The organism is Gracilibacillus ureilyticus, from assembly GCF_900111195.1.
In the GTDB taxonomy this organism is placed as follows: Bacteria; Bacillota; Bacilli; order Bacillales; family Amphibacillaceae; genus Gracilibacillus; species Gracilibacillus ureilyticus.
Map to the genome: position 1 here is coordinate 1 of NZ_FOGL01000012.1, position 57671 is coordinate 57671.

Consider the following 57671-nt stretch of genomic DNA (forward strand, 5'->3'; position numbering starts at 1 on the left):
TTTGCCCCGACAAGCATAAGCGGAACCATGACGTGTCGGTCTTTGACACACCATGGGATCGCTTATGACCTCGAGGGGCAGGTCCACTGAGCTGGACAACAAAGAAAAGCGAAGTGGTCCGTTTTGCCCCGACAAGCATAAGCGGAACCATGACGTGTCGGTCTTTGACACACCATGGGATCGCTTATGACCTCGAGGGGCAGGTCCACTGAGCTAGACAATAAGAAAAGCGAAGTGGACTGATGTGATGATTTATCTGTTAATAAATGACACAAGGCTTGCTACTTTTTCTTCTGTCAGCTCACCTGAATTATCGAAAACAAGTATATCATCCTGGGCAATATCCCAATTAATTGTCGGCACAAAGTCAACTCGTGTTTCATACTGGTCCCAGTTCTCCAGTTTCCAAGTATCTCTCACCGTACCTCGTTCCTCAATTCTCTCACGCTGCTGTTCAATATCCTGTAATGTAACAACAACCACTTTCACATCAACTTCAGCTTTTGATTTTCCGCTTGCCTCAATTACTTCCTCGATCCATTCTTTGTTCTTCAATTCTGCTGTAAATGGAGAGATCATAAAAACATTCTGTCCAACCCGCAAGTTTTCAATACAAATATCTTTCGTTGTATCATACTCTAAGTCACGTAAATTTTCTTTATAAAATGCCGAATCACGGTCATTAGGGTCCAGATTATTCATCTCAAGAAAACGCTCTACAAAACGGCCTCCCACTGTATCACGGTCAAGAAAAGCGCATGGAATCTGTGCTGCCACTTTCTCCGCAACGGTTGTCTTTCCCGTTCCTGCTACACCAACATAAAATACTAACTTTTGCATTCTACCACCTCAAATTTACTATTATGTATTCTTTCCTATGTTAACCGATTCCAGAAAAAAACGCACGGAAAAATAATCAATCTGCCAATTATAGATTCCCCTCATTTCGGGCAAGTTAATAGTACAGAAATGAGGAATGACTATGTTATATATTTTCGGACTGCTTATTGTCATTATCGTCATCATACTCGATTATCAGCTTGGTAAGCAAATAGCTAAAAAGAAGAATCAAAGCAAAAAATGGACCACATCATCCGATAACGTGGATGTTTTTGCTGATGGCCAGCAGCTATTTGACCAAATGTTCGAAGATATCCAGCAGGCGAGACAATCCATTGACATACAATTCTATATCATCCGCAATGACAAGATCAGCAACCAGCTGTATTCACTGCTCATCAAGAAGCAGGCAGAAGGTGTGAAAGTAAGATTACTGACAGATTGGGCTGGAAGTATACTTTTTAAGAAAAAGTGGATGAAACAACAGTTTGAACTAAAAAAAACGAATGTGCCTAAATTCCCTTTCTTTTATCACCTTCAGCAGAGAAATCACCGGAAGGTGATGATCATTGATGAGAAAATCGCCTATGCAGGTGGATTTAATCTTGGTGATGAATATGTAGGAAAAGACATAAAGCTCGGAAAATGGCGGGATTATCATGTGAGAATAACGGGAGCAGTTGTCGGCATATTACATCATACATTTTTAAATGACTGGAATGGCAGCAGAACTGTATTGAAAACGGAGATGATCGACGGTGATCGTGTAGATGTGTATACAACAGAGGCTGGGGTTCTGGAAGGCAATATTATCGAAATGTTCAATAGTGCCTCTCATTCCATTGAGATTGGTTCCCCTTATTTTATTCCGACAAGGAAGGTGCTCTCTGCATTACTTGAGGCACGAAAGCGCGGGGTCAGTATAACTTTTCTGCTGCCGGAGAAAGGGGATCACTTACTGACAAAGGCTGGTGCTATGCCCTTTCTGGAGATCATTCACCATCATGGTGTGGATATATACTTGTATATGGATGGCTTTTTCCATGGTAAAGTCTTTTTTATTGATCAGAAAATTTGTGATGTTGGTACAAGTAATTTTGATCAGCGCAGTTTTTTGCTGAATCAGGAAATAAATCTGGTTATCGATAACAGTCATCCTCTCTACAGTAAAATGAGAAGTCTGTATGAGAAGGATCTCGCTGAAAGCAAAGAGTTCACCTTACAATGGAAGAGGCAGCAGCCGCTCTGGATGAAAATGATTACCTTTTTCACAACATTCATAAGGCCGTTTCTTTAATACCATTTTTCCATTAAAAAAAGCCAGTGACATTGCACTAGCTTGTTTCATATGTGTACATCATCCAGTAGCCGATTTGTTCAAATCCAAGCCGGGCATAGATACTGCCTGCTTCCGGGTTTTCATAAAAAAGGCATAATTCTTTGCCCTCTTGTAATAGGTCAGCACAAAGTTTACTGAGGCAAGCAGTGGCATAGCCTTTTCTCTTGTAATTACTGTCTGTTCCGACTGCGACTATCATTGCGGAAGAAGTGTTCTCAGCACTTGTCGAAGCTGTTGAGACCATTAAGCCGTCCTCCTCGATGTAATAACATCTTGCTGCACCTAATTCCATATTGCGTCTTTTTATCTCCAGATTAAATGGTTTGTCCTGGAATTCCGGAATTTGCTGCAGCAAGTGTTTCAGACGGTTAATTTCTTCGGTCTTTAATTCTTTCACACCCACATTATCTGATAACTTCAAACGTTCGGAGGAGGTAAGTTTCACATAGAAAAGCTTCCGTTTCGTTGACAGTTTACGTATCAGATATGGCTCGATCGCTTTCGTAAAAGGTTCCAATCCTGAAAGCATGGAAAATTCGGGATCTTCATTGATAATGGCAGCAAATCCTTCTGCATTAAACGAGTCTGCTGCATAAGGGATATAATTTTTTTCATATTTTAACAAGACTGCCTTCAACTTTCCTGATTCATCAAAATCGCCCCACAGTTTCTGAAAATCCTGCTCATATCCATATGACTCAATATCTCCAATAATAAAAAGATTTTCTGCAGGCTTTGTTTGAATCAGTTTCTGGCATTGCAGGTCGTCTTCCATTGTCAGTTGTCTAATCAAGGTTCCATCACCCCACTGTTACAAACGATAAAAAAAGATAGAGCAGTTACAGGAAATTTGTCTCCTTGTAACTCACTCTATATGTTTATCTTTACATGCTTTCAGGTGCTTGCACTCCGATTAGCTGTAATCCATTAGCCAATGTAATCCGGACTGCTTCCATTAGTGCAAGTCTCGCTTTTGTTTCTTCAAGATTATCTTCATTGATCACTTTCTCTGCGTTGTAAAAGCTGTGCAGGCTTGAAGCGAGATCAAAGATATATTGCGGAATGCGGTGCGGCATACGGTTTACTGCCGCATCTGCTACTACCTGTGTAAACTCACCGAGCTTCTTCAGCAAGTCTTCTGCTTTTTCCGATTGGAGCAGGCTTGCATCATAGTCCGCATAATCTATGTTCTTCTCCTTTGCCTGTTTCAGCATTGTACAAATCCGTGCATGGGCATACTGTACATAATAAACAGGGTTATCATTCGATTGTGATCTCGCAAGGTCCATATCGAAGTCTAAATGGGAGTCTGCTGATCGCATCACAAAGAAATATCTGATCGCATCAATGCCGACTTCCTCCATTAATTCCCGTAAGGTGACAGCTTTACCTGTCCGTTTGCTCATTTTCACCTTTTCCCCATTTTCGAAAAGGTTGACCATTTGAATAATTTCCACTTCCAGCGTATCCGCATCATATCCCAACGCCTGGATTGCTGCGCGCATACGCGGAATATAACCATGATGGTCTGCACCCCAAATGTTAATCAATTTATCGAATCCGCGGTCTAATTTATTTTTATGATAAGCAATATCTGGTGACAAATAAGTATAGGAACCGTCCTGTTTTACAAGTACCCGATCTTTATCATCATCAAAGTCAGTTGTGCGGAACCATGTGGCACCATCTTTTTCATAAATATAGCCTTTCTCACGCAATAATTCGATGGCAGGGACAATTCTTTCTTCTTCATATAAAGAAGTCTCAGAGAACCAGTTATCAAAAGTAACACGGAACTGCTTTAAATCTTCAGCAAGCTTATCTAGCTCATACTTCAGCCCGTATTCACGGAAAAATGCATGCTGCTCTGTCTGCGACTTATTAAGCAGTTCTTCACCATGCTCCTCTGCTAACTTTTTCCCGATTCCGATAATATCTGCACCGTGATAGCCATCTTCCGGCATCTGGAAATCTTTCCCTAGCGCCTGATTGTAGCGCGCCTCCACAGATAATGCTAAATTATTAATTTGGTTTCCGGCATCATTAATATAATATTCGCGAGATACGACAAAGCCTGCTTTCTGAAGAATATTACATAAACTGTCACCAACAGATGCCCCGCGCGCATGTCCGAGGTGAAGGTCACCGGTTGGATTCGCTGAAACGAATTCCACCTGGATTTTCTCTCCATTGCCAGTATTAGATGAACCATATGCTTCCTGCTGCTCCAAAATGGTTGGAATGAGGTTTGTTAAATACTGGTTATTCATAAAGAAGTTAATGAAACCAGGACCGGCAATGTCGACACTTTTAATGGATGCTTTGGAATGATCAAGGCTTGCCACAATCTCATCCGCAATTTGACGGGGCGCTTTTTTTGCCACACGTGCTAACTGCATCGCAACATTTGTTGCATAATCTCCATGTGCTTTATCTTTCGGCTGTTCCAGAATTATGGCAGGAATTTCGTCTTCTGAAGCTAATTTGGCATCAAGCACAGCCTGTTTAATTGCCTGCTTCAGATTTTCCTGCATCTCTTGCATGACATTCATATAAATACCTCCGTTATGGTTGTTTTTTCAGAACAATAGTTAAACTGTGCCTTCTTGGCTTATCTCCATTGAGGCTTGTCGAATAACTGATAAACAATTTGCCTTGTTTCTGATTCTCAGGCGGCTGATAAATAATCTGATCCGTCGTTGTCTCCATATGTATTGTACCGAATTCATGACGATATACATTTTCGGTTATTTGTTTCTTAATAAATTTCTGAAGCATGGATACCGCTCCAGACCGTTTCACACTTACACTGTCTGGCTTAATCGTAATAAATGAGTGGATCTGTTCCTCATTTTCGTTAGATTCACTAAATGTCAGGATGGAAGTCGTTTCTTTTTCAAGAAGCTGCCCCTGCTCTTCTACTATGGTGACATCTTTTTTGCCAAGATCATTGATTTCCATCGTCATTTTTATGGAAACAGGGCTTTTTTCTGTCATCTTGTCATCATCCTCTTTATTGGTCAAGTGCATTTAATACATGTAGCGGTAAGCGTGCATAAAAATAATCGTCCCGCTCATCAATAAAACGTCTGTATGCCGTTTGAAGTAATTGTTTATCTTTCCTTGCTGCACCTAAATAATATTGCTGGAACGGTGTCAGTTTTGGAAAGTCCTCCAATATTCTGATACATTCCTCATACTCACCATTTGCCAGAGCCTGATGAGCTATTTCTGCCTTATCCTCTGTACAAATTCCATCAGTTATCTGATAGTGGGATGAAATAAATGGAACTGTGTAGTTTTTCAATCCGTAAATTGCGCGCTCGTCCTGGATATTGTGGGCAATTTCGATGGCAAAATATGCATGTTGAATGGCCTGGTCATAGCTTTCAAATAAATAGGTTTGGGCCAATATATTGTGGAGATCTATTTTCTTTCTTTTATTATCCGTATCTGCAAGCAGTCTGTAGCCATACTTGCGGGCGAGAATCACTTCATTCCGTTTCCAATGGTAGATGAGAAGAGACTCTGTTAATCTTTCTTCAAATAATTGCTGTAATAACGGGTCCTGTAAATGTTCGATCCGCTGCTTTACACGCTCCGTAAACGTTCCGATTTTTCCATACTGGTGCATATCAAAGTAACAGTAAATATGCAGTAAATCCTTTAATATTAGAAAAGCATCATCCTCAGATGAAGACTTGATACGATTTATTTCTTTCAGATAATGTACCGGCGCATCAGGTTTTAATTGCTTTTTCGGCAATGTTTTTCTCTCATACATTAATTGATAGACAATTGCCCTGCTTCGGTTAGATATATTAATGGACGTACGGTTTTTTTCTATTAACCGGGATAACTCATTGAATAGCCCGTTCGTATATAAAAATTCCATTGCCACCCGCTGGTTCTCTTCACTTTTGCAATAAAGCGACAGCTGGCGCAGTGATTCCAGTTCATCCGGTCTGCCTTTTAAATGCTGATAAACAACGTACAGCGGCAGCTCTGCTTCACTTTCAAAAAACAGTTTAACGATATGATTGCATGCCCGTTCTTGTCCCATACTGTAATATCCCCTATTTTCTTTTTCTTTGAACATATTCTATCATAATTTATGACAGAGTTGCACAGATACATGAGAAAACAGGGGAATATTCATGATATAGCTTGTATAACAGGATTATTTTTTAACCCATCCCAATAAAATTTCACGAACAAATTTACTCGCTGCAATGGGTGTTTTCTCCGTTGGGTCGTAAACTGGTGCTACTTCCACGATGTCTGCTCCAACTACTTTTACATCAGACCCTGCAATTAAGTGGATTGCCTCAAGCAATTCCTTGGAAGATATGCCTCCCGCTTCTGCTGTCCCTGTACCAGGTGCAAAAGCCGGGTCGAGTACATCGATATCAATCGTTACATATACTGGACGGCCTGCTAATTTCGGCAGGACTTCTGCTAATGGTTTAGCCACTTCATATCTCGCCATATACATTCCGCTGTCTTTGGCATACTGAAATTCCTCCCGCATCCCTGACCGAATTCCAAAAGAAAAGACATTTTCTGCACCGTAATTCTCACAAACTTTTCGAATTGGTGTCGAGTGGGACAGGACCTCACCTTCATATTCCACACGCAAGTCTGCATGTGCATCAATATGAATGACAGCCATATCCGGGTATTTTTCAAACATTACTTCTAATACCGGCCAGCTTACAAGATGTTCACCACCTAAACCTAATGGAAACTTGTCCTTTGCAACAATCTGGCGGATATAGTCGCGAATCATCTCTAAGCTGCGTTCAGCATTACCAAAAGGCAATGGGATATCCCCTGCATCAAAATAGTTCACTTCCTCTAAATGACGGTCAAGGTATGGACTATATTCTTCTAACCCAATCGAAGCTTCACGTATCCTGTTCGGTCCAAAACGGGAACCAGGACGGAAACTAACCGTCCAATCCATCGGCATGCCGTAAATAATTGCATCAGCATCCTCATAGGCAGGACGTGACATGATAAATACTTTTCCAGAATAAGCTTCATCAAATCTCATGCCATTCCCCTCCTATTTCTTCGTTAAATCTTCGACAAATTTAGGTAATACAAAACTGGCAAAATGTAATGAACTCGTATAATATTTTGTATCTAATTCAAAAAAGCGTTCCTCTTTAACCTTCAGCGGGTCGTGAATTTTACTTCCTAATGTAAATGTCCATAAACCACTTGGATATGTCGGAATGTTTGCAGTATACAGTTTTGTAACAGGGAAAATTTCCGCAACATCTTTGTAAACCTGACGAATCAAGTCTGACTTAAACCAGGGATTGTCTGTCTGCGCAACAAAAATACCGTCATCTTTCAATGCTTTTGCTATCCCTGAATAGAATCCTCTTGTAAACAAGTTTACGGCAGGTCCTACAGGTTCTGTGGAGTCAACCATTATTACATCATACGCTTTTTCACTTTCCGCAATATGCATGAAACCATCTGCTACACGCACCTCTACTCGCGGATTATCCAGCTCTCCGGCAATTGATGGTAAGTATTTTTTCGAATACTCAATTACCTTCCCATCAATTTCCACCAACACTGCTTTTTCGACCGATTTGTGTTTTAACACTTCCCTGATAACTCCGCCATCTCCTCCACCAACGACAAGGACATGTTTCGGATTAGGATGGGTAAATAATGGGACATGTGCCACCATTTCGTGGTATACAAATTCATCCTTTTCTGTTGTCATCACCATATCATCGAGTAACAGCATATTGCCCCACTCAGCTGTTTCCACCATATCCAGTTTCTGAAAGTCCGTCTGTTCTGTGTGATATGTACGATTTACTTTTGCTGTAATACCAAAATTTTCTGTCTGTTTTTCTGTGAACCATAATCCCATTTTTTTATCTTCTCCCATCTGTCTTCAATATTTATAGTACATGCATTATTTTTTATTTTATATAGTGTAAACAATACTATTCTAGAGATTTTTTACAAAAAATCAAGTATTTCTTTTCCACATGTTTATTATGCCAAGTTTTTTCCCATAATACGAATAAAGTGAGACTTTTGATCAATTGATCATTATTTCCTGGATAAAGCAAAAAACGGGAGGAAACAAGCATGCAAAGAAGGAGACGTAGAAGAAGGAAAAAGATAGGGAGAATTATCAAAGTAACGCTTTTTCTTATTTTTTTAAGCGGATCTTTTGTTGTTTTCTTACTTGGTGCGAGTTTTGTCTTAGGCCCACCTTCTCTGGAACGGGAGCAGAATACCATCTATTACAGTGCAGGCGGAAATATTATTGGCGAAGAGTACGGGAAAGAAAGACGATACTGGGTAACCCTTGATCATATTGACGATAAATTGGAAAAGGCGACGATCTGGACAGAAGATCAGAAATTTTATGATCATTTCGGTTTTGATTTTAAGCGTCTGGCAGGAGCTATTGTGAAAGATATCCAGACAATGTCGTTAAAAGAAGGTGCTAGTACCATCACCCAACAATATGCGAGAAATCTTTATCTCTCCCATGAAAAAACATGGAAACGGAAAATATATGAAGCATTTTATACGATAAGGCTTGAGATGTTTTATGACAAGGAAGATTTGCTGGAAGGCTATTTGAATACGATCTATTACGGGCATGGCGCATATGGCATTGAAGCTGCGAGCAAATATTACTTTAACAAGTCTGCCTCCGAATTGTCATGGGCCGAGGCAAGTATGCTAGCCGGAATTCCGAAAGGACCATCGATTTATTCTCCTTTTCACAACTTAGAAAAAGCGAAAGAGCGTCAAACGCTTATTTTGAATAACTTATACGAAAAAAATGTGATTGATGAATCAACTTATCAGGCGGCATTAGATGAAGAACTGAACTTTTCTGATGAAAGAATGATCGTTAAAAACAGTATGGCACCATATTTTCTTGATATGGTGGAACAGGAACTGCAAGATATACTGGATACAGATGTAGAGACAATAAAGGCTGGCGGGTATCAGGTTTACACTACATTAAATGAAGCACAGCAGCTTGCCCTGCAGACCTCTGCTGAATCCACGATTACGAATGGTGAAATCCAGGTAAGTGCTATGGCGATGGACCCTGCGTCAGGTGCAATTACTGCATTAATTGGCGGTCAGAACTATGAAGAATCGCCATTCAACAGGGCGGTTCAGGCTAAACGTATGCCCGGTTCCTCATTTAAACCATTTCTCTATTATGCCGCACTGGAAAATGGAATGACATCTGCTACCACTTTAATGAGTAAACCGACGACATTCGCTCTCGAAAACGGGGACAGCTACCAGCCTAGCAACTTCAATAATTATTATGCAAATGAGCCTATCACCATGACACAGGCAATGGCGCTGTCTGACAATGTATTCGCAGTAAAAACCAATTTATATGTAACACCAGAACGGTTTGTACGCACAGCTAAAGAAAAATTTGGCATCGACAGCGAACTGGAACCTGTTGCTTCCCTGGCATTAGGGACAGAGGTCGTCAGTATGAAGGAAATGGTTTCTGCTTACAGTATGATTGCGAATGGCGGGAAAACTGTTGAAGAATATACGATTAATAAAGTGACAGATTCACAGGGAAATGTGCTTTATGACAGAGCTGCTGAAGAAAAGAAAGAAGAGAATAATGGTTTTCTCTTTTTTTCTAACAAAACGGATTCTGATCAGAGATTGCGAGCTGATCTCACTTATATTCTGGCAGATATGATGAAGGGCATGTTTAAGCAGGAATTAAATGGCTACATGAGTGTAACTGGTGCCTCCATTTCCAATCAATTAACACATGAATATGCCGGCAAATCCGGAACTACAAATTCGGACAGCTGGATGATCGGGTTCTCCCCTGCGGTAACAGCTGGCGTCTGGATAGGTTATGATGATAACAGGGAAATGGTCAAAACGGCCGAACACGAATTTGCCAAAAACATATGGGCAGGTTTTATGGAAAAAGCACACGAAGACATCCCTGTCACTCATATGGTCCGGCCTGACAATATTGTTGAAGTACCGATTGATTTGAATACTGGCTTACTAGCAGCAGATGGCTGTGAACATACGTACCCGATGCTTTTCGTAAAAGGTACCGAACCGAAAAAACAATGTACTTCCCATCTAGAAGACAATGTAAATCAAGATGAAGAAATCATCCAAGCAGAAGAAGTAAACACAGATGATCCATTTATCGAAAAGTGGTGGCAATGGCTGTGGCTTGGTGAAGAACCGCCATCTGATATCGAATAACGAATGCATGAAAAAAGGCTGGGCAAATGCCCAGCCTTTTTCCAGTCCTAGCAACATAAGAGTTACCATGTGAGTTTATTTTATAAATAATTAGCATATTGGACAAGTAAAATGAACAATTGTCAGAAATTGTTCACAGAATGTTCATCACTCTGGTAAAACCTGTTTAAGTTCGTCTGGAGAGTTTTCCCAAAATTCCGGCTTATACTTCCTGAGAAAGTCTCCTAACAGCTTTCTTGACTTTTCATCCATATGGTCAACAATAAAATGTCCTTTCATTGATTTATCCATATGATTCACATGCTCAGGCATCGACTTATATGCACGTTTGATCGAACGGTCCACGCGGATCTCGCTTCCTGCCACCCCGTGATAATATGGCCCGTTCTCACCACGTTCCACTGTCACCCACACAATCCAGTACAATTTACCGTTTGGAACTTCCTCTTTATGTGGCAGAAATTTCACACGTCTCTCGACTTCACTTCTTGCATGCATTGCACCCATATCAACGAATGCCCTGTCTTCATTCGGGTCAATGATAACCGGAGAGATATTTTCCAGACTAATGGAACCTACGCCATAACCGCCATGTCCGTCTGTTGAATCATCTTTCATTATCGTAAAAGGATTTGATTTCTTCTTTTTATCTTGTTCACTCATGAGAAAACCTCCTGCTCATATACTGTTGTCACTATTGTAGCATTTTGTTTTCTTAATTTCACATTTGCAGGTACAATAAAAGATATATTCCCAAAAAGGAGAGATACATATGCCTTATGTAACCATTCAAATGCTAGAAGGACGGACAGACGAACAAAGAAAAGCTCTAATTGAAAAAGTAACCGATGCGGTGGTTGAGACAACAGGTGCCACCCGTGAAAAAGTAGTCGTCTTCGTCGAAGATATCGATAAACGCAATTACGGAGTTGGCGGAAAAAGATTAGTTGATTAATGAAAGAATCAGGGTGATAGAGTTCACATCTTATGTGGTTGGAGCGGGGCTGAAGGCCTTCGCTCTTTTTTTCTTTCACGCCATGGGGTTCGGACACCGGCTGAAGCTCTTCGCTCTCCTTTTCTTTCACGCCATGATGTTCGGAGACCGGCTGAAGCTCTTCGCTCTCCTTTCCTTTCGAGCCATGGGGTTCGGAGACCGGCTGAAGCTCTTCGCTCTCCTTTTCTTTCGAGCCATGGGGTTCGGACGCTGGCTGAAGCTCTTCGCTCTCCTTTCCTTTCGAGCCATGGGGTTCGGACGCTGGCTGAAGCTCTTCGCTCTCCTTTCCTTTCAAGCCATGATGTTCGGACGCTGGCTGAAGCTCTTCGCTCTCCTTTCCTTTCGAGCCATGGGGTTCGGACACCGGCTGAAGCTCTTCGCTCTTCTTTTCTTTCACGCTATGGTTTTCAGAACCACCATTTTATATTTTTCCCATTTATGATAAAATATTGGTAAAAGGATGTGACGTTAATGATTCTGACAATATTTGCTTCCATCGGCGGGTTCCGGATTGGGGATATGCTGTTTGCTTTACTTAGCTTTTTCGGATTTCTCACTTTACTTGCTATTATCATTATCTTCGCTCTCAAGCGAAGCAGCGGAAAAAGAGACCAATTGCAGCGTATGGAAGAAAAGCTTGATCAATTATTGGATGAAAAAAGGCGATAGCACCCCAAGTAATTGCGCGGGGGACTATCACCTTTTTCATTTATTGCTTTAATCTGTGAATATAATGCCATGCCTCTTGCATATCATCTTGTGTATAGTTTGATTTCTTTTTCACTTCCTGCACTTTCGCTTCCACTTCTTCTTTAGTCAAGTCATCAAAATAAAGCATTGTTGCGACTAATTCAAGGAAACGCGAACTTTTCTCTTTTAACTGGTTAACGACGTCTTCCACTTCCGGTATATCTACTGGGGAATGTGTCAGAAAATCCTCCCCCTGCTCTGTTACCTGATAACGATATTGGTAATAATTGCTCTTTTGCTCTTTCACCTCTGAGACGAATCCTAAGTTTGTCAGTTCTTCCATCCGTAAAGTCAGCTCTTCTGAATATGGACCATAGAAGTGAAACGTATACTTCTCTTCAAAAGGGTAGCCAAGCTTTTTCATAATATAAATGATCTTCTGCAGCTTTTTTCGTCCTACAATCCCGGCAGATGAAGCAATCACTTTGACGAGTTTCGCATGATTGTCTAACAATGATAACACCCCTATTTTCTATTCTGATTGATATAATAATTCAAATATTCTCTTTTTCTCTAGTCGATCATCGCTTAATTGTAATATGGTATCCCGTGGATAATATAATTTATGATCAGTACGTTTTTTTCCGGAAATTGCTTCCACGATTTCGGACTGACGAGACAATTCACGCAATTCCCTGTTTGGCATTAATAAATGGATCGGGAGTCTCTCTTCCTCTTCCCCCGGCCGGTAAAAATCATACGGTAAATCGGAAGAAGAATCTACAACTAAATAATAATCAGGATCTAATCCCACCTGTTGAAACAATCGGTATAATTCCATCCATTCCTTCATTTGCAAGTTCGGATTAAATTCTACGTATTTAAAAAGTTTCCTGTTAATAAAGCGGTAAGCCAGATCGCGTAATACCGAATCATCTTCTTCTGCCCACATTTGAAAATAATAGTACACCACTGCCTCATCCAAACGTATATAATCAGATAAGGAAACATCCTCCTCAAAGAATGAAATAAAATGGGCTGGCTCCATTTTAAAAGTATAGCCTTCATCATATAGTGCCTTCACCCTGTGGAGAATCTTTGTTAAAATAACTTCCGCACTCCTTGTTACAGGATGGAAATACACTTGCCAGTACATCTGATAACGGCTCATAATATAATCTTCCACTGCATGCATCCCCGATTCTTTTACTACGACCTGATCTTCATAAGGCCGCATTACACGCAAGATCCGCTCCATATCAAAATGTCCGTAGCTTACCCCTGTAAAATAAGCATCCCGCTGCAGATAATCCATCCGGTCGGCATCGATCTGGCTGGAAATAAGGCTGACAACAAGCTTGTCCTTGTATGTTTTATTAATGACATCAGCCACCTTCTGCGGAAAGTCTTTTCCCACTCTCAGCAATACCTCGTTGACTTCCGTATCTCCCAAGATAATAGCTTTTGTAAAATCTTCGTGATCCAGTTTAAACACCTTCTCAAACGAGTGTGAAAAGGGACCATGGCCTAAGTCATGCAGTAATGCAGCACAGAGACATAATAACCGTTCTTCCTTATTCCAGTTCGGTCTGTCCGCAAAATTAATCAGAATTCTTCTCACAATCTCATAAACACCCAGCGAATGATTGAAACGGCTGTGCTCGGCGCCATGAAAGGTCAGATTACTTGTCCCAAGTTGCTTAATCCGTCTTAGCCTTTGAAACTCTTTTGTACCAATCAAGTCCCATATCACACGATCTCTTACATGTACATAACGATGGACAGGATCTTTGAATACTTTTTCTTCATGCAACTTTTCGTCTTTATATGCCATGACAAATACCTTCCTCTTTTTTCTTAGTATTAGTATAATATAAATCTGAGGGAAAGAAAATGGACGGGGGAGCAAAATGAAAGAATGGCAGAAATTTTTTGGCGGCAAGTCAGTACGGATTATTGATCACAGTGATCCAGCAGTACTCGGAACGGCGATGGCATCTTTTGCGGTCGATGATACGTTGTGTGAAAGTGCCGGCCGAACGAAAGATACTGCAGCGTGCAGGTTCTGGGTGCATGACAATACGGTTGTACTCGGTATTCTAGACAGTCGCCTGCCGAATATCGCGGAGGCTGTCGCTTTTTTAAAAAATGAAGGGTTTGATGTGGTAGTCCGGAATTCCGGCGGGCTTGCGGTTGTGCTTGATCGTGGTGTGTTGAATTTCTCGCTGATTCTGCCAGATTCAGGTATAATGGGCATTCATTCGGGATATGAATTGATGACGGCTTTTGTCAGGGAGATGTATGTTGATGTGACGGATCGGATTGAGGCGTTTGAAGTGACTGGTTCTTATTGTCCTGGTGATTATGATTTGAGTATTGGCGGGAAAAAATTCGCCGGGATATCACAGCGGCGGGTGAAGAACGGGATTGCTGTGCAAATTTATTTGTGCATCGAAGGGAATGGACAGGCCCGTGCTGATTTAGTGAGGCAATTTTATTTAAAAGGTGAGGCAATTCGCGATAAACGGTTTGACTATCCTGTAGTAGAGCCTGATACGATGCGCTCGTTATCTGATTTAGCAGGCATGGCGCTTACGGTGGAGGATGCGAAAGTGCGAGTGCTGCAGCAGTTTGGGAAATGGTATGAACAGGACCTTACGGAAGACGAGCTGCCTGTTTTTGAGAAAAGGATGAAACAGATGGTGGACCGGAATGAAAAAGCATTCAAATAACAGGAATGCTTTTTCTTTCTGTCCGGTAAAATTGGAGGGCTTCTTCATCTATTTCATATCCGATTCCCGGTTTGTCGGGTAATGTGATAATGCCGTTGCTCGCTGTAATGGCTGGTGTAATAATATCCCGTTTCCAATACCTGTCTGAACCTGCCTGATCTGCAGGTAAAGAGAAATTCGGCAATGTCGCTAACGCGAGGCTTTGTGCTCTTCCCACACCCGCTTCCAGCATTCCCCCACTCCATACAGGGATATGATGTCTTTCACATAACTGATGAATCGCAAGGGCCTGACTAAATCCCCCAACTCTGCCCAGTTTTATACTCATAATCTGGCAGCTGTTTAATGCAATTGCAGTTCTGGCATCCGCAAACGAGTGGATACTTTCATCTAAACAGATTGGTGTGTTGATTGCCTGCACCAATTTGGCATGGTCCACGAAATCATCATAAGCAAATGGCTGTTCAATCATCATTAAGTTATATTGATCAAACTTTTTTATATGGGCAAGATCATCGATTGTATAAGCAGAGTTCGCATCAACCATTAATGGAACATCAGGATATTTGGAACGGACAGCATCCAGCACAGCAAGATCCTCATCTCTGTTTATCTTCAGCTTTATTCTTCTGTAACCATTGTCAACGGCTGTTTGAATTGCCTGAAGTAATATTGAAATATTCTGCTTTCGTCCAATCGCCACACCGACCTTGACCTGATTATTATCACTGCCTATCGCCCGATACAGCGGTTTGTTCTCCCTTTTCGCAAATAGGTCCCATAATGCACCTTCTACTGCGGCTTTCGCCATATGATGCCGTCTGACCGTTTCTGCCCTTTTCATGAATGTTCCGGGCTGGTCCATTGGTTCCGCTAAATATGATACTAGTTCATGCTCGATGATAGATCTAGCTGTATTTGTCGTTTCCTCCGTATACCAAGGAGAATCAAATGCAACTGTTTCTCCATACCCTTTAAAGCCATCCTGATCGATTAGTTCAATTAGGTAAAAATCTTTTTCGTTAACTGTATGCCTGCTGTTAGCAAAAGGCTGGAGGAGCGGCATGCTGATTCGGTGAAAAATAAGATATTTTATTTGGATCACGGAAATAAGCCTCCTGACATCAATGAAGTATTATTCATATAGTAGCATAACAATCCTTTATGGAGAAAATTAATAAATGAGGTAAAGTTTTTTAAGTGAAAGTGAATGCTAGATCCCCGTTGTGAGGATCAAATATCTTTTCATCATCAATCTAAGGCTCAACGACCCCCGTCGTGATGAATAAATACCTTTTCATCGTCAACCAACAGCTCCTTCATCCCCGTTGTGATGATCAAATACCTTTTCATCATCAATCTAAGGCTCAACGATCCCAATTGTGATGAACACATACCATTTCACCATCAATCACAGGATCAACCACCCCGGTTGTGATGAATAAATACCTTTTCATCATCAACCAACAGCTCCTTCATCCCGGTTATGAGGATCAAATACCCTCCATAATCTCTGCTCTCATGCAGTTTCATCTCCTATTAAGAGCAATGAGATCTTTCCAGCAAACGCTCCGCTAAAATAACTCACACTAAAAAACACAGCGAGAAAAATCTCACTGTGCTTGTGCTGCTGTAATTAAAGCTAATTTATAGGCATCATCTGCACTGCATCCGCGTGACAAATCATTCACAGGCTTATTCAAACCTTGAAGGATCGGGCCGACAGCTGCAAATCCGCCTAAACGCTGAGCGATTTTATAACCGATATTTCCTGCTTCGAGACTAGGGAACACAAAGACATTCGCATCACCTTTAATAACAGAACCAGGCGCTTTTTTCTCTGCAACAGATGGAACAAACGCTGCATCAAACTGAAACTCACCGTCCAACACAAGATCTGGAGCCATTTCTTTCGCAACATTGACTGCTTCTGCCACTTTTTCTGTTTCCGGTGACTTCGCAGAACCTTTTGTTGAAAAACTGAGCATTGCCACACGTGGGTCAATGTTAAATAATTGAGCTGTTTCCGCACTAGCTACCGCAATTTCAGCTAAGTCCTGACTATCTGGTGAAATGTTAATCGCACAATCGGCAAAAACATACTTTTCCTCTTCACGTACCATAATGAAAACACCCGATGTCTTCTTCACGCCTTGCTTAGTTTTGATAATCTGCAATGCTGGCCTTACTGTGTCTGCCGTTGAGTGTGCAGCGCCACTTACCAGCCCATCCGCTTTATCCATATAGACAAGCATTGTTCCGAAATAGTTTTCATCAAGTAAATATTTGCGCGCTTCCTCTTCTGTCGCCTTGCCGTTACGGCGCTCCACAAACGCTGTTACCATCTGATCGAATTCACTGTAAGTACTTGGATCAATAATCGTAACACCTGATATGTTTACACCTAATTCTTTCGCCTTCTGTTCTATTTTTTCATTAATTCCGACTAATACAGGTTGTACTAATCCTTCCTCAGACAAACGGCTTGCAGCTTCGAGAATTCTTTCATCTTCACCCTCAGGAAATACGATTTTTCTTACATTTCCAGCCAAACTGTTTTTAACATCAGTAAATAAATCGCTCATTCATAAACCCTCCAAATTCTTCATCTGTATTATATGATACGCCTTTTCGTGTAATAATAAAAGCAAAAGCTATAATGAATGCGTTTTTACATGAAAAGTTTTTTGTTTGTTCAAAATTATGTCAAAATTTAGCACCCATCCTCAGCCTATCTTGTGCTTATTTTTCCCGAAATATGTTATATTAAAACAAGAGATGCATGGAAAAGGAGAGATGAATCATGCCAGAAGCAGTAGAAACAATGGATGGCTGGTATTGCTTGCATGACCTTCGCACAATTGACTGGACGAAATGGAAACAGGCAACTGAGCAGGAACGCGAGCAAGCAGTCAAAGAACTTCAGGATATGCTGACATCATGGGAAGAAGTGGCTGAAGCCCGTGAAGGAAGTCACGCTTTTTATTCCATTATGGGACAGAAAGCAGACATTCTGTTAATGATCTTAAGACCAACAATGCAGGAACTTGGTGAAATTGAGCTCCGTTTTAATAAATCCAAGTTTGCTGAGTTCACCAAACCAAGCTATTCATACGTATCTGTAGTCGAACTATCCAAATATATGTCCAAAGAAGGCGAAAATCCGGAAGAGAACCCTGGTGTCCGCGCACGTCTGAAACCGAAATTACCAAACTGGGAGCACATCTGTTTTTACCCGATGGACAAGCGCCGTGAAGGAAATGACAACTGGTACATGCTCCCATTCGAGGAACGCCGCCAGTTAATGTATGAACACAGTTTTACAGGACGCAAATACGCCGGCCAGGTAAAACAGATAATCACAGGATCCATGGGCTTTGACGATTGGGAATGGAGCGTTACCTTGTTCGCCAAAGACGTTCTTCAATTGAAAAAAATCGTCTATGAAATGCGCTTCGATGTCGTAAGTGCCCGCTACGGTGAATTCGGACCATTCTATGTCGGCAACATTTTACCAACCGATAAGATCCCGGCATTTTTAGCCATTTAAAAAAAATACCAGCAAAAGCACACGTTATCTGCGTGTGCTTTTTTTATTTCTTTAAAACCTATCCCGCTCTCTTCATCCCCGCACACATCAATAATCCGTACACTCCGCTCATTTTTCATGCATGTTTGTTTAAGTACGTGCATAAATATGGCTAGTAGGAAAATGGAATAGCACGATTTTTTGAACATGAGAGGAGATGGATAGAATGAGTCAAGATTCAAACCAATCGAGAAATCAGCAAGGATATAATCCACAAAGCTACTATGGAATGCAAGGCGGGTATCAGCAGCCGTACTATCCGTACCAGCAGCAATTCCCGACACAGGCTCAGGCACAAGCACAGCTGCAGCCGCAAATGCAAACACAACCAAATATATCCGATATTCCCGGTATGTTACCTGTCGAGCAGTCTTATATTGAGAACATCCTCCGCCTGAATAAAGGTAAGCGCGCAACCGTTTATATGACATTTGAAAACAATGAGCGCTGGAATGCAAAAGTGTTTAAAGGAATTATTGAAGCGGCAGGAAGAGATCATATTGTACTTAGTGATCCGGAGACAAACAAACGCTATCTTTTATTGATGGTCTACTTGGATTATATTACTTTCGATGAAGAAATTGAGTATGATTATCCATTTAATCAACAGCAGCAGTTGGCGACATTTTCACCAAGATAAATATATAAGTCAAATAACATCAATTGGAAAAAGCACAAGCTCTCACTTGTGCTTTTATTTATTGGAGGCGAAAAGCTATTGAAACAAAAGGCAACAATCAGTGATATAGAAACTTCACTATTTATCATAGCACTTGCAGCACTTTTCTTCGGATGGAAAATCCAGTCAGCACCGCTCATGTATAGCTCGTTTCTTTTTATTTCCGTCATTCTCCTATTAGAAGCTGTTCAGGCATATTTGAAAAAAGATCAATACTCTTTTTCCCAGCAAACATTACGGGCAGCAGGAATTATTTTAATTACCGCCTTCTTTATTTTTAAATAAATTTCACCACAGCGTATCCTAATAATATCCACCCAATAAGGAAAGCCAAACCACCGATCGGTGTAATCATTGCAAATGTTTTGATACCTGTTGTTGAATAGATATAGAGACTGCCTGAGAATAACAGAATACCGGCAAAGAAGAACCAGCCTGCAGAAGTAATACTTGCTGCAGTTATTTTTTGCATAAGCAGCCCTGCAGCGAGTAATGCTACAGTATGAAACATTTGATACTGAACCGCTTTTTCCCATGTTGCCAGCATCTTTTCTGAAAGTCTGCTTTCAAGGCCATGTGCCCCGAAGGCGCCTAATGCGACTGCCAAAAACCCGTTAATAATACCAAGTAATAAAAATATTTTCATAACAAGCTTCCCCCTTAGAAATCGAGTAATGAACCTCCATTATCCTCGTCCAACTCCACTTTCTCCGTTTTCCTTACCGGTTTCTCTCCAACCATCTGGCGCCATTCTTTCTCTGTAATCTGTTCCACACTATTTATACTGGAATGCTGTTCTTCACTGTCTAACAATAAATCAGCCAATGTCTGCACAGCTTTTGCATGTTCTCTTGTTTTTCCATTTTGCAATGCCTGTTCACACTCATGTATGATCTTTTTTAAAATTTGCTTGTCTGTAATCGCCATTCTCCATTCCTCCCGATTATTTACTATCCATTATACATTTACTATTTCATTTAAGAAAATAATTAGGATAAGGATTGGGGCAATAAACTTAATAAGCAGATACCACGTTCCGCCAATTTGGTTATTATTTAAATCAGATGCATGCAGTGCTTCCTTCCTGTTAAAATACCAGCCAACAAGCAGTGCCATCGAAAGTCCGCATATCGGCATAAGCACGTTTGAGGCAATGTAATCCATGGAATCCAGAATATTCCTGTTGCCAATCGGTGTCACGCCGCTCCATCTGCCCATTCCGAGTGATACGGTCACACCAGAAATAAATACACCAATACTTACAAGCAATGAAGCTGCCTTACGCGACATTTTAGCTGCCCTCATTAAATACGCAACCGGAACTTCCAATAAAGAAATCGAAGAAGAAATAGCCGCAAAGCTCAATGCCATAAAGAAAATAACTGCAATCACATTTCCGAAGCTCATTTGATAAAATATTTCCGGTAATGTGATGAAAACAAGTGTCGGACCAGAGCTTGGGTCAATCCCGAATGCAAACACTGCAGGGAAAATAACGATCCCGGAAATTACCGCAAACAGTGTATCCATCACGCCAATACCGACAACCGCACCTGGAAGTTTCTGCGACTTCGATAGATAACTTCCATATGTCATCATTGTTCCAATTCCGAGACTAAGCGAGAAAAACGCCTGTCCCATTGCCGAGAAATAAACTGCAGGATCCTTTAATACAGACCAGTCGGGCTGAAATAAGAATGCTAACCCTTCCCCTGACCCAGGAAGTGTGACCGAATAAACAGCCAATCCAATCATCAGCAAAGCTAATACCGGCATTAAGATTTTATTGGCAAGCTCTATACCATTTTTCACACCGACTAATACGATTACCATAGTAAAGATCATAAATAATCCGTGCCAGAATACCGGTGCGTAATCCCGGCTTATAAATGTATCGAATGTGGCACCATAGCCGTCCAAAGGCATTTGCGCCATATCCCCTGTAATGTAGCCCCACAAATAATAGAGCGACCACCCTGCAACTACACTGTAAAAACTCAAAATTAATAATGTTGCAAGCACACCAAGGTATCCAACCATAAACCAGGGCTTATCTGGTACAAGCTTTTTATAGGAACCGACAATGTCCCGCTGTGCCTTTCTCCCAATACTTACCTCCACTAGCAATAGTGGAATTCCAATAATAAGAACACTAACCATATATAAAACAAGGAATGCTCCTCCTCCGTTTTCACCAGCTACATAGGAAAAGCGCCAGATGTTGCCTAAACCTACTGCAGACCCCATTGCAGCCAACATAAAACCGAGCCGGGAAGCCCAATGTTCTCTTTGCATATTTACACCTCTTTCTATCAAACGTTGCCTATTATACATGAAAATATAATGTACGTCATGCTATACTTTGTGCAAAGGAGGAAAAACAATGCAGGACAAACTAAAGCAGATTGGTGATACATCCAACATCATTAAAATACAATCCATTTCCGGCGGCGATATAAATAACGCCTACTATGTCAGAACAGAAGCAAGAGAATATTTTATCAAAACAAACAAGCAAGTCCCCGCAACCTTTTTCCAAGCAGAAGCAGAAGGACTCGAACAAATCCGGAAGACAAAAACGATCCGAGTTCCAGATGTTTACCACTACGAGATAGCATCATCCAATGAAGAAATCTGTTTAATGATGGAATGGATTGAACCGGGAAAAAGCAAGACTTCCGGGCAGCTGCTGGGCGAGCAGTTAGCCAGACTCCACTTAGCCGAAGCAGGCTCTCAATATGGCATGCACGGGACAACATTTGTCGGTGAAATAACGCAAGAGAATGCCTTGTATGATAACTGGCTCATTTATTACCGTGAGAAACGGTTACGAGCTCAACTGGAGATCGGGATTAATAGAGGAACCATCCCGATCAACCGCCGCAAATTACTGGAACAGCTGTTAGATAAGCTTGACCGCTTTATCCCGGAACACCCAGGTGTTTCTTTACTTCACGGGGATTTGTGGGGCGGGAATTGGCTGACAGGCCCACAGGGGAAACCTTACTTAATCGATCCATCTGTTGTATATGGTGACAATGCATTTGAGATTGCTTTTACCGAAGTGTTTGGAGGATTTCCTGACACCTTTTATGAAAGCTATCAATATTATTATCCATTGCCGGACTATTATGAGGAAATTAAGCCGCTTTATCAATTATTCTATTTGCTTGTCCATTTGAATCTGTTTGGCGAGGGATATGGTCCATCTGTTGACCGCATTTTAAGCAGATACAACTGAAGAAAAGCCATCTGCTTAAGATGACTTTTCTTCATAGGTATACCGTTTCTGTTTTCTTTGCAGCCATATCTGTAATTGATCTGTTTTCCCTTCAACAATTGGCTGGGTAAAGGTCACGACCCAGCTCGATGATAAGAACCAGACAATTGCCGCTGATATAACAGCTAGCCCGATTGTATCCAGATTATGATCAAGCTGCAGAAGATTCGCCTGACGCCCATACTGAATGATAATACCGTGAAGTAAATAGACGTACATTGTCTGTCTTCCGAGATGTGTGAATGAATAGCTTTTTCTTGGCACTAATATTAGTAACGAAAAGACCATCACGGACGCTGTTCCGTAAAGTGCCAATCTTACCAGTCCTCCGTACACCGCCATATTTAATCCTTCATATGAAACGGATCCAAATAACCAGTTTGCTGATATTTCAGGAGTTACATAGCTTACTAGAAAGACTGCTGCAAGAATGGATGCAGGAATCCACAAGGATATTCGCCTTTGCAAGAAGAATATTTTTTCCTTAGATAACCAGTAGCCTATCAGGAAAAACGGAAAAAAAACAAATGTCCTTGAGAGACTGAATGATTCCCCAATAAATGGAAGGTATCCAATAATGATTCCAACAGCAAATGCAACAGGAATTCCAATCCGCGGCGGAATTTTCTTATAAACAATTAATAATAAGTGCCAACTGAATAAACTTAGTAAAAACCAAAGTCCCCAGTGAGGGTCATAAAGACTTGAATCCCAATCACTTCTACCAATCATTAAAAAATAAATAGAATAGAAGATATGAAACAGGAAATAAGGAAACAGAATTCTCTTGATTAATTTCATTAAATAACCTTTGTCACTGGCTCCTTTTGCAAAGAAACCGCTAATCAATATAAAAACAGGCATATGCACAAGATAAATCGTTTGATAAAGTGCACTAATTACATCGATTTCCTGTTTCAGCGGCTGAATTAAATGACCAAACACGACAAGAAAAATGAAAAGGAGCTTGGCATTGTCAAAATACGCTTCTCGTTGCATCTTCTTCGCTCTCCCTTTTTCTCAAGGATGTCCCCATCCTGATCTGTTTATTTACAGTAACGTTTCCTTCATAATACCCGGAATCATTAGAGATAAAAACATTATCAGGAGATTGTTATTGGATTGTAAGCGCTGCGTAAACCATTTGAAATAAAGTAAAATTTCGTCCATGGCAGCCTTTGATCCATTAACAAAACTTTTCAGGAAGCTTAACATATGCCAATATAACTGCCTTTTGCATTTTCCTGTGTATTTGCGTTTACAGCTTTACTGCCCATGTACCATTACGGAAAATTGCTTCCCGTTCGCCAGAGGCTGTCACTCCATCAATGTTCATATTTTCTGACCCAATCATAAAATCTTCGTGAACAATACTGTCATTTACCCCATTCGCATCCATTGATGCCTCATCCATGTCAGAACCGCCTTTAATGTTCGTCGGATAAGCTTTTCCAAGTGCAATATGACAGGACGCATTCTCATCAAATAATGTATTGAAGAAAATAATTCCCGCCTGGGAGACAGGAGACTCATGTGGTACAATAGCGACTTCGCCTAAGCGTGCCGCACCGTCTTCATCTGCTTCTAACAGATGTTTGAGTGCTTCTTCACCTTTTTCACATGTGTAATCCGCCACTTTTCCATCTTCAAATGTCAGTGTGAAGTTCTCGATTAACTGTCCCTGGAAACTTAACGGTTTCGTGCTTGTCACCTTGCCATTCACCTGATATTTATGCGGCATTGTAAAAACTTCTTCTGTAGGAATGTTCGGATTGAATGTAACCCCATCTACCGCAGTTGCCGCACCACCGTGCCAAATATGCCCATCTGGCAACCCGATCGTTAAATCTGTTCCTTCTGCTGTAAAATGGAGTTGCTTATATTTCTTTTCATTGAGATATTCTCTTGCATTTTTTAAAGTCTGATTATGTTTTTCCCATGCTCTAATCGGATCTTCCTGATCAATCCGGGCAATTCGGAATATTTCCTGCCACAGCTTATCTTTTGCTTCATCCGGGTTTAGTTCGGGATATATCTTAACTGCCCAGTCTTTCGTCGGGTAACCGACAATTGACCAGCGAGCCCTGTCGTTCATCATAAAATCACGATATTCCTTTAGAGCGGTTGAACTGGCTTTTGTCACTGCAGCCATTCTTTTTCCATCAATATCCTGTAACAGATCCGGATTTTCCCCATATATGTTCAGGACAGCATATCCGTCTTTGACCATACTTGTCATTGCATCCTTACGCCATTCCGGAAATGTCTCCAACACGTCCATTGGGGCATGTTTCATTTTTAAATAGGTAAGTTCATCATCCTTCCATTCCACATGTACATTCTTCGCCCCAGCTTCGTATGCCTTTTTTACAACAATACGTACAAATTCGATTGCTTCTATCGGAGCCTGTACGAGAAGGCCCTGCCCTCTTTGCAAATTTACGCCTGTCTGCAATGCTAAACTCGCATATTTTTCTAATTGTTCATTCATTGTCTATTCCTCCTTCTGTATCCAGAATAGTTTTTCTAAAACAGATGTCAAGGCTAATGCTTATTTTCAGGTTTGCCTGCATATTCATTGCTTAAAAGGGTATAGAAGAACATAATTATATATAAATGATGTGAAAGAGGTGTGTGAATGGAAACACTGCTTAAGTATAAGAAAATAATCTGGATCTTTCTTCTCTTACTCATTACGATTGGAATATTTACATACATACAGTTACCGAAACGTGACATTCCTGAAATCAGCCAGAATATCGCATCAGTGACCACCGTCTACCCTGGTGCCAATCCTGAAGTTGTAGAGAAAATCATTACACAGCCGATAGAAGAAAAATTGATAAACATGGATGGAGTAGATCAGGTCACATCTGCATCCACAAATGGTTTCTCCACTGTCACGATAACTTTAGATGACAGTAAAGATTCAGATGCTGTTTATTCGTCAATAAGGCAAAGTGTCCAAACTTTGCAATCAACCTTTCCCGATGATGTGATGACACCTGAAGTCACAACAGACCTGGTAACATCAAGTGTAGCTACATATCATCTTCTGAGTGAGGAGCGCTCCAGCCTTTTCTCATTACGTGAAGAAATGACCAGGTGGGAAGAAGAAATTACAGATATTAATGGTGTAGACAGTGTGGAAATTAAAGGGCTTCCTGAACAGAAAGTAGTGATTTCTCTCGACCAGGAGAGACTGGAAGAAGAAAAAATTCAACCAAATCAGGTGATCGAAGCTGTTTCTGCAGCCTTTCAACCGGTAGCACTTGGAACAGATACAACGAATGACCACAACTTCCTGCTCAACCTTTCCGAACCAGAGGATATGGAAAAAATCAACAGCCTTTTCATAACAAAAAATGATAACAATGAATCGATTTATTTAACTGACATTGGTTCAGTAAATGTGGAGGCAGAACCTGTCACAGATATTATTACATATGAAGAAATGGCTGCTTTATCAATTACTGTTTATGCAGCTGACGGTGTAAATATAACGAGCTTGCAGAAGCAAATTGACGAAAACATTGAAACACTTTCTGAAAATTTGCCAGAAGAAGTGACAGTCGATCCGTTTTATTCACAGAGCACTATTATTAACGAGGTTTATACGAGTTTACTCGTTTCACTGGCTATTTCTTTCTTTGCAGTCATTGTGATTATGATCCTTGGATTGCCAATGTCCTCGGCAATTGTAGTCGGCCTTGCCATTCCTGTATCAATTATTATAGGATTAATCCCATTACCATACACTGGTGTGGATTTAAATCAAATATCCATTATCGGTATTATTGTGGCGATAGGTATTCTTGTCGATGATGCCATTGTTGTAAATGATAATATCACAAGGCGCTACCAGCTTGGAGATAACGCGCTGGAAGGTGCAAAACGGGGAGTAAAAGAAGTGGGAATATCTATCATAACTTCCACCCTGCTCATTGTTTTCAGTTTTTTTCCATTAACATTTTTATCAGGGAGCAATGGCGAGTTTATCCGGGCACTTCCCATCGCATTAATGGGTACAATTATCGCTTCTACTATTATTGCTTTAACTGTCATACCATCCATTCAATATACTAGGCAACTGAAAATGCAACGGACGAGAAAACGCAGGGTCGGGCTGTTAACAGGTGTATTCCGGTGGATGGAAGGATTCTATTCTGAACGTGTTATTCCCCGAATGATTAAAAGGCCTTGGCTTACAGCGATTAGCGGTACGATTGTATGTTTCTTATTACTATCTCTGGCAATAAAAGTGCCATTTGAATTTTTCCCTGCAGCAGACAGGGAAGAAGTTACATTATCTCTGACATTAGATGAAGGGACATCGATAGAAGATACAGATGAACAGCTTCAGGCAATTGAATCATTTATATTAGAGCAGGAGGAGTATGTAACAGAAACAGCTCGCTATACAGGCGGCGGGTTACCAAACATCTTTAATTCCAGCTTATCCAGATCTGGTGAGAATACCGGACAGATAGTTTTCCGTGTCGACAGAGATAATTACTCCTCATCCCAATTTATTGAAGATTATGAATCAACACTCAGAAATGAATTTACTGATGGAGAGATTTTTCTGGAGACAATTGTTTCAGGTCCTCCACCATCACCTGCTTTAGAAGTGAAAATTCAGGGGCCAGAACTTGAGGTGTTGCTGGAATCTACGACAAATTTACTTGAGAAAATGAACAATTTGGAATCAGTGGAACTGGCAACAGCCAATACAGGTTCCAGTCAGCCTGTTCAAACATATGAGATAGACAGAGATTTCCTGGCAGATCACGGCATTCCGATTAGTCAGGTGAAGAACACATTACAACTAGCCAATACAGGTATCCCTCTTGAAGAGATTGATTACGGGGAAGAACGCCTGCCATTAGAAATAACACTAGATGAAGGGACAGATAATGGCATAGGATTGGAACAGTTATCAACAGTTGTTGTTTCAGATGAAGGAAGACCGGCCATTTACCGTTTTGATCAGTTTATTACAATTGATACAGAAGAACAGATTGCTGCAATCACTCATCTTGATGGAAAGCGTACCATTACCATCTCTGTATATGAAAAAGAGGGGAATGCGAACTTCGCAAATGAAACAGCTGATGTGTTATCTGAATTAGAAGAAGAACTTCCAGCAAACTATCAATTAATTGAAGACGGGGAAGCAAGTGCAGAATCAGAATTTTTCGTCGAAGTTGCTAAACTTTTTATTATTGTACTGTTTTTGATTTATCTGACTTTAGCTGTACAATTCAATTCATTATTAACACCATTACTTATAACAGGAACAATTTTCCTTGCTGTGACAGGGGCAATTGTTGGATTATTCGTGAGCGGTCAGCCGTTAAGCTTTTTAGCAGTGCTTGGTATTGTGTCATTGTCAGGGATTGTAGTTCGTAACTCCATACTGATTATCGAATTTATCGAGCAAAATAAACAAAAAAGTCCGAATACAATTGAATCAGCTATTATTGCTGCAGGCAAGGCAAGATTGCGGCCAATTATTTTAACGACATTAACGTCAATAGCAGCACTTGCACCAATAATCTTTACAGGTGACGTGTTATTTAAACCATTAGCTGTATCCATTGTGGCAGGACTCCTGTTCTCCACAACATTAACACTGCTCCTGTTGCCAGCATTTTATTTAACAATAGAAAAGATTAAAAGGTCCTAGAAGAACACCCTCAAAAAGCAAATGAGTGAATACTCTTAGTAAAAAGTAGATCTGAAAAATATATAATCTGGAGTATGTGTACTAAAAATAAACCCTTTTCAGTGGGCAAAGCTGACGCTACGTCCGATTGTTTCGCTTTCACCCAAGGGCATAAGTGCGACATCTACTCAAGCAAAATGCGCTTTCGCAGTGTCTTCTTTACCGTAGGGAGGGGTTCAGCTCGTCCTGTTCCCACTCAGCTGAAATGGTGCTTTACATTTTTTTATAGGGAGTAGCAGATTGATTTGATAATAATAAAATTCTCATGAACATTCAAAGTATAGATTGTTCATGAGAATTTTTATTTTTTCGTATTCACCATTTTACAAATACCGAACGGAAGCTGAATCAATTCTTCACTAATTGTAGAGGAACACTAAAGCGGCAATCGGGCGTAGCTTTACCTAGCTTAACCTATTAGTGTTTTTGTACATAATCAGTATTTGCGTTTCCTCATTTTGATGATTTTACAGTGCGATGTCTTTATTTACCGCTTCTTTATCATTGTATGTGTTAATGTTTAGTTTTTTCATAATTCTGGATGTTACTGTTCCTGACAGGATAGAGTCATTGACATTTAAAGCTGTACGACCCATATCAATTAAAGGCTCTACTGTTATTAAAAGCCCTGCTAATGCAACTGGCAGATTCATTGACGAAAGTACAATCAATGCAGCGAATGTTGCGCCACCACCTACACCGGCAACTCCAAATGAGCTAATACCGATAATTAACACTAGTGAAAGTAAAAATCCTGGTGACAGTGGGTCAATACCCTGAGTTGGTGCAATCATGACAGCCAGCATTGCCGGATAGATACCAGCACAGCCATTTTGGCCGATAGTTGCCCCGAAAGATGCTGCCATATTTGCAGTACCTGTATGAACACCTAAGCTTTCCTTCTGTACTTGAATTGTCAGCGGAATAGTACCTGCACTTGATCTTGACGTAAAGGCAAAGCTTAATACTGGCAACACTTTACGAGTATACGTGATAGGATTTAAGCCAAACAACGCAAGAATAATCAGATGAATAATAAACATTGTAATCAGTGCCACATAGGAAGCTCCGACAAATTTACCTAACTCGATAATACCGGCAATATTTGTCTGTGCGACTGTATTTGCCATTAGACCAAGGATACCATATGGTGTTAATCGTAAAATAATTGTAACGATTCGCATTACAACGGCATAAAGAGCGTTGATCATCTCAACAAATTTAGCAGCCTGCTCTGGTTGTTTCCTTCTTAAACCTAATACCGCTATCCCGACTATAATGGAGAAAATAACAACAGCGATTGTTGATGTTGCACGTTGTCCAGTCATATCCAAAAACGGATTCGATGGAATAAATTCAAGTATTTTTTGCGGTGTGGACATTCCTTCTACAGAACCTAAAGTCTCTTCCAGAGCTAATCCCCGTTCTTCTTCTGCTTCCCCTATTTCAATTTGATCTGCATTCAAATCAAAGATAGATGCACTGGTTACACCAACTAAAGCAGCGATCATGGCAGTTGCCACAAGTGTACCGATTATCCATGCGGACATTTTCCCTAATTCAGAAGATTTCTCTAAATTAATAATTGACTGAATAATTGATACAAGAATTAACGGAATAACGATCATCATAAGCAATCGAACATAACCGCGCCCCAAAATGTTATACCAATCTGATGTTACAGCAACAATATTAGAGTCTGCTGAAAATGCAATTTGCAAAAATGCACCTAGTAAAATACCAAGCCCTAGCCCTGCAAAGACTCTTTTACTAAATGAAACATATTTTTTTTGCATATAAAATAATATACCAATAAAAGCTAGTAAAATAGCAATATTAACAAGTATCCATACCGTTTCCATGTTATATCCCTCCTGTAATTAATCCGATAAAAATACTTTGAATATATTACATTCATTCTATGCATTTGTCAACAACGCTGTTTATCTTTTTCATTAAACAAGTATTAGATTACTGAATTTACCAATATAAAAAGCTTGGGTAGTTATCTTTACCCAAGCCTTCATTTATTCAAACGATAGATCTTCTTCCAGTTCAATTGCAACATTTCCTTTTACTGCTCTTGAAATCATACAGGAGGATTCAGCTGCATGAACAATTTTCTTCAGTTGCTGCATATCCTTTTCCGTTGCATCAGCCTTCAACTTTACAAAAGGCTTATGAATAATTTTGAGATAGGTGTAAATACCATTTGTCACATCTACTTTACCTTCTGATTGAAGGGAAATGCGGGATAACGGCAAATTCGCCCTTTCAATCATTGCTGCAACTGTTATTAAATAACAGGTAGCTGCAGCTCCAAGAAGCATTTCATCCGGGTTCGTCCCAATCCCTGGACCATCCATTTCCGGTGGTATTGAAATTTCTGTTTTCAGGTTACCTGCCTCCATTACACCAACTTCATTTCTGCCCCCTGGCCAGGATGCATCTAAATGAAAAGTATGAACTGTCATCTTATCACCCTTTCAGCATCTTATTGTAAATAAGATATGGGAAGGAAGCAAACACCTGGCTTACGAAGCATTTGCTTCTTCTTTTTTGGGACCAGAAAGAAACCATCCAGCTAAAGCAATTCCGACTAATACGATATAAAATGTTAACTTCCATCCTAATGAGTGAGCAAAATGATGTGGCAGGATGTGTAAATCATCATGTGCTAATACACTAACAGCTAATTTCACACCTACCCAACCAACAATGACGAACGCTGCAATTTCCAGACCTGGACGATCATGCAGCAATTTAACAAAAACATTTGCTGCAAATCGCATAATAATCAGACCAATTAGCCCACCAGCAAATACAACGATAAATTGTCCGGTATCCAGACTTCCAATATGTCCAAGTCCTGTTGACGGCAATGCTACCGCTAAAGCAACAGCTGCAAGAATAGAGTCAACAGCAAACGCTAAATCTGCCAGTTCTACCTTAAGCACTGTCATCCAGAAGCTGCTGCCGGATTTTGCTCCAGCTTCTTCAGCCACATCTTCCTCTTTCTTTTTCTTCAAAACCTTATCATATAAATGCTTTCCTGAGATAAATAATAAATACAGTGCACCAATCGCCTGTACTTGCCAAACGTCAACAAGAAATGAAATGATAAATAAAGAGCCAAAACGAAGAACAAATGCACCTGCTAAACCATAAAATAATGCCTTTTTCCGTTGATCATCCGGAAGGTGTTTTACCATAATTGCTAATACGAGCGCATTATCTGCAGCTAATATCCCTTCCAAACCAATTAACACTAATAAAACCCAACCATACTCCAAAAGCAATTCCACGCTACTTACATCTCCTTTTATGTTGCAAAATGATCCATCAAGTGATAAAAGTCCACAAAAAAGCGAGACCCTTACCACTTGTGGTAAAGGTCTCGCTAACAACGCCTAAGTTGCCAATTATGCCGGAGGGAAATCCCTCGAATTGACGACATAAATTGTACAGCTACTCCCCTTTATGTATGTTCTAACTATAAGCTTTTCTGATTAGTTTGTCAATAAGCAGAAAAGAACCTTTGCCACATGTGTAACAATAGGTTCTTCCGAGTTTCTGCTCTTTATACCAATTATCTCAATACCTCTTCTATTCGATGTTCTACTTCATCCTGAATGGTACTAAGCAGTTTTTTACTTTCTGCCGCACTCACAGTTTTCACTCCGAAATAACTTTTAATTTTCGGTTCTGTACCTGATGGCCGGAAACAAACCCATGCATCATCTTCTAAAATAAACTTCATTACATTCTCTTTTGGAAGGAGGATGTCTTCTGTTAAATCTTCGGAAAACAACTGTCTGACGCTTAATTGGTAGTCTTCTACTGCCTTCACCTCAAGACCTCCGAGCGAAGTAAAAGGCTGCTCCCTGATATTTTTCATAATTTTTTCAATTTGCTCTGCTCCATCTTTACCTTTTAATGTTAAAGACTTCATTCCTTCTAAATAATACCCATGCTTATCATATAAAGCCGTTAAAGCCTCCCACAGTGTCTTGCCTTGCTTTTTCCAGTAATTAGCCATTTCACATGCTGCTAAAGCTGCCTGTACAGCATCCTTATCCCGCACAAATGAGCCAATTAAATATCCGTAGCTTTCTTCATAACCAAATAAAAACTGCTCATCAGATGCTTCAAAGTTCTTTATTTTTTCACCAATGAATTTAAAACCTGTCAGTGTATCAATTGTATTAATGCCATAATGGCTAGCAACTGTACGTCCCATTTCGGTTGTTACGATTGTTTTTATAACCTGGCCGTTCTTCCGTTCCTGTTCATCCAAGTGAGACAAAGTGTAATCCAATAACAGTGTTCCTAATTGATTACCTGTCAGTACTTGATAGGATCCATCAGCATCTTTGGCAGCAACACCTAATCTGTCTGCGTCGGGATCTGTACCTATTAAAATATCAGCATTTTCTCTTTCACCTAGTTCTATCGCCATTTCAAAAGCCTGGTGTTCTTCCGGATTAGGTGAGGAGACAGTTGAAAACTCAGGATCTGGAACAGCTTGTTCTTCCACAACAGATACTTTGTCAAAGCCTGCCTGCACAAGCCCTTTGGATACCAGTTCAAGTGCCGTTCCATGTAATGGCGTGAAAACAATCTTTAAATCATTGTCACTGTTATCCTGTTTTTGAATTGTCTTTAATGCATTGAGATAAGCCCTGTCTATCTTTTCTCCAACCCATTCCAGTAAATTACTATTCTCAAGTTCTGTCTGCTCTTTTACATCAACTGACAGTTCATCTTCTACCGTATTTACCATATCTATGATTGCTCCAGCTTCTTTCAATGACACTTGCCCGCCATCTTCATTATATACCTTAAAACCATTGTATTCTGGCGGATTATGACTTGCCGTAATCATTATCCCTGCAGCAGCGTGTAAGTACCTGACTGAAAAAGAAAGCAACGGTGTTGGACGCAATGATTCAAAAACATATGCTCTAATCTCATGGGCTCCTAATACTTTTGCAGCCTCCACAGCGAATTCCTTTGACATATAACGAGAATCATACGCTATCACAACACCGCGTTCTTTTGCATGTACTATATTTTCCTCTATGTATCTGCTTAAACCTTCTACCGCTTTTCGAATCGTGTAAATATTCATCCTGTTTGTTCCGGGACCTAGTACACCTCTCATCCCGCCAGTGCCAAAGGTGAGATTCTTATAAAAAGAATCCTCTAGTTCTCTCTCATCATCGCTCACCTTTTTTAATTGATCTAATAGTTTTTCATCTAATGTCGCAAAAGATGTCCACTTTTTTAATGTATCTTGCCATGACATGTTACGATCCCTCCACAACTTAATTAAATAATCTTATTAACTATTTTAGCATAATGTAACTGCTGGTTCATAGCTTATTCTCTTATTCTTATGGTAATATATAAATAATAATACATAGAAAAAGGTGTGATAGTGGTTGTTTGAGAAAAAAGGTGTCCGGTTCTTAGTAACATCTATACTGATTTTTACACTTATCTATTTAATACATAAAACCCGATTTATTTTTGAGCCAGTCGGCGCATATTTAGGAGCGATAGCTGTTCCGATTATTGGAGCAGGAGTTATATTTTATATCACAAACCCTGTGGTCAACTGGTTGGAGAAAAAGAAAGTTCCTCGATTAATTGGAACATTTATCGCTTTTCTATTATTAGTTGTCGTTATTACGCTAGTAGTACTCTTCGTTGCACCAATTGTTCAACAGCAATTTGCAAATTTATATGAGAGTATTCCTAAAATGGTAAAGAGCGCTGAACAGTTAATAGAAATCTGGCAGGATAACCAAAATATTATTCCACCGCAATTTGAAGGGACTATCCAGAACATCATTGATAATTTAAGCACATATGCTGAAGCTGTGACAACAGGGATAATTGGAGTCATTGGACAGATATTCAGTTTTGTCTTTGCTTTCTTCTTAATACCATTCTTCCTGTTTTTTATGTTGAAAGATGGTCATAAATTCGTTCCTTTTATTTCTCAGTTTCTAAGTCCTGCGAAAGCAAGCAGTTTTCGTCAATTAGCGATAAGTATTAATCACACATTAGCTTCCTTTATACAGGGACAATTTATTGTAAGTGTTTGTGTCGGAGTCATGCTGTATATCGGATATATAATCATCGGGCTGGAATACTCTTTATCCCTTGCGCTATTTGCTGTTGTGATGAACTTTATCCCGTTTTTAGGGCCCTTTTTGTCCGCTATTCCTGCAGTAATCGTCGGGTTATTCCAGGACCCGCTGATCGGAGTCTGGGCAGCTGTTGTCATGTTTATTGCACAGCAAATTGAGAGTAACTTTATTTCGCCGAATGTAATGGGACGCGCTTTATCTTTGCATCCACTCACTGTAATTACATTAATTTTGGCAGCAGGGGGAATTGCAGGGTTTTTAGGATTACTGTTTATCATACCCGCATATGCAGTCATTAAAACAATCATTGGACATTTTTACCAACAGTGGAAAAAGAAACAACCTGAAGAAGATCCTGATTTGATTTAGAGGAAAACGGAATACTATTAACCTGAAATAAGAATCCACTTTCATTGATGGATTCTTATTTGGTTAATAACCGTTTAAAGTGTTTTAACCATAATAGAGTTTTCCTGTTCTTCATCACCAATAAAGTAGGAATACTTGCCTCTCGTTTCAAAGCCCATATTTTTGTGGAAATCGATCGCATTTTTATTCTTTTGCCATACCCCAAGCCATACTTCTTTTTTATTCATTTCCTTCGCAAGATTTATCCCTGTCTGGAGAAGCATTTTTCCTAACCCTTTGTCTTGAAAGACATGTTTAACGTAGATTCGTTCAATTTCAAGGGCATCATCACTTACATGGTATGTTTGTGCATCATTCACATTCACTTTTAAATACCCAGCTAGTACCTGATTTACATACAAAAATAGAAAAGTCGAATTATCATTCGATAACTCTGTTTTCAGCTGATCTAAATTAAAAGCTGACTCTAAGTATTCATTCATATTCTCAGGAGTATTCAAATGGCTGTATGTTTCGCTATACGTTTCTGTACCTATTACTTGTAATGCATGTAAATCTTCCAACGTACATTTTTTTATTTCTGTTTTCATTATATCCTCTCCCTACTGAAATGATTAGAAAATCCGCCAATAACATCAACGGACAAAGCAATGGAATCATCGCACGTTACCATATACTTACACCCATATATTATAAGTATATTTTTTCAAAGCAAAAGAGTCAATGAAAACGAATTCAAGATATTTTGGTATTTTTGTGGAAATTTATCTATTAATCTATTATTTTGTCGCAATTTTTGAAGATGATACTAATGATGATAGTTCATTTAATTGAATACTTTATATTTGCAACGAAAAAACCGGACTAATTCAATTTTAGTCCGGTTTTTTCTTATAATGTTATAATGATTACTCGCCTGTTACTTCAGCGATTTCTTCTTTTAGTTTATCATAAATAGCAGAATCTACACCTTCAGTTAATTCCCCATTTCTGAACTGTTCGTGAACTGGTTCCGCTACTTCTTTAAATGCAGCAATTTGTTCTTCTGTTAATTCAATAATTTCTGTTGGATTTTCAATGTCTTCCTTGATTGCCGCTAGACCTGCTTCATTTTGCGCTTTCTGTTCTTCAAAGATCCAGTCCTGCATTTCAGCAACTGTTTCATCAATTAGCTGCTTTTCGTTTTCCGGTAAACCATTGTACCAGTCTGTATTAGCCGTTGTCATTGCAACATAGTTATTATGATTGGAAATAGTTAACGTATCCTGTACTTCATAAAAACTTGCTGAGTTAATAAAGAATACAGGGTTTTCCTGAGCATCTACTGTCTCACGGTCTAAAGCTGTGTACAACTCACCCCAGCTGATTGACTGAACAGTTGCACCATATGCAGCATAAGTTTCGCGCATTAACGGTGACTCCTGTACACGCATGTTTAAACCTTCCCAGTCAGATGGTTCGTCAATACCTACATTACTAGTCCAAGCCATTGCACCTTCTGTCCAGTAAGAAAGTGGTGTAATATTATGTTCCTCATATTTTGCACGAAGATCCGTGTTCAATGCTTCACTGTTTGTTAATACTTCCTGCGTCTGAGCTGGGTCAGCAGGGAAGAAATAGTGTAATGAGAAAATTTGTCCATCCGGTACCTGACCGCCTGTAAAACCTGGTGACATTACCGCTAGCTGTACTCCACCCTGTTGCAGTAATTGAGCCTGGTCAACCTCACTGCCTAATGCACCATATTCATACGGTACTACAGTGATAGCTCCGCCTGTTTTCTCTTCAATACGTTTACCAAATTCTTCTGCATACTCATACTGAACTTCACCGTCCAGCTCTTCCGTAACGAAGCTCCATTCCGCTTCTTCAAAATCTCCGGAAGCTTCTTCGCCACCTTCTTCACCTTCTGTATTTTCATTATTTTCTTCTGAACCTGTGTCTTCACCTTCATTGCCGCCTGTACCTTCTTCACTATCTCCACCACCGCAAGCTACTAGTAAAAAGCTAAGTGTTAAGATAGAGATCAACATAAGTAAATACTTTTTGTTAAAAATGATCATTACCCCCTAAAATTTTTTATAAAAAATATATGTTAAGTGACCGTTAGCCACTTAAATAACGTTATGGAACCAGAACTAAAGATAACTCTGGGAAAAGCACGAGTGCCACACCAATAAGCAGTAACATTACAATAAATGGCGGGGTACTCTTAATTACCTCTAAGTATGGTTTCTTGAACACCGCACTCGCCGTAAATATATCGACACCAAACGGCGGAGTTGCAGAACCTAATGCTGCCTGGAATGTAATAATAATTCCTAAGTGAATCAAATCAACATCTGCTGCCTCAGCTGCTGGTGCGAAGATTGGTGTCAGAATTAATATAACAACAATCGGATCAACAAACATACAGCCTACAAAGAAGAAAATACTTACCATTAACAGTACATAGACCGCACTTGGATCTGTACCTAAGACTGCTTCAGTAATTTGCTGCGGAATTCTGGCAAAACCTAATACCCATGTAAACAATTGACCACCAGCAACAAGAATAAATACAGCTGATGTAACTAACCCTGTTGACAGTGCGATACCAGGAAGCTTCTTCCACGGAATAGTTTTAAAAATCAGCACTTCCAGAATAATAGCATACAAGACGGAAATACCAGATGCTTCTACAGGAGTGAAATACCCTAAATAGATACCGCCGATAATAATAATTGGAAAACCTAACGGTAACAATGCTTTTCTGAAATATACCAATCTCTCTTTCCAGCTGATTCGATCAGCTAAAGGAATATCTTTTATCTTTGCATAAATTACACTATATAAAGCAAAAGATAGAAATACGATTAACCCAGGAATAATACCAGCAATAAACAAATCACCAACAGATACACCTGAACCTGCAGCCAGCGCATATATAATCATACCGATACTTGGCGGTATAAGTAAGGCGACATCACTGGAATTAATGATGAGAGCCATCGCACTGGAATCTTTGTATCCAATTTTCAATAACCGCTCACGCATCGGACGCCCGATCGCTACAACAGTTGCTTGTGTGGAACCAGATATTGCTCCAAACAGTGTACACGCTGCTGCTGTTGTAACTGCGTAACCACCACGAATATGCCCAACGAATGAGCCAATAAAATCTAATAAGCGATTGGATGTTTTCCCTGATGTCATAATATCTGCAGCGAAAATAAATAGTGGTACACATAATAATACTGGTGATTCGATCCCTGTCAGTAACTGCCCCATCAATAGATCCATATTAACTGCTGGATTGAAAATGATCATAATTACAACGGGAGCTAATATTAGTGGGATCATCATGGGGAAATTTAATAAAAGTAACACAACCATAATGGCTAATAATGTTGTCAACATATTATTTTTACCTCTCTACAATTTGATCATTTCGATTAAACGGATAAATCTTCTAACTTCACTTCTTTATCTTTTGTGTCATTGTAATCTACCGCATCAATACCTAAATAAACTTTGTCTTTTGCCTTTGATGAAAAATTCACTAAGGTATTGCGGATAAATTGAATTCCTGCCATAAAGAAGCCGATAGGAATAAACACAGACATTAAGTATCTTGGCACTTGAAGTGATGTAGTAACTGCACCTGTGCCATACTCAAACATCACGTAGCTGTATGTATAATAAGCCATAATAAACATGAAAATTGCTGTCACAAAATTAATAATAATCATCATGACTTTTCTCACTTTAAATGGTGCAAAATCATAGAAAGCAGACATACTGATATGACGTCCCTTTCTTGCTGCATAGCCAATTCCCATAAATGTTGCGATAACAATTGCAAATTTACTAACTTCATACGCAAAGAAAAAGGCACCAGAGTTAAATATTTCACGAGCAATTACATTCCCGACAATCATGATAGATATCAGAATAATGGAAAAACTTAAGATAAACTCTTCTAATCTCATAATAGCTTTATCAATCCATCTAAATACTTTCAATCTTTTCTCTCCCCCTTCTAAGAAAATTCATGCCGCTCGAAAATTTTTGTTATTATAAATGTTACAGAATTGTTTCAAGCATCACAAATTTACTATACCCCGATTTGTTTGAATTAAACGACATATAATCGGCTGATTAAAAAATGCGGGCAGATGATGGATATATCTTAGCAAATGCTTACAAATAATCGATAATCCTCAAAATATGCTTAATTGCACCCTGATTCAGCAAAAACTGTTTCTTCTCCATTCATTTATTTAGTTGCGCATTCAGGTGTTTTTCGCTAGTCTTTATGGTAGGAAAAGGAGTGAAAAAAATGACTCGTAAAGAAATGGAAGATAAAATTGAAGAACTGAAGTCTGATCATATGAGACTTTCTGCAGATATGGAGAAACTGGTTTATGTGAAAGGAAAAACAGAATTTACTGATAAAGAGTTAGAACGGATTGAAAAGGAAATCGCGAAGTTAAGACAGCAGTTAAGTCAAATGCAATAATTTCCCAGCAAAAAAGCTAGCAATTGAAATTAATTGCTAGCTTCTTTATTTCCTTTTATTTTTTCTCTAATTTTACTAAATTCTTTACTTGGCGGCATTAAACTTACTATGGTATCACCAGCCGATGCTGTTGTTTCTGTATCCTCTGCGAAAAATTCTATTTGTTTTGATTGTTTTAAGACAAATAGCAATACAGTTTCTTCATGTTTGTCCTGTAGATAATCTTCCCACTTATACTGTTCCGTAATAGAGGTTTTTCTAAACACATAACCTGCTTTTAATTTATATTTTAACTCTTCAATTCCTTCTGCCGGCTTAAAGAGTTCTTTTCCGCCAATGGTATGACCGATATCTTCTAAGTGATCCCCGCTGTTCGTCTGGCGCGGCAGCCTGAATACACTTTTCCGCCCGAACTCCGGAACAAATGTTGAACAGACAAGCGCATTATAAGAGTCATATTCTGTTGCACTGATCAGATAATCATATGGTGTGAAATCAATCGTATATTCCATTTGCTCTGACAAAATTTCACCGTGCGTATGATTAATTCCCGCTCTTCTTGCCTGATGAAGCCTGTCCCATGAGGAATCTACAATGATTACGGGTATTTTCAGTTCATCCATCACTTTTGCTAAAGATATGGAGAAACGGTTGGATCCAACAATAATGGCACCAGGCTTCCCCTCTGAAGAAAGATTCAGTTTCTTCGCTAACCAACCAATGGTAAAGCCGTGAACACATACTGTAGAAAATACTAAGGCAAATGTAAGGGATGTTACGAGTGATGCTCCTTCAAACCCTTCATCCTCCAGTACACTTGCAAAGTAACTCGCAACTGTAAGTGCCACAATACCCCTCGGCGCTATCCAGCCGACTAAAGTTTTCTCCTGCAGTGACAAACCTGAACCAATAGTTGAGATGAAAATAGACAATGGGCGTACAACAAATAACATTAATAATACATATCCAATAATTTCCGGACGGAATATATCTTTCAATGTGTCCATCGTTAAAGATGATGTCAGTAAAATAAAGACAGTTGAGATTAGTAATATCGAAATATTTTCTTTAAAGTGGCGCATATCTTTTATAGACGAGATCCCTATATTGGCCAGAGTCATTCCCATTGCTGTCACTGCCAGCAAACCTGTTTCATGCTTAACTTCATCAGCGATAGTGAAACAGGCAATAACTGCACCAAACATTGCAGGTGATTTAAGATATTCCGGCATGTGCCCGGATTCAAACATCCAGCCGATTACTTTTCCGAAAACGTAACCCAATACAATTGCAAAAAATGAAGCAAGTAAGAATAAAAGTAAAGCTGATGCATCTCTGGAATCTGCTGACAGAAATAAAATAGTTTCAAAAGCGAACACAGCTAACAGTGCACCAAACGGGTCTACAACAATCCCTTCCCATTTCAATATCTTCGCTGGTGTCGGTTTTAATCTGGATTGTCTGAGCAGTGGCAATATAACAGTAGGACCAGTGACAATAAATATACCACCAATAACAAAAGCGACTGCCCAGGATAGTCCTGCCACATAATGTGCTGTTAAGGAACCCAGAATCCATGCCAAAACCGCTCCCCATGTAACGATTCGAAATACCGGCTTTCCCAAACCTTTTACCTCTTTGAAATTGAGGTTTAAACTACCTTCAAATAATATAATAGCAACAGCAATTGAAATAAACGGGCGAAATAAGTCCCCAAAATCTTCCTGCGGATTTATAATTCCCAGAATTGGTCCAGCTAATAAACCTGCGATAGACATGACCACAATTGCTGGTAACCGGAATTTCCATGCAATCCACTGCGAGCCTATCCCTAATACACCAACAATCATAATAACTAGTAATAAAGAATCCACCATATAAATGAATCCCTCCTTTATCATTAAGTTTATCTATAAACAGAGCAATTTTTGTTCCTGTATTACGTTTTTATAGATTAAAGGTTTTTGTCCTTATATGCAATAATAATGTTATGATAGGAACAACTCTAAAATAGTTAGCCCGGCATACTTATGATCGGTTAAAAAAATCAGATTTATATAAAGGAAGAGATAAATGTTACAAGAAGCAAGAAATGTTTTAAAAACCTATTTTGGTTATGACGATTTCAGGAAAGGACAGGTAACCGTTATTGAACAAACGATCGAAGAGAAAAATTCGCTCGCTATTATGCCAACAGGCGGAGGTAAGTCGATTTGCTACCAGGTCCCCGGCCTGGTTACTTCTGGTACTACTTTAGTTATTTCACCATTAATCTCATTAATGAAAGACCAGGTTGATGCACTGACTTCCCTCGGGATTGCCGCCACGTATATTAACAGCTCCTTATCAAATGAAGAACAGCGGGAAAGATTAAATGCTCTTCGTCAGGGAAGGTATAAATTTATCTATGTCGCGCCTGAACGATTCGACTCAGAGGGGTTTCTGAGAACATTGGATTCGATCACCCTTTCTACGATCGCCTTCGATGAAGCACATTGTATCTCCCAATGGGGACATGATTTCAGACCAAGTTACCGGACCGTTGTTGAGCGGGTCAAACAATTGAGTAACTTGCCAACCCTAATAGGTCTGACGGCAACAGCGACAGATGAAGTGATTCGAGATCTTCAGCAGTTACTGAATGTGAATGATGCACAGGTAGTTAAAACAGGTTTTGCCAGAGATAATTTAACATTCCAAATCGTGAAGGGCCAAAGTCGTTCGGCATACATTGAAGACTATGTGCGTCTTCGCAAGGACGAACCTGGGATAATCTATGCCATCACCCGGAAACAGGTCGACCAGTTACATTTTTCCTTGAAAGAAAAGGGCTTGAACGTTAGTAAATATCATGCAGGGATGAGTGAACTTGCACGTAAAGAAGCTCAAAATGCTTTCATTCAGGATGATACGACGGTGATGGTTGCGACAAATGCATTCGGTATGGGGATTGATAAGTCGAATGTCAGGTATGTGATTCATTATGCGTTACCGAAAAACCTGGAGAGTTATTATCAGGAGGCAGGGCGAGCAGGCAGGGATGGTGCGCCTAGTGATTGTATCCTGCTTTTCTCCGGTCAGGATATTCATACACAGAAGTATTTAATTGAGCAGTCGGAGATGGTGGAGGATAAGAAGCGTCAGGAATATGGAAAGTTGCAGGCGATGATTAATTACTGCCATACGGATCAGTGCCTGCAGCAATATATTCTGGACTATTTTGATGATGAGACAGATGCTGAAGATTGCGGAAAATGTTCGAATTGTAAAGATGATACAGATAAAGTGGATCGTACGAAGGAAGCACAAATGGTTCTCTCCTGTGTGAAACGGATGGGGGAAAGGTTTGGTGCAAGTATTACAGCTAAAGTGCTGAAAGGATCCAGTGACAGGAAGGTTAAGCAGTTCGGATTTGACCGTTTGTCTACTTACGGTTTGTTATCAGGGTACACCGAAAAAGAATTGGTTCAGTTTATTCATTTTTTAGTTGCTGAAAATTTCCTCGTATCGGAAGAAGGACGTTTTCCTGTTTTGCGGTTGGGTAAACGTGCGGTTGACGTGCTGAAGGGAACGGCACCTGTTATGATGCAGGTGGCGAAGGTGGAGAAAAAGAAAAGTACTGATTATGATGGGACTTTGTTTGAAAAGCTGCGGACATTGCGTAAAGAGTTAGCAGATTCCCATGGTGTCCCGCCATATGTTGTTTTTAGTGATAAATCTTTAACAGAGATGGCGAGCATGATGCCCCAATCAAAAAGTGCCATGCTTCTGATTCATGGTGTTGGTGAGAAAAAGTTTGAACAATTCGGGGAACAATTTCTTGAAGTAATCGAAGAATATGTTGATGGAAAAAATGATAAACGCCCCAGCTATCTAATAAGCTATGAACTGTTTATTGAGCAGAAACTTGAGATTAAGGAAATTTCAGATAAACGGGGAATAGCAGAGACTACTGTTTTTCAACATCTTATGCAAGCTGTGAAGGAAGGCCATGAGCTGGACTGGTCACGCCTGATATCAGAAGAGTTAGAAAATGAAGTGCTCTCCGCCTATGAGCAGGCTGAAGAGCCGGGATTGAAACTATTAAAAGAAACACTGCCTGAGGAATATACTTATGAAGAAATTCGTGCCGCTTTAATTAAAAATGGCAAATGGAATTAAAAGGCGGAGTCCTTGCACGGGGGAGGCTCAGATCCCCGCGGATGGGAGTAGGAGTTTGCTCCTTCTCGGAGTTCCCGCTCTTCTTGCAGATTTCAGCGCTCTTTTTGCAACTTTCGCTCTCTTCTTGCAGATTTGGCGCTCTTTTTGCAACTTTCGCTCTCTTCTTGCAGATTCAGCGTTCTTTTTGCATCTAAAAAGTCCAGCACCTCTGCTGGACTTTCCCTATTTATTATTCATTAAAATCGATTGCCCATGCTCCTTGTCTGAATACAGGTTCAAGATTTCCATCAGCTGTCTCTCCATCGATGTCCAACTCTGCTGACCCGATCATAAAGTCAACATGTGTCAGGCTGTCATTAATACCATGCTTATCAAGTTCCGCTTCATTCATATCTGATCCACCTTCAACATTTGTTGGATAGGCTTTACCTAATGCGATATGACAGGAAGCATTCTCATCAAATAATGTGTTATAAAAAATCAACCCGGACTGGGAAATTGGTGAAGCATGTGGTACAAGTGCTAATTCACCTAAGCGACTCGCTCCTTCATCAGTATCTAATAAATGCTTTAACGTGTCGTAGCCTTTTTCTGCTTCAAAGTCAACTACTTTCCCATCTTTAAAAGTCAGACTGAAGCCGTCAATCATATTCCCGCCATAGACAAGCGGTTTTTTAGCTGTCACTTTGCCATTCACCCCATATTTATGTGGAACGGTGAATACTTCTTCTGTAGGCATGTTTGGATTAAATGTCACACCACCCGTTGTTTCAGCAGATCCGCCTTTCCATATATGGCCTTCTGGTAATTCAAAGCGGATGTCTGTGCCTTCTGACTTGAATACTAAGGCACGGTATGCTTTTTTATTTAAATATGTTCTTGCCTGATGTAATAACTGGTTATGTTTCTCCCATGCTGCCACAGGATCTTCTTTATCTACACGGACAATTTTGAAAATGGAATCCCATAAGCTCTCTATTGCATCTTCCCTGGATTTTTCAGGGAAAATTTTCTGTGCCCAGTCCCCTGTAGGGATCGAGATGATCGACCATGCAATCCGGTCATTCATCGTATATTGACGGAATTCCTTCATCGCTTCCCCGCTTGCTTTATTGGCCTTTGCTACTTTAGCAGGATCAATATCTTTCAGCAAGTCTGGATTTGTGGAACGAATAGCCAGTAAAGCCGCCCCGTCTTTTGCAAAGTCCAAATGTTTTTCTACTTGCCATGAAGGAATGTTTGTCAGTACTTCTTCAGGTGCATGCTCAAACTTCAGCAAAGTCAGTTCATCATCTGTCCAGTTAATATGAACATTCTTCGCACCTAATTCATAAGCTTTTCTTGCAACAATTCTAGTAAAATCTGCTCCTTCGATAGATGAGTTAATCACAAGTGCCTGGTCTTTTTGCAGATTGACCCCTGTTTTTAATGCTAATTCTGCGTATTTTTCCAACAACTGCTGTTCTGCCATTGTTTATTCCTCCTCTAACTGTTCAACTAATAAAGATAACTCTTCCCATCTTTCCATTTTTGCCTCTAACTGCTGTTCTAAATCATTCTGTTTTTCAAATAGCGGGTTAATCTTCCCGATATCACTGCCGGCAGCTTCAATTTCTGATTGAATAAGCTCCAGTTCTTCCTCCAGTGAAGTGATCACTTCTTCAATTGTTTCCCACTCCTGCTGGTCATGGTAAGAAAGTCGTTTTCTTTTACGGCGAGGTTGCTGCTTATTCACTTTATCTGCTTTCTGCTTTGCCTCTTTCACATTTAATTGTTCCCTGAATTCTGTATAACTACCATAAAAGTGAGTTAATTTCTCTTCCTCTGTAAAAGCGATTACCTGATCAATTGTCTTGTCGAGAAAATAGCGGTCATGGGATACGGTGAGCATGACACCTGGAAAACTGTCTAAGTAATCTTCCAGTACAGCTAATGTTTCTGTATCCAGATCATTTGTCGGTTCGTCGAGAAATAACACATTCGGTTCCTGCATTAATACAGTCAGCAAGTACAATCTTCGCCGCTCACCACCGGATAGCTTCCGTACATAGGTCCATTGCTGTGACCTTGGAAAAAGAAATCTTTCAAGCATTTGTTCTGCTGTAATAACATCACCATTCACAGTGTGGACAACCTCAGCGACTTCTCTCACTAAATCAATTACTTTGACTGTTTCGTCCAATGGCAGATGGTCCTGGGTATAGTAACCAATCTTAACAGTTTCCCCCACTTCCATTGTACCACTATCAGGCATTATGTTTCCTGCAAGAATATTTAACAAGGTCGTTTTCCCGCTGCCATTAGGTCCAACGATGCCGATTCTGTCACCGGGTTTTATTAAAAAGCTGAAATCACGAAATAATATCTTCTCTTGAAAACTTTTCGATAACCCCTCTACTTCGATAACTTTTTTGCCAAGTCGTGCTGAACCTACTTGAAAGTCAACCTCATCTTTATTCGTTTGGAAGCTAACCTCTTTTAATTGCTCTGCCCTGTCAATTCTTGCTTTTTGTTTCGTTGTCCTTGCTTTTACTCCACTGCGGAGCCAGGCAATTTCTTTCTTTAACAGGTTCTGATGTTTTTTCTCTGCCTGCAATTCCTGTTCTTCCCTAAGCGCTTTTTGTTCAAGGAATATTTCATAATTCCCCTGGTATGTATATAAGTTTCCTTTATCTAGCTCAAAAATGCGGTTCGTGATACGATTTAAAAAATACCGGTCGTGGGTAACAAGCAAAATTGCTCCTTTATATTGTGGTACATATTCCTCCAGCCACTCGATGGTATGGTTATCTAAATGGTTGGTCGGTTCATCCAGGATCAGTAAGTCTGCAGGCTGGATCAGAGCTTTCGCAATTGCCACTCTCTTTTTTTGTCCGCCGGAAAGCTCCTCAACCTTCTGGTCCATATTCTTTATCCCTAATTTAGTAAGGATCGTTTTCGCTACGGTCATCGCATCCCAGGCGTCTAAACGATCCATCTCTTCTTGCATCTGAAGTAACCTTTTCTGTATGGATGTATCCTCTGGTGCCCGCTCTAATTCTATGACTGCACGCTCATAATTTCGTAATGTTACAATTGTTTTCGCATCTCCGTAATAGATTTGATCAAGTACAGATAGATGTGTATCCAGTTTCGGATCCTGATCTAAATATTCGATCTGGTAGTCATTCGGATGGTCGAGAACTCCCGCTTCTGCTGTGTCTGTTTTTGCCAGTACTTTCAGCAGCGTTGACTTCCCTGTTCCATTTACACCGATTAAGCCAATCCGGTCATTTTCACTAATTGAGAAAGAAATATCTTCAAAAAGCACTTTTTCTCCGTATGTTTTCGTTAATCCCTCTACTTTCAAGCCTCGCAATATAGTCAATCCTTTCTTTACTTGCCTGTTCACTGTTTATAAAATAGGTGAAATCAGCCGGGATACCGATTCTTTAAACCGGATCCACAGCGGTCTTTTTTGGTATAAAGCATACGTGAGCTGTGTTACATGTTCCATATCTTTCTGAAACTCATCTACCAGTATTTCTGCAAGTGTCTCATTATACAAAAATGCGTTCACTTCGAAATTCAGACGGAAACTTCTCACATCTATATTCGCTGTTCCGACCGAAGCTATTTTTCCGTCTACTATTATCATCTTAGCATGCAAAAATCCTTTTTGATAAATATAAACGGTTGCTCCTGCTCTAAGCAATTCGCCAATGTATGAATAAGTAGCCCAGTAAACAAACGGGTGATCGGGCTTGTTCGGTATCATTATCCTAACATCAACACCTGACAAACAAGCAATTTTCAATGCATCTAACAGACTGTCATCAGGAATAAAATATGGTGTCTGAATAAACACATATTCCTTCGCGGACATAATCATCTTCATATATCCGTGCTTTATTTGTTCCCAGTCAGAATCGGGGCCGCTTGAGACAATCTGCATACCAATTCTCCCGGCAGGTCTTGTAGTGTAATAGCGTTCATGATAGTCGATGTCATTCCGTGAGGCCTGATTCCAATCAAGAATAAAACGGGTCTGCATGTTACTAACTGCACTTCCCACAACCCTGAGATGAGTGTCACGCCAATAACCAAACCGCTCATTTACACCCAAATATTCATCCCCAATATTAAATCCTCCGATATAACCAATTTCTCCATCAATAATAGCTAATTTGCGGTGATTCCTGTGATTAATCTTTAAATTTACTTTTGGAATTAATGGCGGGAAAAATCCTTCCACTTCCGCACCCGCCATACGCATTTTTCGAATCAATTTACGGCTTAGCTTTCTTGATCCCATATCATCATAGAGAAATCTTACCTTTACACCTTCCTGCGCTTTTCTCATTAAAACTTCTGCAAGCCGATTTCCCAAATGGTCAGACCTAACAATATAATAAACTAAATGGATGTGATCTTTTGCATTCTCCATATCTTCTATCAGTGAATTGAATTTCCGGTTCCCGTCAGTAAACACTTTCACATCATTATCCTGTGAGAAGATCGCATCATTGTTTCTTAAATGTAAGTAAAACAAATCTTCATATGAATGCATTCTTTCATCATTTACTTGAAACGTTTTTGACTCAATCTCTCTCAATTGATGCTGAACTGCAGTTTTTACACCAAGTTTACTCTTTGTATCCCATGTAAAAATTGTTTTATTGCTCAGTTTGCGGCCAAAAATCAAATATAAAATAAACCCAAAGACAGGGATGAAAGTGAGGACCATAATCCATGCCCAAGTTGAGGTTGCATTCTTTCTCTCTAAAAAAATGATCGCGAAAGATAAAATAATATTAAAAATTAAAATAAGGCTGATTACAAGCTGAAAGACCCCCATAAATTGCCCCCTTTCTCTCGTTTAAATATAGCACATTTTTCTCTATTATGAGCGATTAACAGCTTATTACTCGATAGACATAAAATTTTTGTCCTGTTTATTTTTTGGACACTTAATCTGTAACAGACCGTTATCAAATTTTGCTTTAGCCATATCCCTGTCAATAGTAAACGGCAATGTAACCGTCCGTTCCTTATTATGTGCCTTTCTTTCCTTTCTGTAATAATGATACGTCTGATCATACTGTTCGGTTTCCTCTTTATGTGTAACACTTATTGTTATTACATTCCCTAAAATAGCTAACTTAATTTGTTCTTTTTTGATTCCTGGCAGATCAAAGCTTATTATCCACTCATCATCTGTTTCTGCAATGTCAACTGGAATCCGTTCATATCCGCCTTTCGCATTGTCAAAAAACTGATCAATTGTTTCCATTATATTTCGTGCTGGCTTCTCATATAAAAAAGCATCAAGCTTTCTGATGAAATCCTCCCCCCAGCCTGATAAATGTTCCTTTCTCCTGTCTTCTTTGTTATTCATTTCTTCCACCCTCTTCTATTCATTTTTCTATAGTAGTCTATGCACCTGGAAAAAAGAATGGAATAGGTATTTTTCTATAGAGCAAATGGAACAAAAATGAATAGTTTCATAATTTTGATTGACGGACTATATATTTTCACTTATAATTATACTAATTTAATCGATAGACTCTTATTGAGAGAGGCAGAGGGACTAGGCCCGTCGAAGCCCGGCAACCGTCAGTTTGGAACATCCAAGGTGAAAAGGTGCTAATTCCTACAGGTGATTACCTGAAAGATAAGAGGAGGAAAAAAATCAACTACAACCTCTTCTTACATAGATAAGAAGAGGTTTTTTTACTACATATTAAATGGAGGCGAATTATGACACATTCATTCGATTTTACAGGAAATGAAACATCATTACTTCATGGCGGCCAGCAGGTTGATCCAACAACAAACTCACGTGCTGTTCCTATTTACCAGACAACTTCCTATGTATTCAATGACACAGAACACGCTCAAAATTTATTTGCATTAGCAGAGCCTGGGAACATTTACTCCCGCATTATGAACCCGACAGTAGATGCATTCGAGCAGCGCATAGCATTACTGGAAGACGGGGTAGCTGCTGTTGCCACTTCATCAGGGATGGCAGCGATTACGCTGGCAATTCTGAATATTGCCCATTCAGGTGACGAAATCCTTGCTGACAGCAACTTGTATGGCGGAACTTATAACTTATTTAACAAAACGTTACCAAAGTATGGAATTGATGTGAAATTCATTGACGGCACAGATCCGGAGAATTTCCGCACTGCGATCACACCTAAAACAAAAGCAATTTTCGGTGAAGTTATCACAAATCCGAGTTTAAATGTTTTCGATATCGAGGCTGTTGCAGATATCGCACACGAAAATGGTATCCCGTTAATTATTGACAATACATTTGCCACTCCTTACTTATGCAAACCTATTGCATGGGGTGCTGATATTGTTGTTCACTCTGCTACAAAGTGGATCGGCGGACATGGTACTAGCATTGGCGGTATTGTTGTTGATGGCGGCAGATTTAATTGGAACAGCGACAAATTCCCTGGATTCACAGAGCCTGATGAGACATATCACGGCATTCGCTTTGGTATCGACATCGGACCACCTGCTTTTGCAATTAAATTCCGTGTACAATTATTACGGGACATCGGTGCATGTCTAAGTCCTCAAAATGCTTTCTATTTCTTACAGGGACTGGAAACATTACACTTGCGTATCGAGCGCCACAGTGAAAATACGAAAAATGTAGCAGAATACCTAAATAACCACCCACAAGTAGAATGGGTGAATTATCCAGGATTAGTGAACCACCCTTCTCATGAACTTGCGAAAAAATATTTACGTAATCACTTTGGTTCAATGATTACTTTCGGTATAAAAGGTGGAAAAGATGCCGGCCGTGAACTTATTAACAACATCAAGTTATGGTCACATGTAGCGAATGTTGGTGATGCGAAATCATTAATTATTCATCCGGCATCGACAACTCATCAACAACTAAACCCGGAAGAACTGCAGGCATCAGGAGTTAGTGAAGAGCTTGTACGTCTTTCTGTCGGAATTGAAACAGCTGAAGATATTATACAAGACCTCGATCAGGCGATTGCAAAAGCAACAAATAGTGAACCAACTATAAAAGCAGATGCTGAAAAAGCAGTAGCATGGGCACTTTCTTCACCATTCGCCCGTGAGGATGGCGGTATCCGACCGAAAAACATTGCTGTAATCGGGTACAGCGAGGAAGCTGCAAACACTGTTTCTAAATTACAGAAACAAGGCTTCCATATCACACCAATCAGTGATCAGGAAAGCAGTCTGTACGGTGTTTCTACAGTAAGCAACCCTTCTGATATAGAAGGAGAAATTGATATTACTTTAGTAGTGGATGCAAGCAATGCAAGCTTAGTTTCCGAAAAATCAAAAATTGTCTGGTTCAGAAACGAGGCAGATAACGAAATTAAGAAGAAGGCGGAACAGAACGGGCAAATTATAGTTGAAAACCGTTGTCCATATCAGGAGGCTGACCGCTTACGCCGAGGAGAATAACCTCCTTTCATCATTATGTTATTTATCTCCCCAAGATAAATATATAGAACTACCGTGAACCATTTGATGGTTCACGGTTTTTCATATTTACGCCAGCTAGAGACTGTGATACAATACATATCATTTAAAAAACAGAGGAACACAGGTTTTCTCCTGTCGTGAAGATTACAATATAACATGTTTCCCCTCTTTATTGCATAGATTATAACATTATCGTAACGTGTGAATAATAAAGAAGAAGGGTATAGTTTTTACAGAGAAACAACCTCGGTTAGACTACAAATGAAGGTGTGGACAATGAACAAAAAAATTATCATCACTATTTTTATTTTACTTATTGTATGTGGAGCAATTTTTCTTACCATAAATTTTAATAAGCAGGATAACCAGAACAGCAGGCAAACAACATCAGTGGATAATCCTCCAGAAACTAGTGAACAGGAACTTAATATAGAAGAGAAAACTACGAATGAAGAAACCGTTTCAGAAGAGCAGACTGAAACAGCTGACGACGAAATAGATAACATTGGTGAAACAGTGAAAGATGTGGTGATTGATGCATTAACATTTTTCAAAAAGGATACACATATTGTGGCAATTGGAGATTCATTGACTCAGGGTGTCGGTGATGAGACAGAAAGCGGCGGATATGTAGGCGTCCTTGAAGAACATTTTGACAATGAAGATGTTAAGGTGACGATAGACAATTTTGGAAAACGCGGTAATCGAACAGATCAATTGCTAAAACGTCTGGAGAATGAAGAGATTGTTTCATCCATTCAGGATGCTGATATTGTGCTTATAACAATTGGGGCAAATGATATAATGAAAATTCTAAAAGATAATTTTATGGATCTAACAGAAGAACCATTTATAGAAGAAAGAGGCCCATATAAAGAACGTATTGACCAAATCCTCTCAAGAATATTGGAGATACAACCTGAAACAGATATCTACCTGCTCGGTTTTTATAATCCATTTGAAAAATACTTTAGTGATATTGAAGCATTGGACAATATTCTAACGAGATGGAACAATGAAAGCCAAAATGTTGCAGGCACTTATGACCAAGTAACTTTCATACCAATGCAGGATATCTATGAAAACAGATCTGAAAACATGTATGCGGAAGATAATTTCCATCCGAACAGACGGGGTTATGAAGAAATGGCAAAGCGAGTCTGGTCCTATTTGCAAAATAATGAAGACTTAGTGACTAACTAGAAGGTGATTCAGATGAAGGAGACACGTCGAAAAAACTGGAAGAGAATGTTTGTCATATTAGCCACAATAAATGTTACGATTGTTTTGGCAATAATATTATTAATCATCTGGCCAGTTTCCAGTGAGGAATATCCAGACAAGCAATATATTGAAGAAGAAGCAGGGGCAGAATTCGTAGTACAATCGAGCAAGGAAAACCTGACCCAATTAGTAAATGAATATATTGATAAACTGTTAAAAGATAAAAATGACCAATATGCGATAAGTCTTGACGAAGCAGTTCATCTCATGGGAACAATTGAAGCATTTGATACAGAAGTGCCTGTAAATATCACCTTTGAGCCTGTTGTTCAGCAGAATGGGGATGTCCTTCTAGAATCAACAGAAATGTCATTAGGCCTGCTGAGACTGCCGAAAGATAAAATATTAAAATATGTGGACGATAAGATAAATACCCCTGATTGGGTAGTCATTAACCCGAAAGAAGAAAGTATTTATATCGCACTGACACAAATGGAATTAAAGAGTAACTTTAAGGTGAAAGTTCAACAGTTTAATTTAGCTGAAGATCAACTGAGTTTTCGCATTAAGATTCCTAATGAAACTTTGGGACTTGATTAATGAACGCTAATGAAGGAGGTATCCTTTTTCCCTCCTTCTCTTCTTTTTTCTGTTATTTTATAATCCCCTGCTGATACGCGTAAACGGCAGCCTGTGTTCTGTCTTGTACCTGCAGTTTGCTCAATATGTTACTAACATGTACTTTCGCTGTCTTTAACGCGATAAAAAGTTCATCGGCAATTTCCTGATTTGTCTTTCCTTGAGCAATTAACAGAAGGATTTCCATTTCCCGGTTTGTCAATGTATCATGTAACGTCGTTTCATTTGACTTCCGGAAATTTTTCATCACTTTAGCTGTTACTTCTTTTTCCAAAACAGATTCCCCTCCGTATGTATCCCTTATAGCTTGTGCAATCACATCTGCTTTAGATGTTTTTAAAATATAGCTGGTAGCACCTGCTTCCAATGCGGGATACACTTTATCGTCATCAATAAAACTCGTAACGATTAATATCTTTGCTTCCGGCCATTTCTCAGTAATCCTTTTTGTTGCTTCGATTCCATCCATTTCTTCCATAACAAGATCCATCAATATAATGTCTGGACGGAGATCCAGTGCTAAATCTACCGCTTCTTTTCCATTTTCTGCTTCTGCAATTACATCGATATCGTTCTGTGTTGACAGAAATGCACTTACGCCAATTCGAACCATTTCATGGTCATCTACGAAAAGAACTTTTATCATCTTCTTCCTCCTCTATCATTGGCACACGGACTTCGAGGCGTGTTCCTTCTTTAGGGATACTTACTAAATGGATGTGTGCTCCTATTTCTGCTGCTCGCTCATACATATTGGATATTCCGTAAGATCCTGCTTTTTTCTCATTTAATTCAAATCCCCTGCCGTCATCCTTCACACGTAAAATAACAAACCCGTCACGTTCAATCAGAATAGTATCAATTGTCTCCGCCCTAGCATGGCGCAGCGCATTTGACAAAGCTTCCTGTAATATACGGAACAAATGATCTTCAATCCCTTTATTCACAATTACATCCTCTACATTCCAAGTTATATGAACAGATACTTTTGCTTTTAGTTCCTGCAGTAAATTTTCCATTCCTTCTTTTAACGTATTATCTTTCAGCGGTACTGGTCTTAGATGAAGCAGCAATGCACGCATCTCTAACTGTGCCTGCTGAATCATTGACTCAATTTGTCCCAATTGCTTTGTCATCATTTCATTTCCATCTATGTTGCTTGCATTTACTGCAGAAACCAGCATGGACGCTGCAAATAATTCCTGGCTGACAGAATCATGCAGTTCTCTGGCAAGCCGATTTCTTTCTTCTGAAATCACCTTATTTAATTTATTTTCCTGGTCTTGTGTCCGTTCATCAATCAGCTTCTGGGTCCGTTTAGTCTGCTGCTGAATATAGTCACGTACCTCTTTCAGCTTCTGGTTGATTACATCAATCTCGTCAAAACCCGGATTTTCCATAAATGTTTGATTTTTCATCAGCATTGTTAAACTTTGTTCAAGAAAAATGATTCGTTTTCGTACAACATGAGAGCAGATTAAACCAATCATCAATCCAAACAATAACGCCATTGTCGGTACCATAAAAATAAATGGTACTTCCAGCACTTTAACCTGCCAAAGTAATTTCCAGTCACTGATAGGAAAAGCCAGATAAAAGAGCAAACAAATCATTAAAAGAAAGATAAATGTTAACAAAATGCTGGCAAAAAATAAACGTTTGCCTATTTTCATCCCCTTCTCACCTCAAGCTTTCCTATCAGCACCTGAGTGAAAATCTTAACTTTTTGCGGAGAGTCTTTATATCCTTCTGATTTAAAATTAATACTTTTATTGAACGCATTTGGCTCCTGGTAATGCATAATCGAAACATCACCATATAATACCGAATGCTCTACAGCAATTTCAATATCATATGGAACGATAATCGTAATATTTCCGATTAGCTGCCTTATTACTATTACTGATTCTTCCTCTGGTAAAACTGTATTATTCAAATCAATTGTAATGTCACTGACAACTTTCTGCAGATTCATATCATGCCATGCAAAAGGTTCATCGCTGCCCTTATTCAACGTGCCAAACCAGTTATTTTTATACGCAGTGCCTTCCTGCCCAAAATTACTGGAAAATTGCGGAATAATTACTTTTTCACTTCGCTTTGGTTTAGACTGGTACCATTTCCATCCTAAATATATAATGACTGCTAATAATAAAAACCTGACAGCAATTGTATCAATAACTATGATAAAAAGGGAGAACATACTTCCCCAGAAAATGGACTTCCCGCTTGTTTTATAATAATTTTTCCTGCCGTAGAATATAGCGATAAGTGCTAATAAAACAATAAACAGGAGGCCTGTATCAATAAAAATAAATTCAATAACAAATAAAATACATCCAACTATTAGCAAAAGACGTATGATATCTGTAGTTTCAAACTTAGACATTAACTTAAACCCCCTGTAACTGAACTCTCGCATAATTTTCAAACGGCTGGCATTAATAAGTAATCAATTAAGGTGCAGTTTTTTTACCTGCACCCTTTTAGAATATCACGTTTTCAGTTTAAGTTAGAAGCTTTTTTTTCCAAATCAGCAAATCTTGCATCAAGTGTGTGTAAGCGATATTCTGAATGAACACGCTGTTCAATTCTTTCTATATAACTTTCCAGTTCCGCGAATTTGGAGGCACTTTTAGAGATCAATTCTGTTTCCAGCACTTTATTCATACCTCGCTTCGTTCTGGCTATATTCTCACGGCTTTTAAGTTCAAGACGTTTTACATATAGATCTTTCAGCTTCTGCTTCATTTGAACATACTTTGTTTCTAATGTTTCCAGATCTTTTATCGATTGACTTTCCATAACTTCCAGTTTATTCACTCTTGCTTCAAACTGGTCCAGTTCAGATTTCGCTTCACTTGCCAAATCGTGTTCTTCCATTGATGTAGCCAGTTCTAATTGCTTTTTGCGTTTTTCTACCATTAATCTTGCTTGTGCTAATTCCCTTGAAACATCGTATTTTATTTCATATTGTTTTTCCACTAAGTGCTTTATTTTGTTTACCTCATGCTCACATTCGCGAATATACTGGTTAACATGTGCAATTGGATTCTTTTCTTCCTTCTGGTCCATAATCTCATGCAAATCTGCCATTACTGAATCTTTAATACGTGTAAATAAATTTGTCATTTAGATCCTCTCCTTCAAATTAAAGTTTTTCCCAAGTTAATTCACTTTGTGTATAGTAATTGCTTTCTTTTTCCTGTTTCCACTTTTTATATGTGTAATAAAGTACCACTAAAGCTGCAACACCAACTAATGCAGGCAAATTGGATAATGAAATTGAGATACCAAACAGGATAACAATCGCCCACCAGACTCTTGACCCGGTTGTTTCTGCAAGGATAAATTTCTTCACACCGTAGTACGCAATTGCCACACTAATTACCAGCATGATCATTGGTCCTACATTTGCCAGCAGAGTGATCCCTGCTATTACTGTTAAACAAATGAGTAAGAATGTTTTCATTTATGTTCCCTCCTTCCATAACTCTATGATATCTCGTCTTCAGAGATTTCATAACAGGCTGGAGATTTAACTTTCGCTAAGACTTTAGGCTTATATGTGTAAATATTTCTTGTGAAAATTGCTTTTTCCATAAAAAACGTGGATCTCTTGTCGTGAGATCCACGTTCCTTAACTATTCAAATAATGAAGGTAAAAATAAGGATACTTCCGGAACATAGGCTACAAGCAGAACAACGACAATCATTGCACCGTAAAACGGCAGCATCCCTTTCGAAGCTTTTTCGATCGATATCCTCCCAATGGCGGAGCCGACAAAGAGAACAGATCCTACTGGTGGTGTAACTAAACCAACAGCTAAACAAATAATCAGTAATACACCCCTAATTAAAAAAGAGTACTAATGTAAGTACTCTTCCAGTTTAACTGTATAATCTTTTCCAAGGTGTAACAGTTACTTCACATACACCTTGCTTTTGCAGATAGTGGGCTAAGTCTCCATGATATATTAAAGTTAACTGTTGCCACTCTTTCAGATCCTGCGGTTTCGTTAAACATGCCGGCTTTGCGTCTGTATACACTCCTGCTTCTCTCAACATTGTTGCAACAAACTCTGAACAAAAGAAAGCTCGTTCTCTCTGCCATTCCAAGTTTAGTAATACACCCACCAGTCCAAGGAGATTATATCTGTATTGGTCTGTTTCAGTTTCCATTTTCTTGACCCGTTCCATTAGGAGATGATAAGTATCTTCTGTTATGGAAAGCTGGTAGATGGCACATGTTGCTTTACTAAAGAAAGGTGCACGAACGTCTTCCTTTACAAACCCTCCACTTAACGGATTATACGGCTGCCTCCGCCCGAAACTGTAGACTTCTGTCAATTCCTCATTAAAGCTGATGGAAGCATGATTCAGCTTGGATTTCGTAAATAAATTGATCATCCTCGAAAAAACAGTTCCTGTATCGGTGAAAAGAAGATAAACTTTTCTAATTTTCACTCTCGCCACCCCTTGTATTCATATCTAACCATTCCAATTTTTCAGCATCTTTACCACTAATGAACAAGGATGACTGAGATATCGGGTTTTATATACATTTATATTTGGGAAAAAATGCAATAAATAGTGTATTTTAAATATAGTATACTTTTTGTGCAAGCGCAAGGTAGTATTGAACCTTTTTATTGATAACACAAAAAAAAGCACCCTGAAAGGATGCTATTGCACTTTTTCAATATAATTATTTTCAAATTGTCTGCTACTTTTTGGAACTTCTTCCTTCTGTATTTCCACTTTCACCTTTTTAACCCGGCGATTTGTAACTTCATCTACACTTACTTTAAGAGGACCATAGTGGAATGTATCTCCATTTGTCGGAATAGCCTCAAAATTCTCAATAACCCAGCCTCCAAGCGTATGATAGGAACTGTCAGGGGCAGGTACGTTCATTTTCTCAGCAAAATCATCTAATTGATACTGTGCATCAAATTTATAGACATTTTCATTAATCTGGGAAATGGAAATTGTTTTTTCATC

At 39.5% G+C, this 57671-nt stretch carries 55 protein-coding genes and 1 riboswitch (1 of these 56 running past the window's edge); of the genes, 17 read left to right on the plus strand and 38 right to left on the minus strand.

What is annotated here, in order from left to right; all coding sequences use genetic code 11:
• Positions 1–252: 252 nt before the first annotated feature.
• On the minus strand, positions 253–840 hold the full coding sequence (locus BMW36_RS11990; protein ID WP_089741419.1) for a P-loop nucleotide/nucleoside kinase family protein: 588 nt from the start codon (positions 838–840) through the stop codon (positions 253–255).
• 142 nt (positions 841–982) lie between these two features.
• On the opposite strand from BMW36_RS11990, the gene BMW36_RS11995 reads away from it, so the two are divergent.
• The gene (locus BMW36_RS11995; RefSeq protein ID WP_175480446.1) at positions 983–2137 is read left to right on the plus strand and encodes a phospholipase D-like domain-containing protein; all 1155 of its coding nucleotides are present in this window, start codon (positions 983–985) and stop codon (positions 2135–2137) included.
• 37 nt (positions 2138–2174) lie between these two features.
• On the opposite strand, the gene BMW36_RS12000 is transcribed toward BMW36_RS11995, so the two are convergent.
• From BMW36_RS12000 to speE, 6 genes are all read right to left on the minus strand, one after another.
• Complete coding sequence (locus BMW36_RS12000; RefSeq protein ID WP_089741422.1) at positions 2175–2972, minus strand: GNAT family N-acetyltransferase; 798 nt, start codon at positions 2970–2972, stop codon at positions 2175–2177.
• Positions 2973–3063: 91 nt separating this feature from the next.
• Positions 3064–4731, minus strand: coding sequence for an arginine--tRNA ligase (gene argS, locus BMW36_RS12005; protein WP_089741425.1), 1668 nt, complete (start codon positions 4729–4731; stop codon positions 3064–3066).
• A gap of 13 nt (positions 4732–4744) precedes the next feature.
• Positions 4745–5176: a YwiB family protein gene (locus tag BMW36_RS12010; RefSeq protein WP_089741427.1), complete on the minus strand. Its 432-nt coding sequence runs from the start codon at positions 5174–5176 to the stop codon at positions 4745–4747.
• Between the two features lie 16 nt (positions 5177–5192).
• Entirely contained in the window at positions 5193–6242 is a 1050-nt protein-coding gene (locus BMW36_RS12015) for an AimR family lysis-lysogeny pheromone receptor (RefSeq protein WP_089741429.1), read from the minus strand.
• Between the two features lie 117 nt (positions 6243–6359).
• Positions 6360–7235, minus strand: a complete 876-nt coding sequence (gene speB / locus BMW36_RS12020) for an agmatinase (protein WP_089741431.1) — start codon at positions 7233–7235, stop codon at positions 6360–6362.
• A gap of 12 nt (positions 7236–7247) precedes the next feature.
• On the minus strand, positions 7248–8078 hold the full coding sequence (speE, locus tag BMW36_RS12025; protein WP_089741433.1) for a spermidine synthase: 831 nt from the start codon (positions 8076–8078) through the stop codon (positions 7248–7250).
• A gap of 224 nt (positions 8079–8302) precedes the next feature.
• On the opposite strand from speE, the gene BMW36_RS12030 reads away from it, so the two are divergent.
• On the plus strand, positions 8303–10447 hold the full coding sequence (locus tag BMW36_RS12030; RefSeq protein ID WP_089741435.1) for a transglycosylase domain-containing protein: 2145 nt from the start codon (positions 8303–8305) through the stop codon (positions 10445–10447).
• Positions 10448–10594: 147 nt separating this feature from the next.
• Here BMW36_RS12030 and BMW36_RS12035 read toward each other — a convergent pair whose 3' ends face one another.
• Positions 10595–11110 carry a YwhD family protein gene (locus BMW36_RS12035; protein ID WP_089741437.1) on the minus strand — a complete coding sequence of 172 codons (516 nt, stop codon included), beginning with the start codon at positions 11108–11110 and terminating at the stop codon, positions 10595–10597.
• Positions 11111–11219: 109 nt separating this feature from the next.
• Here BMW36_RS12035 and BMW36_RS12040 point away from each other — a divergent pair, with 109 nt between their 5' ends.
• From BMW36_RS12040 to BMW36_RS12050, 3 genes are read left to right on the plus strand one after another with little or no spacing between them, the layout of a single operon-like run.
• The gene (locus tag BMW36_RS12040) at positions 11220–11402 is read left to right on the plus strand and encodes a 2-hydroxymuconate tautomerase (protein WP_089741439.1); all 183 of its coding nucleotides are present in this window, start codon (positions 11220–11222) and stop codon (positions 11400–11402) included.
• Positions 11395–11883 (plus strand): hypothetical protein, encoded by a 489-nt coding sequence (locus BMW36_RS12045; RefSeq protein ID WP_089741442.1) that lies wholly within the window; start codon positions 11395–11397, stop codon positions 11881–11883. The genes BMW36_RS12040 and BMW36_RS12045 overlap by 8 nt, the downstream gene beginning before the upstream one ends.
• Positions 11884–11912: 29 nt before the next feature.
• On the plus strand, positions 11913–12110 hold the full coding sequence (locus BMW36_RS12050; protein ID WP_089741444.1) for a hypothetical protein: 198 nt from the start codon (positions 11913–11915) through the stop codon (positions 12108–12110).
• 40 nt (positions 12111–12150) lie between these two features.
• Here the strand turns inward: BMW36_RS12050 and BMW36_RS12055 are convergent, their stop codons facing one another.
• Together BMW36_RS12055 and BMW36_RS12060 are read right to left on the minus strand one after the other, a co-directional pair.
• Positions 12151–12645 (minus strand): YwgA family protein, encoded by a 495-nt coding sequence (locus BMW36_RS12055; RefSeq protein ID WP_089741446.1) that lies wholly within the window; start codon positions 12643–12645, stop codon positions 12151–12153.
• Positions 12646–12663: 18 nt separating this feature from the next.
• A complete protein-coding gene (locus BMW36_RS12060) occupies positions 12664–13965 on the minus strand; it encodes an HD domain-containing protein (RefSeq protein ID WP_089741448.1) in 1302 nt (433 codons plus the stop codon).
• A 76-nt stretch (positions 13966–14041) separates the two neighbouring features.
• Between BMW36_RS12060 and BMW36_RS12065 the strand changes: the two genes are divergently transcribed.
• Positions 14042–14863: a lipoate--protein ligase family protein gene (locus BMW36_RS12065; RefSeq protein ID WP_089741450.1), complete on the plus strand. Its 822-nt coding sequence runs from the start codon at positions 14042–14044 to the stop codon at positions 14861–14863.
• On the opposite strand, the gene menC is transcribed toward BMW36_RS12065, so the two are convergent.
• Together menC and pta are read right to left on the minus strand one after the other, a co-directional pair.
• Positions 14856–15968, minus strand: a complete 1113-nt coding sequence (gene menC / locus BMW36_RS12070) for an o-succinylbenzoate synthase (protein ID WP_089741451.1) — start codon at positions 15966–15968, stop codon at positions 14856–14858. The genes BMW36_RS12065 and menC overlap by 8 nt on opposite strands.
• A gap of 508 nt (positions 15969–16476) precedes the next feature.
• Complete coding sequence (gene pta, locus BMW36_RS12075; RefSeq protein ID WP_089741452.1) at positions 16477–17448, minus strand: phosphate acetyltransferase; 972 nt, start codon at positions 17446–17448, stop codon at positions 16477–16479.
• A 218-nt stretch (positions 17449–17666) separates the two neighbouring features.
• Here pta and hemQ point away from each other — a divergent pair, with 218 nt between their 5' ends.
• The 3 genes from hemQ (at position 17667) to BMW36_RS12090 (ending at position 19416) form a co-directional block, all read left to right on the plus strand.
• Positions 17667–18413, plus strand: a complete 747-nt coding sequence (gene hemQ / locus BMW36_RS12080) for a hydrogen peroxide-dependent heme synthase (protein WP_089741454.1) — start codon at positions 17667–17669, stop codon at positions 18411–18413.
• Positions 18414–18618: 205 nt separating this feature from the next.
• Complete coding sequence (gene gerQ, locus BMW36_RS12085; RefSeq protein ID WP_175480447.1) at positions 18619–19092, plus strand: spore coat protein GerQ; 474 nt, start codon at positions 18619–18621, stop codon at positions 19090–19092.
• A gap of 78 nt (positions 19093–19170) precedes the next feature.
• Positions 19171–19416, plus strand: coding sequence for a hypothetical protein (locus BMW36_RS12090; RefSeq protein ID WP_089741455.1), 246 nt, complete (start codon positions 19171–19173; stop codon positions 19414–19416).
• Here BMW36_RS12090 and BMW36_RS12095 read toward each other — a convergent pair.
• The 3 genes from BMW36_RS12095 to BMW36_RS12105 are packed head-to-tail and all read right to left on the minus strand — an operon-like array spanning position 19409 to position 21426.
• Positions 19409–19777: a DUF423 domain-containing protein gene (locus tag BMW36_RS12095; protein ID WP_089741457.1), complete on the minus strand. Its 369-nt coding sequence runs from the start codon at positions 19775–19777 to the stop codon at positions 19409–19411. The two genes, BMW36_RS12090 and BMW36_RS12095, sit on opposite strands and share 8 nt — an antisense overlap.
• Positions 19778–19791: 14 nt before the next feature.
• Positions 19792–20058: a DUF5327 family protein gene (locus BMW36_RS12100; protein WP_089741459.1), complete on the minus strand. Its 267-nt coding sequence runs from the start codon at positions 20056–20058 to the stop codon at positions 19792–19794.
• A 30-nt stretch (positions 20059–20088) separates the two neighbouring features.
• Positions 20089–21426 (minus strand): sodium-dependent transporter, encoded by a 1338-nt coding sequence (locus BMW36_RS12105; RefSeq protein WP_089741460.1) that lies wholly within the window; start codon positions 21424–21426, stop codon positions 20089–20091.
• Positions 21427–21514: 88 nt separating this feature from the next.
• Here BMW36_RS12105 and BMW36_RS12110 point away from each other — a divergent pair, with 88 nt between their 5' ends.
• Positions 21515–22372: a fructosamine kinase family protein gene (locus BMW36_RS12110; RefSeq protein ID WP_089741462.1), complete on the plus strand. Its 858-nt coding sequence runs from the start codon at positions 21515–21517 to the stop codon at positions 22370–22372.
• 15 nt (positions 22373–22387) lie between these two features.
• On the opposite strand, the gene BMW36_RS12115 is transcribed toward BMW36_RS12110, so the two are convergent.
• Together BMW36_RS12115 and BMW36_RS12120 are read right to left on the minus strand one after the other, a co-directional pair.
• Positions 22388–23410: an acyltransferase family protein gene (locus BMW36_RS12115; RefSeq protein WP_089741465.1), complete on the minus strand. Its 1023-nt coding sequence runs from the start codon at positions 23408–23410 to the stop codon at positions 22388–22390.
• A 259-nt stretch (positions 23411–23669) separates the two neighbouring features.
• On the minus strand, positions 23670–24902 hold the full coding sequence (locus tag BMW36_RS12120; protein WP_089741467.1) for an aminopeptidase: 1233 nt from the start codon (positions 24900–24902) through the stop codon (positions 23670–23672).
• Between the two features lie 147 nt (positions 24903–25049).
• On the opposite strand from BMW36_RS12120, the gene BMW36_RS12125 reads away from it, so the two are divergent.
• A complete protein-coding gene (locus BMW36_RS12125; protein WP_089741469.1) occupies positions 25050–28100 on the plus strand; it encodes an efflux RND transporter permease subunit in 3051 nt (1016 codons plus the stop codon).
• A 506-nt stretch (positions 28101–28606) separates the two neighbouring features.
• Here the strand turns inward: BMW36_RS12125 and BMW36_RS12130 are convergent.
• The 4 genes from BMW36_RS12130 to BMW36_RS12145 form a co-directional block, all read right to left on the minus strand.
• The gene (locus tag BMW36_RS12130; protein ID WP_089741471.1) at positions 28607–30001 is read right to left on the minus strand and encodes an L-cystine transporter; all 1395 of its coding nucleotides are present in this window, start codon (positions 29999–30001) and stop codon (positions 28607–28609) included.
• Positions 30002–30166: 165 nt separating this feature from the next.
• The gene (locus BMW36_RS12135; RefSeq protein WP_089741473.1) at positions 30167–30613 is read right to left on the minus strand and encodes an OsmC family protein; all 447 of its coding nucleotides are present in this window, start codon (positions 30611–30613) and stop codon (positions 30167–30169) included.
• Positions 30614–30673: 60 nt separating this feature from the next.
• Positions 30674–31444, minus strand: coding sequence for a TerC family protein (locus BMW36_RS12140; protein WP_089741475.1), 771 nt, complete (start codon positions 31442–31444; stop codon positions 30674–30676).
• A 284-nt stretch (positions 31445–31728) separates the two neighbouring features.
• Positions 31729–33447 carry a phospho-sugar mutase gene (locus tag BMW36_RS12145; RefSeq protein ID WP_089741477.1) on the minus strand — a complete coding sequence of 573 codons (1719 nt, stop codon included), beginning with the start codon at positions 33445–33447 and terminating at the stop codon, positions 31729–31731.
• 136 nt (positions 33448–33583) lie between these two features.
• On the opposite strand from BMW36_RS12145, the gene BMW36_RS12150 reads away from it, so the two are divergent.
• The gene (locus BMW36_RS12150) at positions 33584–34666 is read left to right on the plus strand and encodes an AI-2E family transporter (protein WP_089741479.1); all 1083 of its coding nucleotides are present in this window, start codon (positions 33584–33586) and stop codon (positions 34664–34666) included.
• Positions 34667–34740: 74 nt separating this feature from the next.
• On the opposite strand, the gene BMW36_RS12155 is transcribed toward BMW36_RS12150, so the two are convergent.
• The 4 genes from BMW36_RS12155 to BMW36_RS12170 form a co-directional block, all read right to left on the minus strand.
• Positions 34741–35256, minus strand: coding sequence for a GNAT family N-acetyltransferase (locus BMW36_RS12155; RefSeq protein WP_089741482.1), 516 nt, complete (start codon positions 35254–35256; stop codon positions 34741–34743).
• 318 nt (positions 35257–35574) lie between these two features.
• Positions 35575–36729 carry a TRAP transporter substrate-binding protein DctP gene (gene dctP / locus BMW36_RS12160; RefSeq protein WP_089741484.1) on the minus strand — a complete coding sequence of 385 codons (1155 nt, stop codon included), beginning with the start codon at positions 36727–36729 and terminating at the stop codon, positions 35575–35577.
• Positions 36730–36790: 61 nt separating this feature from the next.
• Complete coding sequence (locus BMW36_RS12165; protein ID WP_089741486.1) at positions 36791–38065, minus strand: TRAP transporter large permease; 1275 nt, start codon at positions 38063–38065, stop codon at positions 36791–36793.
• A 35-nt stretch (positions 38066–38100) separates the two neighbouring features.
• A complete protein-coding gene (locus BMW36_RS12170) occupies positions 38101–38670 on the minus strand; it encodes a TRAP transporter small permease (RefSeq protein ID WP_089741488.1) in 570 nt (189 codons plus the stop codon).
• A 317-nt stretch (positions 38671–38987) separates the two neighbouring features.
• Here BMW36_RS12170 and BMW36_RS12175 point away from each other — a divergent pair, with 317 nt between their 5' ends.
• Entirely contained in the window at positions 38988–39167 is a 180-nt protein-coding gene (locus tag BMW36_RS12175; protein ID WP_089741490.1) for an SE1832 family protein, read from the plus strand.
• 29 nt (positions 39168–39196) lie between these two features.
• On the opposite strand, the gene BMW36_RS12180 is transcribed toward BMW36_RS12175, so the two are convergent.
• A complete protein-coding gene (locus tag BMW36_RS12180) occupies positions 39197–41044 on the minus strand; it encodes a cation:proton antiporter (protein ID WP_089741492.1) in 1848 nt (615 codons plus the stop codon).
• A 196-nt stretch (positions 41045–41240) separates the two neighbouring features.
• Here BMW36_RS12180 and recQ point away from each other — a divergent pair, with 196 nt between their 5' ends.
• Complete coding sequence (recQ, locus tag BMW36_RS12185; protein WP_089741494.1) at positions 41241–43328, plus strand: DNA helicase RecQ; 2088 nt, start codon at positions 41241–41243, stop codon at positions 43326–43328.
• A gap of 229 nt (positions 43329–43557) precedes the next feature.
• On the opposite strand, the gene BMW36_RS12190 is transcribed toward recQ, so the two are convergent.
• The 4 genes from BMW36_RS12190 to BMW36_RS12205 form a co-directional block, all read right to left on the minus strand.
• The gene (locus tag BMW36_RS12190) at positions 43558–44799 is read right to left on the minus strand and encodes an aminopeptidase (protein WP_089741496.1); all 1242 of its coding nucleotides are present in this window, start codon (positions 44797–44799) and stop codon (positions 43558–43560) included.
• 3 nt (positions 44800–44802) lie between these two features.
• Positions 44803–46686: an ABC-F family ATP-binding cassette domain-containing protein gene (locus tag BMW36_RS12195; protein ID WP_089741497.1), complete on the minus strand. Its 1884-nt coding sequence runs from the start codon at positions 46684–46686 to the stop codon at positions 44803–44805.
• Between the two features lie 36 nt (positions 46687–46722).
• Positions 46723–48165, minus strand: coding sequence for a cardiolipin synthase (gene cls / locus BMW36_RS12200; protein WP_089741499.1), 1443 nt, complete (start codon positions 48163–48165; stop codon positions 46723–46725).
• Positions 48166–48231: 66 nt separating this feature from the next.
• Entirely contained in the window at positions 48232–48705 is a 474-nt protein-coding gene (locus tag BMW36_RS12205) for an Hsp20/alpha crystallin family protein (protein WP_089741501.1), read from the minus strand.
• A gap of 168 nt (positions 48706–48873) precedes the next feature.
• A riboswitch (SAM riboswitch) is annotated at positions 48874–48988 on the plus strand.
• A gap of 79 nt (positions 48989–49067) precedes the next feature.
• Here BMW36_RS12205 and BMW36_RS12210 point away from each other — a divergent pair.
• The 3 genes from BMW36_RS12210 to BMW36_RS12220 all read left to right on the plus strand — a co-directional run bounded on the left by BMW36_RS12210 (position 49068) and on the right by BMW36_RS12220 (position 52628).
• A complete protein-coding gene (locus BMW36_RS12210; RefSeq protein WP_089741504.1) occupies positions 49068–50783 on the plus strand; it encodes a PLP-dependent aspartate aminotransferase family protein in 1716 nt (571 codons plus the stop codon).
• Between the two features lie 297 nt (positions 50784–51080).
• On the plus strand, positions 51081–52007 hold the full coding sequence (locus BMW36_RS12215; RefSeq protein ID WP_089741506.1) for an SGNH/GDSL hydrolase family protein: 927 nt from the start codon (positions 51081–51083) through the stop codon (positions 52005–52007).
• A 12-nt stretch (positions 52008–52019) separates the two neighbouring features.
• Positions 52020–52628: a YpmS family protein gene (locus tag BMW36_RS12220; RefSeq protein WP_089741508.1), complete on the plus strand. Its 609-nt coding sequence runs from the start codon at positions 52020–52022 to the stop codon at positions 52626–52628.
• Between the two features lie 52 nt (positions 52629–52680).
• On the opposite strand, the gene BMW36_RS12225 is transcribed toward BMW36_RS12220, so the two are convergent.
• From BMW36_RS12225 to BMW36_RS12260, 8 genes are all read right to left on the minus strand, one after another.
• On the minus strand, positions 52681–53313 hold the full coding sequence (locus BMW36_RS12225; protein WP_089741510.1) for a response regulator: 633 nt from the start codon (positions 53311–53313) through the stop codon (positions 52681–52683).
• Entirely contained in the window at positions 53288–54340 is a 1053-nt protein-coding gene (locus BMW36_RS12230; RefSeq protein ID WP_089741512.1) for a sensor histidine kinase, read from the minus strand. Before BMW36_RS12230 ends, BMW36_RS12225 begins: the two co-directional genes overlap by 26 nt.
• Entirely contained in the window at positions 54337–55056 is a 720-nt protein-coding gene (gene liaF / locus BMW36_RS12235; RefSeq protein WP_175480448.1) for a cell wall-active antibiotics response protein LiaF, read from the minus strand. The genes BMW36_RS12230 and liaF overlap by 4 nt, the downstream gene beginning before the upstream one ends.
• 113 nt (positions 55057–55169) lie before the next feature.
• Entirely contained in the window at positions 55170–55799 is a 630-nt protein-coding gene (locus tag BMW36_RS12240; protein WP_089741515.1) for a PspA/IM30 family protein, read from the minus strand.
• A 19-nt stretch (positions 55800–55818) separates the two neighbouring features.
• Entirely contained in the window at positions 55819–56139 is a 321-nt protein-coding gene (locus BMW36_RS12245; RefSeq protein WP_089741517.1) for a lmo0954 family membrane protein, read from the minus strand.
• A 172-nt stretch (positions 56140–56311) separates the two neighbouring features.
• Complete coding sequence (locus tag BMW36_RS12250; RefSeq protein ID WP_342707265.1) at positions 56312–56524, minus strand: TRAP transporter large permease subunit; 213 nt, start codon at positions 56522–56524, stop codon at positions 56312–56314.
• A gap of 34 nt (positions 56525–56558) precedes the next feature.
• Positions 56559–57134, minus strand: a complete 576-nt coding sequence (locus tag BMW36_RS12255) for a hypothetical protein (protein WP_089741520.1) — start codon at positions 57132–57134, stop codon at positions 56559–56561.
• 219 nt (positions 57135–57353) lie between these two features.
• A protein-coding gene (locus BMW36_RS12260; RefSeq protein WP_089741522.1) for a hemolysin family protein crosses the window boundary here: on the minus strand, positions 57354–57671 show its end. The gene runs 987 nt beyond the window's last position; 318 of the gene's 1305 nt are visible here — the last part of the coding sequence; the start codon falls outside the window, past its right edge; its stop codon occupies positions 57354–57356.

Excerpts from the sequence above, each read along its gene's own strand:
- BMW36_RS11990 (WP_089741419.1), bottom strand. The coding sequence starts at position 840 with ATGCAAAAGTTAGTATTTTATGTTGGTGTAGCAGGAACGGGAAAGACA.
- BMW36_RS12145 (WP_089741477.1), bottom strand. The coding sequence starts at position 33,447 with ATGTCATGGCAAGATACATTAAAAAAGTGGACATCTTTTGCGACATTA.
- BMW36_RS12210 (WP_089741504.1), top strand. The coding sequence starts at position 49,068 with ATGACACATTCATTCGATTTTACAGGAAATGAAACATCATTACTTCAT.
- BMW36_RS12120 (WP_089741467.1), bottom strand. The coding sequence starts at position 24,902 with ATGAATGAACAATTAGAAAAATATGCGAGTTTAGCATTGCAGACAGGC.
- BMW36_RS12125 (WP_089741469.1), top strand. The coding sequence starts at position 25,050 with ATGGAAACACTGCTTAAGTATAAGAAAATAATCTGGATCTTTCTTCTC.
- BMW36_RS12035 (WP_089741437.1), bottom strand. The coding sequence starts at position 11,110 with ATGAGTGAACAAGATAAAAAGAAGAAATCAAATCCTTTTACGATAATG.
- BMW36_RS12135 (WP_089741473.1), bottom strand. The coding sequence starts at position 30,613 with ATGACAGTTCATACTTTTCATTTAGATGCATCCTGGCCAGGGGGCAGA.
- BMW36_RS12040 (WP_089741439.1), top strand. The coding sequence starts at position 11,220 with ATGCCTTATGTAACCATTCAAATGCTAGAAGGACGGACAGACGAACAA.
- BMW36_RS12130 (WP_089741471.1), bottom strand. The coding sequence starts at position 30,001 with ATGGAAACGGTATGGATACTTGTTAATATTGCTATTTTACTAGCTTTT.
- BMW36_RS12155 (WP_089741482.1), bottom strand. The coding sequence starts at position 35,256 with ATGAAAACAGAAATAAAAAAATGTACGTTGGAAGATTTACATGCATTA.
- BMW36_RS12220 (WP_089741508.1), top strand. The coding sequence starts at position 52,020 with ATGAAGGAGACACGTCGAAAAAACTGGAAGAGAATGTTTGTCATATTA.
- BMW36_RS12060 (WP_089741448.1), bottom strand. The coding sequence starts at position 13,965 with ATGGCATATAAAGACGAAAAGTTGCATGAAGAAAAAGTATTCAAAGAT.
- speB (WP_089741431.1), bottom strand. The coding sequence starts at position 7,235 with ATGAGATTTGATGAAGCTTATTCTGGAAAAGTATTTATCATGTCACGT.
- BMW36_RS12205 (WP_089741501.1), bottom strand. The coding sequence starts at position 48,705 with ATGAATAACAAAGAAGACAGGAGAAAGGAACATTTATCAGGCTGGGGG.
- speE (WP_089741433.1), bottom strand. The coding sequence starts at position 8,078 with ATGGGATTATGGTTCACAGAAAAACAGACAGAAAATTTTGGTATTACA.
- BMW36_RS12165 (WP_089741486.1), bottom strand. The coding sequence starts at position 38,065 with ATGTTGACAACATTATTAGCCATTATGGTTGTGTTACTTTTATTAAAT.
- BMW36_RS12245 (WP_089741517.1), bottom strand. The coding sequence starts at position 56,139 with ATGAAAACATTCTTACTCATTTGTTTAACAGTAATAGCAGGGATCACT.
- BMW36_RS12115 (WP_089741465.1), bottom strand. The coding sequence starts at position 23,410 with ATGCAACGAGAAGCGTATTTTGACAATGCCAAGCTCCTTTTCATTTTT.
- gerQ (WP_175480447.1), top strand. The coding sequence starts at position 18,619 with ATGAGTCAAGATTCAAACCAATCGAGAAATCAGCAAGGATATAATCCA.
- BMW36_RS12175 (WP_089741490.1), top strand. The coding sequence starts at position 38,988 with ATGACTCGTAAAGAAATGGAAGATAAAATTGAAGAACTGAAGTCTGAT.
- BMW36_RS12010 (WP_089741427.1), bottom strand. The coding sequence starts at position 5,176 with ATGACAGAAAAAAGCCCTGTTTCCATAAAAATGACGATGGAAATCAAT.
- dctP (WP_089741484.1), bottom strand. The coding sequence starts at position 36,729 with ATGATCATTTTTAACAAAAAGTATTTACTTATGTTGATCTCTATCTTA.
- BMW36_RS12180 (WP_089741492.1), bottom strand. The coding sequence starts at position 41,044 with ATGGTGGATTCTTTATTACTAGTTATTATGATTGTTGGTGTATTAGGG.
- BMW36_RS12225 (WP_089741510.1), bottom strand. The coding sequence starts at position 53,313 with ATGATAAAAGTTCTTTTCGTAGATGACCATGAAATGGTTCGAATTGGC.
- pta (WP_089741452.1), bottom strand. The coding sequence starts at position 17,448 with ATGAGCGATTTATTTACTGATGTTAAAAACAGTTTGGCTGGAAATGTA.
- BMW36_RS12050 (WP_089741444.1), top strand. The coding sequence starts at position 11,913 with ATGATTCTGACAATATTTGCTTCCATCGGCGGGTTCCGGATTGGGGAT.
- BMW36_RS12230 (WP_089741512.1), bottom strand. The coding sequence starts at position 54,340 with ATGAAAATAGGCAAACGTTTATTTTTTGCCAGCATTTTGTTAACATTT.
- BMW36_RS12110 (WP_089741462.1), top strand. The coding sequence starts at position 21,515 with ATGCAGGACAAACTAAAGCAGATTGGTGATACATCCAACATCATTAAA.
- BMW36_RS12105 (WP_089741460.1), bottom strand. The coding sequence starts at position 21,426 with ATGCAAAGAGAACATTGGGCTTCCCGGCTCGGTTTTATGTTGGCTGCA.
- BMW36_RS12030 (WP_089741435.1), top strand. The coding sequence starts at position 8,303 with ATGCAAAGAAGGAGACGTAGAAGAAGGAAAAAGATAGGGAGAATTATC.
- BMW36_RS12015 (WP_089741429.1), bottom strand. The coding sequence starts at position 6,242 with ATGGGACAAGAACGGGCATGCAATCATATCGTTAAACTGTTTTTTGAA.
- BMW36_RS12240 (WP_089741515.1), bottom strand. The coding sequence starts at position 55,799 with ATGACAAATTTATTTACACGTATTAAAGATTCAGTAATGGCAGATTTG.
- BMW36_RS11995 (WP_175480446.1), top strand. The coding sequence starts at position 983 with ATGTTATATATTTTCGGACTGCTTATTGTCATTATCGTCATCATACTC.
- BMW36_RS12190 (WP_089741496.1), bottom strand. The coding sequence starts at position 44,799 with ATGGCAGAACAGCAGTTGTTGGAAAAATACGCAGAATTAGCATTAAAA.
- recQ (WP_089741494.1), top strand. The coding sequence starts at position 41,241 with ATGTTACAAGAAGCAAGAAATGTTTTAAAAACCTATTTTGGTTATGAC.
- BMW36_RS12100 (WP_089741459.1), bottom strand. The coding sequence starts at position 20,058 with ATGGCGATTACAGACAAGCAAATTTTAAAAAAGATCATACATGAGTGT.
- BMW36_RS12215 (WP_089741506.1), top strand. The coding sequence starts at position 51,081 with ATGAACAAAAAAATTATCATCACTATTTTTATTTTACTTATTGTATGT.
- BMW36_RS12065 (WP_089741450.1), top strand. The coding sequence starts at position 14,042 with ATGAAAGAATGGCAGAAATTTTTTGGCGGCAAGTCAGTACGGATTATT.
- liaF (WP_175480448.1), bottom strand. The coding sequence starts at position 55,056 with ATGTCTAAGTTTGAAACTACAGATATCATACGTCTTTTGCTAATAGTT.
- argS (WP_089741425.1), bottom strand. The coding sequence starts at position 4,731 with ATGAATGTCATGCAAGAGATGCAGGAAAATCTGAAGCAGGCAATTAAA.
- hemQ (WP_089741454.1), top strand. The coding sequence starts at position 17,667 with ATGCCAGAAGCAGTAGAAACAATGGATGGCTGGTATTGCTTGCATGAC.
- cls (WP_089741499.1), bottom strand. The coding sequence starts at position 48,165 with ATGGGGGTCTTTCAGCTTGTAATCAGCCTTATTTTAATTTTTAATATT.
- BMW36_RS12095 (WP_089741457.1), bottom strand. The coding sequence starts at position 19,777 with ATGAAAATATTTTTATTACTTGGTATTATTAACGGGTTTTTGGCAGTC.